The 55587-nt window shown below is 59.8% G+C and carries 56 protein-coding genes and 1 rRNA gene (1 of these 57 only partly in view); 31 read left to right on the forward strand and 26 right to left on the reverse strand.

What is annotated here, in order from left to right; all coding sequences use genetic code 11:
- The first annotated feature begins 135 nt into the window (after nt 1–135).
- The 5 genes from rrf (at nt 136) to AC07V0_RS06485 (ending at nt 5037) form a co-directional block, all read left to right on the forward strand.
- Nucleotides 136–251, forward strand: a 5S ribosomal RNA gene (rrf, locus tag AC07V0_RS06465).
- Between the two features lie 149 nt (nt 252–400).
- Nucleotides 401–1060, forward strand: coding sequence for a paraquat-inducible protein A (locus tag AC07V0_RS06470; RefSeq protein WP_064620340.1), 660 nt, complete (start codon nt 401–403; stop codon nt 1058–1060).
- Nucleotides 1047–1670 carry a paraquat-inducible protein A gene (locus AC07V0_RS06475; RefSeq protein ID WP_007941211.1) on the forward strand — a complete coding sequence of 208 codons (624 nt, stop codon included), beginning with the start codon at nt 1047–1049 and terminating at the stop codon, nt 1668–1670. The genes AC07V0_RS06470 and AC07V0_RS06475 overlap by 14 nt, the downstream gene beginning before the upstream one ends.
- On the forward strand, nt 1663–3966 hold the full coding sequence (locus AC07V0_RS06480; protein ID WP_064620337.1) for a PqiB family protein: 2304 nt from the start codon (nt 1663–1665) through the stop codon (nt 3964–3966). The genes AC07V0_RS06475 and AC07V0_RS06480 overlap by 8 nt, the downstream gene beginning before the upstream one ends.
- Nucleotides 3967–4095: 129 nt before the next feature.
- Nucleotides 4096–5037 carry an AEC family transporter gene (locus AC07V0_RS06485; RefSeq protein WP_018927222.1) on the forward strand — a complete coding sequence of 314 codons (942 nt, stop codon included), beginning with the start codon at nt 4096–4098 and terminating at the stop codon, nt 5035–5037.
- A gap of 30 nt (nt 5038–5067) precedes the next feature.
- On the opposite strand, the gene AC07V0_RS06490 is transcribed toward AC07V0_RS06485, so the two are convergent.
- From AC07V0_RS06490 to gatC, 6 genes are all read right to left on the reverse strand, one after another.
- The gene (locus tag AC07V0_RS06490; RefSeq protein ID WP_007941215.1) at nt 5068–5448 is read right to left on the reverse strand and encodes a carboxymuconolactone decarboxylase family protein; all 381 of its coding nucleotides are present in this window, start codon (nt 5446–5448) and stop codon (nt 5068–5070) included.
- Nucleotides 5445–6506, reverse strand: coding sequence for a calcium/sodium antiporter (locus AC07V0_RS06495; RefSeq protein ID WP_064620328.1), 1062 nt, complete (start codon nt 6504–6506; stop codon nt 5445–5447). The genes AC07V0_RS06490 and AC07V0_RS06495 overlap by 4 nt, the downstream gene beginning before the upstream one ends.
- A 50-nt stretch (nt 6507–6556) precedes the next feature.
- The gene (locus AC07V0_RS06500; RefSeq protein WP_064620325.1) at nt 6557–6931 is read right to left on the reverse strand and encodes a septal ring lytic transglycosylase RlpA family protein; all 375 of its coding nucleotides are present in this window, start codon (nt 6929–6931) and stop codon (nt 6557–6559) included.
- A gap of 191 nt (nt 6932–7122) precedes the next feature.
- Entirely contained in the window at nt 7123–8568 is a 1446-nt protein-coding gene (gene gatB, locus AC07V0_RS06505; protein ID WP_018927219.1) for an Asp-tRNA(Asn)/Glu-tRNA(Gln) amidotransferase subunit GatB, read from the reverse strand.
- Nucleotides 8569–8578: 10 nt separating this feature from the next.
- Nucleotides 8579–10030, reverse strand: coding sequence for an Asp-tRNA(Asn)/Glu-tRNA(Gln) amidotransferase subunit GatA (gatA, locus tag AC07V0_RS06510; protein ID WP_086944699.1), 1452 nt, complete (start codon nt 10028–10030; stop codon nt 8579–8581).
- 16 nt (nt 10031–10046) lie between these two features.
- Entirely contained in the window at nt 10047–10334 is a 288-nt protein-coding gene (gene gatC, locus AC07V0_RS06515) for an Asp-tRNA(Asn)/Glu-tRNA(Gln) amidotransferase subunit GatC (protein ID WP_007901429.1), read from the reverse strand.
- A 210-nt stretch (nt 10335–10544) separates the two neighbouring features.
- Between gatC and mreB the strand changes: the two genes are divergently transcribed.
- The 8 genes from mreB to tldD all read left to right on the forward strand — a co-directional run bounded on the left by mreB (nt 10545) and on the right by tldD (nt 21842).
- Nucleotides 10545–11582, forward strand: a complete 1038-nt coding sequence (gene mreB, locus AC07V0_RS06520) for a rod shape-determining protein MreB (protein WP_002555108.1) — start codon at nt 10545–10547, stop codon at nt 11580–11582.
- A 143-nt stretch (nt 11583–11725) separates the two neighbouring features.
- Nucleotides 11726–12853, forward strand: a complete 1128-nt coding sequence (mreC, locus tag AC07V0_RS06525) for a rod shape-determining protein MreC (protein WP_081626525.1) — start codon at nt 11726–11728, stop codon at nt 12851–12853.
- The gene (gene mreD, locus AC07V0_RS06530) at nt 12853–13344 is read left to right on the forward strand and encodes a rod shape-determining protein MreD (RefSeq protein WP_086944700.1); all 492 of its coding nucleotides are present in this window, start codon (nt 12853–12855) and stop codon (nt 13342–13344) included. Before mreC ends, mreD begins: the two co-directional genes overlap by 1 nt.
- Before the next feature lie 91 nt (nt 13345–13435).
- Entirely contained in the window at nt 13436–14032 is a 597-nt protein-coding gene (locus AC07V0_RS06535) for a Maf family protein (protein ID WP_086944701.1), read from the forward strand.
- A 57-nt stretch (nt 14033–14089) separates the two neighbouring features.
- Nucleotides 14090–15547, forward strand: coding sequence for a ribonuclease G (gene rng, locus AC07V0_RS06540; RefSeq protein WP_007941226.1), 1458 nt, complete (start codon nt 14090–14092; stop codon nt 15545–15547).
- A gap of 75 nt (nt 15548–15622) precedes the next feature.
- Nucleotides 15623–19426 (forward strand): YhdP family protein, encoded by a 3804-nt coding sequence (locus tag AC07V0_RS06545; RefSeq protein WP_086944702.1) that lies wholly within the window; start codon nt 15623–15625, stop codon nt 19424–19426.
- A 106-nt stretch (nt 19427–19532) separates the two neighbouring features.
- Nucleotides 19533–20387, forward strand: a complete 855-nt coding sequence (locus AC07V0_RS06550) for a carbon-nitrogen hydrolase family protein (protein WP_086944703.1) — start codon at nt 19533–19535, stop codon at nt 20385–20387.
- Nucleotides 20388–20399: 12 nt separating this feature from the next.
- Nucleotides 20400–21842, forward strand: a complete 1443-nt coding sequence (gene tldD / locus AC07V0_RS06555; protein ID WP_018927212.1) for a metalloprotease TldD — start codon at nt 20400–20402, stop codon at nt 21840–21842.
- Between the two features lie 60 nt (nt 21843–21902).
- On the opposite strand, the gene yjgA is transcribed toward tldD, so the two are convergent.
- On the reverse strand, nt 21903–22427 hold the full coding sequence (gene yjgA / locus AC07V0_RS06560) for a ribosome biogenesis factor YjgA (RefSeq protein ID WP_007941230.1): 525 nt from the start codon (nt 22425–22427) through the stop codon (nt 21903–21905).
- Nucleotides 22428–22535: 108 nt separating this feature from the next.
- Between yjgA and pmbA the strand changes: the two genes are divergently transcribed.
- Nucleotides 22536–23882 carry a metalloprotease PmbA gene (gene pmbA / locus AC07V0_RS06565; protein WP_086944704.1) on the forward strand — a complete coding sequence of 449 codons (1347 nt, stop codon included), beginning with the start codon at nt 22536–22538 and terminating at the stop codon, nt 23880–23882.
- 129 nt (nt 23883–24011) lie between these two features.
- Here the strand turns inward: pmbA and AC07V0_RS06570 are convergent, their stop codons facing one another.
- The 10 genes from AC07V0_RS06570 to AC07V0_RS06615 form a co-directional block, all read right to left on the reverse strand.
- A complete protein-coding gene (locus AC07V0_RS06570; protein WP_018927210.1) occupies nt 24012–24284 on the reverse strand; it encodes an HPr family phosphocarrier protein in 273 nt (90 codons plus the stop codon).
- A 15-nt stretch (nt 24285–24299) separates the two neighbouring features.
- Nucleotides 24300–25157, reverse strand: coding sequence for an RNase adapter RapZ (rapZ, locus tag AC07V0_RS06575; protein ID WP_018927209.1), 858 nt, complete (start codon nt 25155–25157; stop codon nt 24300–24302).
- A gap of 2 nt (nt 25158–25159) precedes the next feature.
- Nucleotides 25160–25624 (reverse strand): PTS IIA-like nitrogen regulatory protein PtsN, encoded by a 465-nt coding sequence (gene ptsN / locus AC07V0_RS06580; RefSeq protein WP_018927208.1) that lies wholly within the window; start codon nt 25622–25624, stop codon nt 25160–25162.
- 12 nt (nt 25625–25636) lie between these two features.
- On the reverse strand, nt 25637–25945 hold the full coding sequence (gene hpf, locus AC07V0_RS06585; protein WP_007941242.1) for a ribosome hibernation-promoting factor, HPF/YfiA family: 309 nt from the start codon (nt 25943–25945) through the stop codon (nt 25637–25639).
- Between the two features lie 74 nt (nt 25946–26019).
- Complete coding sequence (locus AC07V0_RS06590; protein ID WP_064620307.1) at nt 26020–27513, reverse strand: RNA polymerase factor sigma-54; 1494 nt, start codon at nt 27511–27513, stop codon at nt 26020–26022.
- A 184-nt stretch (nt 27514–27697) separates the two neighbouring features.
- Nucleotides 27698–28423: an LPS export ABC transporter ATP-binding protein gene (gene lptB / locus AC07V0_RS06595; protein WP_018927206.1), complete on the reverse strand. Its 726-nt coding sequence runs from the start codon at nt 28421–28423 to the stop codon at nt 27698–27700.
- Entirely contained in the window at nt 28423–28968 is a 546-nt protein-coding gene (lptA, locus tag AC07V0_RS06600; RefSeq protein ID WP_064620302.1) for a lipopolysaccharide transport periplasmic protein LptA, read from the reverse strand. The genes lptB and lptA overlap by 1 nt, the downstream gene beginning before the upstream one ends.
- Nucleotides 28955–29527 (reverse strand): LPS export ABC transporter periplasmic protein LptC, encoded by a 573-nt coding sequence (lptC, locus tag AC07V0_RS06605; protein ID WP_019581167.1) that lies wholly within the window; start codon nt 29525–29527, stop codon nt 28955–28957. The genes lptA and lptC overlap by 14 nt, the downstream gene beginning before the upstream one ends.
- A 7-nt stretch (nt 29528–29534) precedes the next feature.
- A complete protein-coding gene (locus AC07V0_RS06610; protein WP_064620298.1) occupies nt 29535–30059 on the reverse strand; it encodes a KdsC family phosphatase in 525 nt (174 codons plus the stop codon).
- On the reverse strand, nt 30059–31033 hold the full coding sequence (locus AC07V0_RS06615) for a KpsF/GutQ family sugar-phosphate isomerase (RefSeq protein ID WP_086944705.1): 975 nt from the start codon (nt 31031–31033) through the stop codon (nt 30059–30061). The genes AC07V0_RS06610 and AC07V0_RS06615 overlap by 1 nt, the downstream gene beginning before the upstream one ends.
- Before the next feature lie 276 nt (nt 31034–31309).
- Between AC07V0_RS06615 and AC07V0_RS06620 the strand changes: the two genes are divergently transcribed.
- From AC07V0_RS06620 to hisC, 10 genes are all read left to right on the forward strand, one after another.
- Nucleotides 31310–32119, forward strand: a complete 810-nt coding sequence (locus AC07V0_RS06620; RefSeq protein ID WP_018927201.1) for an ATP-binding cassette domain-containing protein — start codon at nt 31310–31312, stop codon at nt 32117–32119.
- Nucleotides 32119–32916 (forward strand): lipid asymmetry maintenance ABC transporter permease subunit MlaE, encoded by a 798-nt coding sequence (gene mlaE, locus AC07V0_RS06625; RefSeq protein ID WP_026286502.1) that lies wholly within the window; start codon nt 32119–32121, stop codon nt 32914–32916. Before AC07V0_RS06620 ends, mlaE begins: the two co-directional genes overlap by 1 nt.
- Nucleotides 32916–33383: an outer membrane lipid asymmetry maintenance protein MlaD gene (gene mlaD, locus AC07V0_RS06630; RefSeq protein WP_007941252.1), complete on the forward strand. Its 468-nt coding sequence runs from the start codon at nt 32916–32918 to the stop codon at nt 33381–33383. The genes mlaE and mlaD overlap by 1 nt, the downstream gene beginning before the upstream one ends.
- 11 nt (nt 33384–33394) lie before the next feature.
- Nucleotides 33395–34048 carry an MlaC/ttg2D family ABC transporter substrate-binding protein gene (locus AC07V0_RS06635; RefSeq protein WP_018927198.1) on the forward strand — a complete coding sequence of 218 codons (654 nt, stop codon included), beginning with the start codon at nt 33395–33397 and terminating at the stop codon, nt 34046–34048.
- A complete protein-coding gene (locus AC07V0_RS06640; RefSeq protein WP_086944706.1) occupies nt 34045–34350 on the forward strand; it encodes an STAS domain-containing protein in 306 nt (101 codons plus the stop codon). Before AC07V0_RS06635 ends, AC07V0_RS06640 begins: the two co-directional genes overlap by 4 nt.
- Nucleotides 34351–34464: 114 nt before the next feature.
- Nucleotides 34465–34704, forward strand: coding sequence for a BolA family protein (locus AC07V0_RS06645; RefSeq protein WP_018927196.1), 240 nt, complete (start codon nt 34465–34467; stop codon nt 34702–34704).
- Nucleotides 34705–34726: 22 nt separating this feature from the next.
- Nucleotides 34727–35992: a UDP-N-acetylglucosamine 1-carboxyvinyltransferase gene (gene murA / locus AC07V0_RS06650; RefSeq protein ID WP_018927195.1), complete on the forward strand. Its 1266-nt coding sequence runs from the start codon at nt 34727–34729 to the stop codon at nt 35990–35992.
- Nucleotides 35993–36118: 126 nt separating this feature from the next.
- Nucleotides 36119–36754, forward strand: coding sequence for an ATP phosphoribosyltransferase (hisG, locus tag AC07V0_RS06655; protein ID WP_007941260.1), 636 nt, complete (start codon nt 36119–36121; stop codon nt 36752–36754).
- Between the two features lie 125 nt (nt 36755–36879).
- Nucleotides 36880–38205: a histidinol dehydrogenase gene (gene hisD, locus AC07V0_RS06660; protein WP_018927194.1), complete on the forward strand. Its 1326-nt coding sequence runs from the start codon at nt 36880–36882 to the stop codon at nt 38203–38205.
- 2 nt (nt 38206–38207) lie between these two features.
- A complete protein-coding gene (gene hisC / locus AC07V0_RS06665; RefSeq protein ID WP_018927193.1) occupies nt 38208–39260 on the forward strand; it encodes a histidinol-phosphate transaminase in 1053 nt (350 codons plus the stop codon).
- A 55-nt stretch (nt 39261–39315) separates the two neighbouring features.
- On the opposite strand, the gene algW is transcribed toward hisC, so the two are convergent.
- Nucleotides 39316–40476, reverse strand: a complete 1161-nt coding sequence (gene algW / locus AC07V0_RS06670) for a Do family serine endopeptidase AlgW (RefSeq protein WP_018927192.1) — start codon at nt 40474–40476, stop codon at nt 39316–39318.
- Nucleotides 40477–40578: 102 nt separating this feature from the next.
- On the opposite strand from algW, the gene AC07V0_RS06675 reads away from it, so the two are divergent.
- The 3 genes from AC07V0_RS06675 to cysN all read left to right on the forward strand — a co-directional run bounded on the left by AC07V0_RS06675 (nt 40579) and on the right by cysN (nt 44309).
- Nucleotides 40579–41337 carry a Nif3-like dinuclear metal center hexameric protein gene (locus tag AC07V0_RS06675; protein ID WP_018927191.1) on the forward strand — a complete coding sequence of 253 codons (759 nt, stop codon included), beginning with the start codon at nt 40579–40581 and terminating at the stop codon, nt 41335–41337.
- Nucleotides 41338–41483: 146 nt separating this feature from the next.
- The gene (cysD, locus tag AC07V0_RS06680; protein ID WP_007941268.1) at nt 41484–42401 is read left to right on the forward strand and encodes a sulfate adenylyltransferase subunit CysD; all 918 of its coding nucleotides are present in this window, start codon (nt 41484–41486) and stop codon (nt 42399–42401) included.
- A gap of 9 nt (nt 42402–42410) precedes the next feature.
- Entirely contained in the window at nt 42411–44309 is a 1899-nt protein-coding gene (gene cysN / locus AC07V0_RS06685; RefSeq protein ID WP_018927190.1) for a sulfate adenylyltransferase subunit CysN, read from the forward strand.
- 83 nt (nt 44310–44392) lie between these two features.
- Here the strand turns inward: cysN and yihG are convergent, their stop codons facing one another.
- Genes yihG through AC07V0_RS06700 form a run of 3 tightly spaced genes read right to left on the reverse strand, consistent with a single transcriptional unit; the run spans nt 44393 to nt 47797 of the window.
- Nucleotides 44393–45298 carry a 1-acylglycerol-3-phosphate O-acyltransferase, YihG family gene (yihG, locus tag AC07V0_RS06690; protein WP_086944707.1) on the reverse strand — a complete coding sequence of 302 codons (906 nt, stop codon included), beginning with the start codon at nt 45296–45298 and terminating at the stop codon, nt 44393–44395.
- Entirely contained in the window at nt 45299–47398 is a 2100-nt protein-coding gene (gene pta, locus AC07V0_RS06695; protein WP_018927188.1) for a phosphate acetyltransferase, read from the reverse strand.
- Nucleotides 47399–47458: 60 nt separating this feature from the next.
- Nucleotides 47459–47797 carry a DUF3565 domain-containing protein gene (locus AC07V0_RS06700; protein ID WP_064621356.1) on the reverse strand — a complete coding sequence of 113 codons (339 nt, stop codon included), beginning with the start codon at nt 47795–47797 and terminating at the stop codon, nt 47459–47461.
- On the opposite strand from AC07V0_RS06700, the gene AC07V0_RS06705 reads away from it, so the two are divergent.
- The 3 genes from AC07V0_RS06705 (at nt 47766) to AC07V0_RS06715 (ending at nt 50151) form a co-directional block, all read left to right on the forward strand.
- Nucleotides 47766–48251: an FKBP-type peptidyl-prolyl cis-trans isomerase gene (locus AC07V0_RS06705; RefSeq protein ID WP_007942189.1), complete on the forward strand. Its 486-nt coding sequence runs from the start codon at nt 47766–47768 to the stop codon at nt 48249–48251. The two genes, AC07V0_RS06700 and AC07V0_RS06705, sit on opposite strands and share 32 nt — an antisense overlap.
- 124 nt (nt 48252–48375) lie before the next feature.
- Entirely contained in the window at nt 48376–48858 is a 483-nt protein-coding gene (locus AC07V0_RS06710) for a glutathione peroxidase (protein WP_064620279.1), read from the forward strand.
- A 189-nt stretch (nt 48859–49047) separates the two neighbouring features.
- Nucleotides 49048–50151 (forward strand): NADH:flavin oxidoreductase, encoded by a 1104-nt coding sequence (locus tag AC07V0_RS06715; RefSeq protein WP_086944708.1) that lies wholly within the window; start codon nt 49048–49050, stop codon nt 50149–50151.
- A 70-nt stretch (nt 50152–50221) separates the two neighbouring features.
- Here AC07V0_RS06715 and AC07V0_RS06720 read toward each other — a convergent pair whose 3' ends face one another.
- Together AC07V0_RS06720 and cysZ are read right to left on the reverse strand one after the other, a co-directional pair.
- On the reverse strand, nt 50222–51421 hold the full coding sequence (locus AC07V0_RS06720; protein WP_018927184.1) for a glycosyltransferase family 4 protein: 1200 nt from the start codon (nt 51419–51421) through the stop codon (nt 50222–50224).
- 40 nt (nt 51422–51461) lie between these two features.
- A complete protein-coding gene (gene cysZ, locus AC07V0_RS06725) occupies nt 51462–52217 on the reverse strand; it encodes a sulfate transporter CysZ (protein ID WP_086944709.1) in 756 nt (251 codons plus the stop codon).
- A gap of 314 nt (nt 52218–52531) precedes the next feature.
- On the opposite strand from cysZ, the gene trxB reads away from it, so the two are divergent.
- The gene (gene trxB / locus AC07V0_RS06730) at nt 52532–53494 is read left to right on the forward strand and encodes a thioredoxin-disulfide reductase (RefSeq protein WP_018927182.1); all 963 of its coding nucleotides are present in this window, start codon (nt 52532–52534) and stop codon (nt 53492–53494) included.
- A gap of 60 nt (nt 53495–53554) precedes the next feature.
- On the opposite strand, the gene AC07V0_RS06735 is transcribed toward trxB, so the two are convergent.
- From AC07V0_RS06735 to AC07V0_RS06745, 3 genes are all read right to left on the reverse strand, one after another.
- Complete coding sequence (locus tag AC07V0_RS06735; RefSeq protein WP_018927181.1) at nt 53555–54805, reverse strand: 2-aminoadipate transaminase; 1251 nt, start codon at nt 54803–54805, stop codon at nt 53555–53557.
- A gap of 171 nt (nt 54806–54976) precedes the next feature.
- Entirely contained in the window at nt 54977–55315 is a 339-nt protein-coding gene (locus tag AC07V0_RS06740) for a HopJ type III effector protein (protein ID WP_018927180.1), read from the reverse strand.
- A protein-coding gene (locus tag AC07V0_RS06745) for a DUF1244 domain-containing protein (RefSeq protein ID WP_018927179.1) crosses the window boundary here: on the reverse strand, nt 55308–55587 show its 3' portion. Its footprint extends 17 nt past the window's final position; 280 of the gene's 297 nt are visible here — the last part of the coding sequence; its start codon lies off the right edge, out of view — the gene reads right to left on this strand; it ends in the stop codon at nt 55308–55310. The genes AC07V0_RS06740 and AC07V0_RS06745 overlap by 8 nt, the downstream gene beginning before the upstream one ends.

The raw sequence follows: 55587 nt of genomic DNA on the forward strand, positions 1-55587 counted from the left end.
TGATCCGAAAGGACACCAGATTGCGGTGTGTGAAGACGCAATGAACCGAAAGTTCGCAAGCATTCACAAAAACCGCACAAACTATCGCATACCCAATTTGCTGAAGCGTCGAAAGACGGTTCGGTACCCGAATTTCTTGACGACCATAGAGCATTGGAACCACCTGATCCCATCCCGAACTCAGAAGTGAAACGATGCATCGCCGATGGTAGTGTGGGGTTTCCCCATGTGAGAGTAGGTCATCGTCAAGATTAAATTCCGAAACCCCTATCTGCGTATGCAGGTAGGGGTTTTGTTTTGCTCGCAGAAAAAGTCTACTTCTCTGGCAACACAAAAATGCACAGTTATTTTCGAGTCAGGACACTAGAATAGGTCCAACATTTTTGGAGCCAGAGCCTTTATGCCAGATCCGGTTGACGCCCCTGGGCTGTCAGATTTACCACTGGACGGTTTGGTGGCGTGTCATGAGTGCGACTTGCTGATGCGCAAGCCTGAACTCGCCCATGGTGAGAAGGCCATTTGTCCACGCTGCGGTTATGAGCTGTATGCCCATCGGCACAATGTCGTGCAGCGCAGTCTCGCCTTGGTCATTGCCGCACTGTTGTTGTATATCCCCGCGAACTTTTTACCCATCATGCAGCTCCATCTACTCGGGCAGTCATCGAATGACACTGTCTGGAGCGGTGTTCTCGGTTTGTTCGATACCGGTATGCAGGGCGTAGCAGCAGTCGTATTCCTCTGCAGCATGGGGATTCCGCTGCTCAAGCTGCTCTGCCAATTGGTGGTGCTGCTGAGTATCCGATTCAATATCGGACGCAGCTACGGTTTGCTGCTCTACCGCATTTATCACCATCTTCGGGATTGGGGGATGCTTGAGGTTTACCTCATGGGCGTGCTGGTCGCGATCGTCAAATTGGCCGATATGGCGGCGATTACCGTAGGTCCCGGTTTGGCGTGCTTCATCAGTTTGTTGTTGGTCCAGGTCTGGCTGGAAGTGGTGATGTCGCCGCACCAGATCTGGCAGGCATTATCAGGAGAAGATGCCCATGCGGGCGATTGATGCGGGCATTCTGATTTGTGCCGAATGCCACGAGTTGAACAAGCAGGAAGCTGGCACCGACGAGCAGGTCTGCACCCGCTGTGGTGCGTTGGTTCATGCGCGCCGACCGAACAGCCTGATGCGTACCTGGGCGCTGCTGGTCACCGCTGCGATCATTTACATCCCGGCCAATGTGCTGCCGATCATGACCGTCAGTTCCCTGGGGCAGGGTGATCCGAGCACCATCATGTCCGGCGTGATCCAACTGGTTCAGCACGGCATGATTCCAATCGCGGCTGTGGTTTTTATCGCCAGTATTCTGGTTCCTACGTTCAAACTGGTGGGCATCGGGTTGCTGCTGTTTTCGGTGCAGCGCCGCCAGCCACTCTCCGCACGCCAACGTATATGGATGTACCGCTTTATCGAGTTCATCGGCCGCTGGTCGATGCTCGATATTTTTGTGATCGCCATCCTGGTGGCGGTTGTGAATTTCGGACGGCTAGCCAGCGTCGAAGCCAATCTTGGCGCCATCGCCTTCGCCAGTGTGGTGATTCTGACGATGCTTGCCGCAGTAACTTTCGATCCCCGACTGATTTGGGATAACACGGAGTCGGACGACGACCATGACTGATTTGCCTACAGCGAAAACCCGACCGGCCTCTAACTGGTCTGCCATTTGGGTATTGCCCCTGATCGCCTTGCTCATTGGCGGTTGGCTCGCCTGGCGTGCCTATAGCGAGACAGGCATTGAGATCCATGTGCGCTTCGAAAGCGGCGAAGGTATTCAGGCCAACAAGACCGAAGTCGTTTACAAAGGTATGTCGGTCGGTAAGGTGAAAGCCCTCACACTCGATGACGAAGGCAGCTCCAAAGGCGTGATCGCCACCATCGAGATGAATAAGGACGTGGAGCAATACCTCAGAACCAGCACGCGTTTCTGGCTGGTCAAGCCGAGCGTAACCCTGGCCGGTATCACGGGCCTGGAGACGCTGGTCTCGGGTAACTATGTGGCTGTCAGTCCGGGAGAGGGCGAACCGACCCGCAAGTTCAAGGCCCTGGCCGAAGAGCCGCCGCTGTCGGACGCCAAGCCTGGTCTGCACCTGACCATCAAGGCTGATCGTCTCGGTTCGCTGAATCGCGGCAGCCCGGTGTTCTACAAGCAGATCCAGGTCGGTCAGATCAAAAGCTATTTGCTGTCCGCGGACCAGAACACCGTTGAACTCAAAGTCTTCATCGAACCGACCTATGCCAGCCTGGTACGCAAACACACGCGTTTCTGGAATGCCAGCGGTATCAGCATCGATGCCAACCTGTCCGGTGTGAAAGTGCGTAGCGAGTCCCTCGCCAGCATCGTCGCTGGTGGTATTGCGTTTGCTACACCGGAAAACCGCAAGGACAGCCCGCCCACCGATCCAAGCCTGCCGTTCCGTCTCTACGAAGACTTCGATGCAGCCGCCGCCGGTATTCGGGTCAAGGTCAAACTCAGCGATTTCGAAGGCCTGCAGGCCGGTCGTACACCGGTGATGTACAAAGGCATTCAGGTCGGCAATCTGAAAGCGCTCAAGATTGACCCGGACCTCTCCAGTGCAACCGCCGAGCTGACGCTCGACCCATTGGCTGAGGATTACCTGGTCACCGGCACACAGTTCTGGGTGGTCAAACCATCAATTTCGCTTGCCGGTATCACCGGTCTGGAAGCATTGGTCAAAGGTAACTACATCGCCGTACGCCCTGGCGACAAGGGTGGCGCACCGCAGCGCGAGTTCGAAGCACGGGCCAAGGCTCCGCCGCTGGATCTGCGTTCGCCGGGCCTGCATCTGGTGCTGTTCACCGAAAACCTCGGCTCACTGGAAGTCGGCAGTCCGATTCTCTACAAGCAGGTCAAGGTGGGTTCGGTGCAGAGCTATCAGTTCTCTCGCACTAAAAAACAGCTGATGATCGGTGTGCACATCGAGAAGGAATACGAGGGGCTGGTCAACGCCTCGACGCGCTTCTGGAATGCCAGCGGTATTACGCTGACGGGTGGACTGACCGGCGGCATCCAGGTCAAAAGTGAGTCTTTGCAAAGCCTGATGGCCGGCGGCATTGCTTTCGAAACCCCGGAAGCCAAAGCGCCGTTGCAGAAGCGCATTCCACGTTTCCGTCTGTTCGCCAGTCATGAAGAGGCAAACCAGAAAGGCGCCGTGGTGACCATCAAGGTCGATCGCGCCGATGGTCTGCGCACGGGCACGCCGATCCGGTTCAAAGGCCTCGACGTCGGCAAGGTCGAAGACGTCGACCTCAGCGACGACCTGCAATCGGTGCTGCTGACTGCGCGAATCACGGAAGTGCCGGAGCGTATCGCTCGAGTGGGCAGTCAGTTCTGGGTGGTCAAACCTGAATTAGGTCTGATCAAGACGTCCAACCTTGAGACTCTGGTGACCGGGCAGTACATCGAAGTGCAACCGGCGCCGAAGAATCTCGGTCCGCAAAAGGACTTCGTAGCGCTGACCAATCCTCCGGAAACCGCCAAGGAAGAGGCCGGTTTGAGCCTGGTATTGAGTGCTGCTCGTCGAGGCTCGCTGAAGACCGGTGTGCCCGTCACCTATCGCGAAATCACGGTGGGCAAGGTGACTGGCTATGAGCTGGGCCAGACGGCGGATCGAGTGTTGGTACACATCCTGATCGAGCCGAAGTACGCGCCATTGGTGCGCAGTGGCACGCGGTTCTGGAACACCAGTGGTTTTGGTTTTGACTACGGCTTGTTCAAAGGCGCAACCATACGCACCGAATCGCTGGAGACGCTGATCCAGGGCGGTATCGCCTTTGCCACACCGGATGGCGACCGCATGGGTGTCCCGGCGCGGCCCGAGCAAACGTTTCCGCTGTTCGACAAGTTTGAAGATGAATGGCTGACTTGGGCGCCGAAGATTTCTATCGGTAAGTAACCTGAGGTTAATTTGGCGTTTATCAGGACGTCTTCGCGGGCAAGCCTGCGAAGACGGTCTACCTGACGCCGACGTCTCCGGTGGCTTATCATTAGCCCCCTAACGACGCCCACCCAAGGTTCCCCCGGCATGCTGGCTATTTTCCTCGAAACCCTGAACATCACTGCGCCGGTGTTTGCCATGCTGTTTCTGGGTGTGCTGCTCAAGCGCATCGACTGGATCAACGACAACTTCATCCATACTGCGTCGGCCCTGGTGTTCAATGTCACCATGCCGGCGTTGCTGTTTCTGGGCATCTTGCATGCCGACCTGCACGCTGCGTTGCAACCGGCGCTGCTGATCTACTTCTCGGTCGCGACCCTGATGTGCTTTGCAATTGCCTGGGGTTGGGCGATCTGGAAATGCCCGCGGGAAGATCGGGGCATTTACACCCAAGGCGCGTTTCGCGGCAATAACGGGGTAATCGGCCTGGCCCTGGCGGCGAGCATGTACGGCGACTATGGCATTTCCCTTGGGGCGATTCTCGCGGCGCTGGTGATCCTGTTTTACAACACGCTCTCAACCATTGTGCTGGCGGTCTATAGCCCGGTGATCAAGTCTGATCCGTGGAGTATCTGCAAAAGTGTGATGGCCAATCCGCTGGTCATCAGTGTGATTGCGGCCGCACCATTTGCCTGGTTCCAGATCGGCTTGCCGGGATGGCTGGAGAGGTCCGGTCAATATTTGGCGCAAACCACCTTGCCATTGGCATTGATCTGCATCGGTGGCACGTTGTCGCTGGCGGCAATGCGTAAAAGCGGCACGATGGCGCTGAGTTCAAGTCTGGTGAAGATGATCGGCCTGCCGGTGCTGGCGACACTCGGCGCCTGGCTCTGGGGCTTTCGTGGGGCGGAGTTGGGGATTCTGTTTCTGTACTTCGGCAGCCCGACCGCCGCGGCCAGTTTCGTCATGGCCCGGCAGGCCAATGGCAATCATGAACTGGCGGCGGCGATCATCGTGATTACTACACTGATGGCGGCGGTCACCACCAACATCGGGATCTTTCTGTTGCAGTGGGGTGGGTGGATCTAACCTCGGGATTTGCGGTGTTCTTCAGGTCGCCTACTCCGGCTTCTGATAGGTGTCGATCACTTCCTGCGCCGCCCGAAATGCATCGATCGCCGCCGGCACACCGGCATACACCGCGCAATGCAGCAGCGCTTCGCGAATCTCTTCCACCGTGCAACCGTTGTTCAACGCACCGCGCACATGGCCTTTCAGTTCTTGCGGGCACTTCAACGCGGTCAGCGCAGCGAGAGTGATCAGGCTGCGGGTTTTCAGCGGCAAACCTTCACGGTTCCACACGCCGCCCCAGGCGTGCTCATTGACGAAGTCCTGCAGCGGCTGGGTGAATTCGGTGGCGTTGCCCAGGGCGCGGTCGACGAACGCGTCGCCCATCACTTGGCGGCGGATTTCAACCCCAGGCTTCTTATCAGTGCTCATGGCATTTCCCTCTTGTGGTGTTGGCGACGCCAGGCGCGAAGCGAGGTGAACAGCAAAAACGCCACCAGCGCTGGCAGGACGAAAAACAGCATCAGGTGTTCAAGCTTGCCGGCCAGTGGCATGCCCGCGGTGAACGACACCACGTGCAGCCCATAGGCCAGGTACAAGCCCAAAAACAGCAGGCCTTCGGCGCGGGTCACCCGGTAGCCGGAATAGAACACAGGCAGGCACAGCAGCGCGACTCCAAGCATCACCGGCAAATCGAAATCCAGCGCGTTGGGCGAGACCGACAGTGGTGATGGCGCGATCAATGCGGTCAGCCCGAGCACGCCCAAGAGGTTGAACAGGTTGCTGCCGATCACGTTGCCCACCGCGATGTCCCGCTGACCGCGCAGCGCGGCGATCAACGAAGTGGCCAGTTCCGGCAGGGAGGTGCTGACGGCGACGATGGTCAGGCCGATGATCCGCTCCGACAACCCCAGGTCGGTCGCGACCGCCACCGCGGCGCCGAGCAACAAGTGCCCGGCGAACACCAGCATCGCCAGCCCGGCGACAATCATCAGCAGGCTGCTGAACCACGGTGCCTGCGACGCTTCATGAGCCCCTGATGGCGGACGGGTCGAGTGCCGCGACTGGCGCAGCAGCAAGCCCAGGTACAGCGCCAGCGCGGCCAGCAGCATCATGCCGTCGACCCGATTCAGTTCTTTGTTCCACGCCAGTACGAACACCAGCAGGCTGGCGCCGATCATCAGTGGAATATCCAGACGCACCAATTGTCGCGAAACCCGCAATGGAGTAATCAGCGCCGAGAGCCCGAGGGTGACGAGGATGTTGAAGATGCTGCTGCCGATCACGCTACCGACGGCGATGTCGGCGTTTTGCGCCAGGGTGGCTTGCAAGCTGACCGCCATCTGCGGTGCGCTGCTGCCGAGGGCCACGATGGTCAGGCCGATGATCAGCGGCCGCACATGCAGGCGCGCGGCCAGGCGTACCGCGGCGCGCACCATCAGTTCGGCGCCGGCGATCAATAAAAACAGACCGCAGAGCAATTCAATCACGCTGATCAGGGGTAAATCGGCCAGTCCGAAAATAGTCAGCGCTCCATCTATCAGTCGTCGAGGGCTTGCACGCGAACCTTCGCGGTGCCACTGCGCAGCATGCCCAACTGTTCGGCCGCTTCACGGGACACGTCGATCAGGCGCCCGCGAGAATACGGTCCACGGTCGTTGATGCGTACCACGCAGGATCTGTCGTTATTCAGGTTGGTAATCTTCACCCGGGTGCCGAATGGCAACTGGCGATGGGCAGCGGTCAGGCCATGCTGGTTGAAACGCTCACCGCTGGCGGTGTTTTTGCCATGGTGCTTGGCACCGTAATACGAAGCCGTGCCGGTCTTGTCGTAGCCGTGTGGATCGATGGTGTCGGTACTGGCACAACCGGCCAGCAGAGAGAGTAAGGCGCAAGCGCTGAGCAGACGTTTCATTTGGACGGCTCCCAAAATAAATGTGGCGAGGGCGCTTGCTCCCGCTCGACCAAGAAACGGTCGCAAAATCGGCTGATGCATTCTCGCTGAAAGAGTGCGGTTGCCGATTTGGGCCTGCTTCGCAGACCAGCGGGAGCAAGCTCCCTCGCCACAAGGAATGGAGCCAATATTGAAAGTTGGCTCCATTCTCATCAGCCTTCGAGCTTGCTTTTAAGCAGTTCGTTGACCTGTTGCGGGTTGGCCTTGCCTTTGGAGGCTTTCATGGCCTGGCCGACGAAGAAGCCGAACATCTTGCCGCGTTTGGCTTCGTCTGCCGCGCGGTATTGTTCGACCTGTTCAGCGTTGGCCGCGAGCATTTCGTCCAGTACCGCCGAGATCGCGCCGGTGTCGGTCACTTGCTTGAGGCCGCGTTTGTCGATGATTTCGTCCGCGCTGCCTTCGCCGTTGGCCATGGCTTCAAACACCACTTTGGCGATCTTGCCGGAGATAGTGTTGTCCTTGATGCGCAACAGCATGCCGCCCAGTTGCTCGGCCGAAACCGGCGACTGGTCGATGTCCAGGCCTTGCTTGTTCAGCAGGCTGCCCAGTTCAACCATGACCCAGTTGGCCGCCAGTTTGGCGTCGCCACTGATGCTCACGACTTTCTCGAAGTAATCGGCTTGTTCGCGGCTGGTAGCCAGGACGCTGGCGTCATACACCGACAAACCGAACTGCTGCTGGAAACGCTCGCGTTTCTGCGGCGGCAGTTCCGGCAGGGTGGCGCGCACCTCGTTGAGGAACGAGTCCTCGATGACCACCGGCAGCAGGTCAGGGTCGGGGAAGTAACGGTAGTCGTTGGCTTCCTCTTTGCTGCGCATTGGACGGGTTTCGTCCTTGTTCGGATCGTACAGGCGAGTCTGCTGGATCACCTTGCCGCCGTCTTCGATCAGCTCGATCTGGCGCTGTACTTCGCTGTTGATTGCCTTCTCGATGAAACGGAACGAGTTAACGTTCTTGATCTCGCAGCGAGTACCGAACTCGGCCTGGCCTTTCGGACGGATCGACACGTTGCAGTCGCAACGCAGCGAGCCTTCGGCCATGTTGCCGTCGCAGATGCCCAGGTAGCGTACCAGCGCGTGGATCGCCTTGACGTAAGCTACGGCTTCCTTGGCGCTGCGCATGTCTGGTTCGGAAACGATTTCCAGCAGCGGCGTGCCAGCACGGTTCAGGTCGATGCCAGTGGCGCCGCTGAATTCTTCGTGCAGGCTTTTACCGGCGTCTTCTTCCAGGTGCGCGCGAGTGATGCCGACGCGTTTGACCGTGCCGTCTTCGAGGGCGATGTCCAGGTGGCCCTTGCCGACGATCGGCAATTCCATCTGGCTGATCTGGTAGCCCTTGGGCAGGTCCGGGTAGAAGTAGTTTTTGCGGGCGAACACGTTGTGCTGACCGATCTCGGCATCGATGGCCAGGCCGAACATCACCGCCATGCGCACTGCTTCCTGGTTCAGCACCGGCAATACGCCGGGCATGCCGAGGTCAACCAGGCTGGCCTGGGTGTTCGGCTCGGAACCGAAGGTGGTGGAACTACCGGAAAAGATTTTCGACCGGGTGGTGAGCTGGGTATGAATCTCCAGCCCGATCACGACTTCCCATTGCATGTGTTTCTCCTCAGAAGCCGGTTGGGGTGCGGGTGTGCCAGTCAGTGTTTTGCTGATACTGATGGGCAACGTTCAACAGGCGACCTTCCTGGAAATACGGGGCGAGCAGTTGCACGCCGACCGGCAGGCCATCGACAAAACCTGCAGGCATGGACAAGCCCGGCAGACCGGCGAGGTTGGCGGTGATGGTGTAGACGTCTTCCAGATACGCGGCGACCGGGTCGTTGTTCTTGGCGCCGAGCTTCCAGGCCGGGTTCGGCGTGGTTGGGCCGAGGATGATGTCGACCTCATTGAAGGCGGCCATGAAGTCGTTCTTGATCAGACGACGGATCTTCTGCGCCTTCAGGTAGTAGGCGTCGTAGTAACCGGCCGACAGCGCATAGGCACCGACCATGATCCGGCGCTGCACTTCCGGGCCGAAACCTTCGCCACGGGAACGCTTGTACAGGTCTTCCAGGTTTTTCGGGTCTTCGCAGCGATAGCCGAAACGCACGCCGTCGAAACGCGACAGGTTGGAAGACGCTTCCGCCGGGGCGATCACGTAGTACGCGGGAATCGCGTGCTGCATGTTCGGCAGGCTGATTTCCTTGATCACGGCGCCGAGCTTTTTCAGCTCTTCGACGCTGGCCATGACCAGGTCGGCGATGCGCGGGTCCAGGCCGGCGCTGAAGTATTCCTTCGGCACGCCGATGCGCAGGCCTTGCAGCGAACCGTTGAGGCCGGCGCTGTAATCAGGCACGGGCTCGTCGATGCTGGTGGAGTCCTGCGGGTCGAAACCGGCCATGCCTTGCAGCAGGATCGCGCAGTCTTCGGCGGTACGGGCCAGCGGGCCGCCCTGATCGAGGCTGGATGCGTAGGCGATCATGCCCCAGCGCGAAACACGACCGTACGTCGGTTTCAGGCCGGTTAGGTTGGTCAGCGCAGCGGGCTGACGAATGGAGCCGCCGGTGTCGGTGCCCGTTGCCGCCGGCAACAGACGAGCGGCCACCGCCGCCGCGGAACCGCCGGACGAACCGCCCGGAACATATTCCAGGTTCCACGGGTTTTTCACCGCGCCGTAGTAGCTCGACTCGTTGGCCGACCCCATGGCGAATTCGTCCATGTTGGTCTTGCCCAGAGTCACGGCCCCGGCAGCGGCCAGTTTGGCGACCACGGTGGCGTCGTACGGCGCCTTGAAGTTGTCGAGCATCTTCGAGCCGCAGCTGGTGCGGATGCCCTGGGTGCAGAACAGGTCTTTGTGGGCGATCGGCGCGCCGAGCAGGGCGCCGCTCTCACCGTTGGCCCGACGTGCGTCAGCGGCTTTCGCCTGCTGCAGTGCCAGGTCTTCGGTGAGGCTGATGAAACTGTTGAGCTGCGGGTCGAGCTGGGCGATGCGCGCCAGCAGGACTTTGGTCAGCTCTTCGGAGGAAAACTTTTTATCGGCGAGTCCGCGGGCGATCTCGGCCAGAGTCAATTGATGCATTGCAGGCTCTTTCCCTTTAGTCGATGACTTTCGGAACCAGGTACAGGCCGTTTTCGACCGCTGGTGCGATGGACTGATAGGCCTCGCGATGATTGGTCTCGGTCACGACGTCTGCACGCAGGCGCTGGCTGGCTTCCAGTGGGTGGGCCAGCGGCTCGATACCGTCGGTATTGACCGCTTGCATTTCGTCGACCAGCCCGAGAATGCTGTTCAGGGCCGAAGTGATGTGTGGAAGATCGGCATCATTGAGGCCAAGGCAGGCCAGATGAGCGATTTTTTCCACGTCGGAGCGTTCAAGCGCCATGGGAATCTCCAGTGGAAAACAAAACGGACCGCGTCCGTGTGTTAGATTGTCGGAACACTACCGCATATCTACGGTCTCAAGGCCGCGATTGTGGTGCTTGGTGCACAGAAAAGCAGCCAATTTAACATATTGGCGCCTTGCCCAAAATCCCTGTCGTTGTTAGAGTTTGCCGCACTTTTTTACCCACGCGTTGCCTAGGGTCCCTTTCCCATGTTCAAGAAACTGCGTGGCATGTTTTCCAGCGATCTTTCCATTGACCTGGGCACTGCCAACACCCTTATTTACGTGCGCGAGCGCGGTATCGTCCTGAATGAGCCATCGGTTGTGGCTATTCGGACACACGGTAACCAGAAAAGTGTCGTTGCTGTCGGCACCGAGGCCAAGCGCATGCTCGGTCGTACGCCGGGCAATATTGCAGCCATTCGTCCGATGAAGGACGGCGTGATCGCCGACTTCAGCGTTTGCGAAAAAATGCTGCAGTACTTTATCAACAAGGTTCACGAAAACAGCTTTTTGCAGCCTAGCCCTCGTGTGCTGATCTGCGTTCCATGCAAATCCACCCAGGTTGAGCGTCGTGCCATCCGTGAGTCGGCCCTCGGTGCCGGCGCCCGTGAAGTGTTCCTGATTGAAGAGCCAATGGCTGCTGCGATCGGTGCCGGCCTGCCGGTTGAAGAAGCTCGCGGTTCGATGGTTGTCGATATCGGTGGCGGTACCACTGAAATCGCGCTGATCTCCCTCAACGGTGTGGTCTATGCCGAATCCGTACGGGTTGGCGGCGACCGCTTCGACGAAGCGATCATCACCTACGTGCGTCGCAACTACGGCAGCCTGATCGGCGAATCCACCGCCGAGCGCATCAAGCAGGAAATCGGTACGGCCTACCCGGGCGGCGAAGTTCGTGAAGTCGACGTTCGTGGCCGTAACCTGGCCGAAGGCGTTCCACGCGCATTCACCCTGAACTCCAACGAAGTGCTGGAAGCTCTGCAAGAGTCGCTGGCCACTATCGTTCAGGCAGTGAAAAGTGCGCTGGAGCAATCGCCTCCGGAACTGGCTTCCGATATCGCCGAGCGTGGTCTGGTACTGACCGGTGGTGGCGCTTTGCTGCGCGACCTCGACAAGTTGCTGGCCCAGGAAACCGGTCTGCCGGTGATCGTCGCCGAAGACCCGCTGACCTGCGTTGCTCGCGGCGGTGGCCGTGCATTGGAAATGATGGATAAACACACCATGGACCTGCTGTCGAGCGAGTGATCTCGCCCGATGCATCTATGCTGGTGAGCCCGCAGGCAGCACTTTGCAGTGCTGCCTGTTGGCGTTTATCTTCTGTCAGTCTGCATCCAGGCCGGTTTGATGCCGTATGAATAAAGAGAACATTTGCCTGGGAGGAGCGGCTTATTAAACCGCTTTTCACCAAAGGCCCCTCACTGGGCGTGCGCTTGTTGGTGCTGGTCGTGCTATCGGTCGCGCTGATGGTGGTCGATGCCCGCTTCACACTGCTCAAGCCAGTGCGTAGCCAAATGTCGCTGGTGCTGATGCAGTCTTACTGGATCACCGACCTGCCACAGCGGCTATGGCAAGGTGTGGCCAGCCAATTCGGCAGCCGGACCGAACTGGTCGCCGAAAACGAAAAACTCAAAACCGAAAACCTGCTGTTGCAGGGCCGCATGCAAAAGCTTGCCGCCCTCACCGAGCAGAACGTTCGGCTGCGCGAGTTGCTCAACTCTTCCGCGCTGGTCAACGAGAAGGTCGAAGTGGCCGAGTTGATCGGCATGGACCCCAACCCCTTTACCCATCGCATCATCATCAATAAAGGTGAGCGCGACGGTGTGATCCTCGGTCAGCCGGTGCTCGATGCCCGTGGCCTGATGGGGCAGGTGGTCGAGTTGATGCCGTACACCTCTCGGGTACTGTTGCTGACCGACACCACCCACAGCATTCCGGTGCAGGTGAACCGTAACGGTCTGCGTGCGATTGCCAGCGGCACCGGCAACCCGGAACGCCTTGAGCTGCGTCATGTGGCCGATACCGCCGATATTAAGGAAGGCGATCTGCTGGTCAGCTCCGGCCTCGGTCAGCGTTTCCCGGCGGGTTACCCGGTAGCGACGGTCAAGGAAGTGATCCACGATTCCGGTCAACCGTTTGCCATTGTGCGTGCGGTGCCGACTGCCGCGCTGAACCGCAGTCGTTATTTGCTGTTGGTGTTCAGTGATGGTCGCACAGCCGAGGAGCGCGCCAACGAAGCCGCCCAAGCTCAAGAGGCTCTGGACCGGCAAGGTGGCGGGCCGATCATTCCTGCAACCGTGCCGAAACCGGCCGCGTCGGTGGTACCGGCTGCCGCTGCAACTCCGGCTGCCGCACCTGCCGCACCTGCCGCCGCGACCCCAGTCAAACCTGCCGCGTCCCATCCTGCTGCCGCCAAGCCACCCGCGACGGCGACGGCCGCCAAACCCAAACCCGCGGCCGTGAAGCCTGCTGCCAAACCGCCTGTCGCCGCGCCGGCCACTACTGGGGGAACAGAATAATGGGCGGTGCAACTTCCTCCCGAAACGGCTGGATGGTCTGGCTGACGTTCGCCATCGGCATGTTGCTCAGCGTTTCACCGCTGCCGCAATTCATGGAAATCCTGCGTCCTTTGTGGCTGGCCTTGCTGTTGGCCTTCTGGGCGTTGGCCATGCCGCAGAAAGTCGGCATGGTGACGGCCTGGTGCCTGGGGTTGGCCGAAGACGTGCTGTATGGCACGTTGCTGGGCCAGAACGCATTGATCCTCACGCTCATTACATTCCTGGTGCTGTCGCTGCAACAGCGCCTGCGCATGTTCCCGATGTGGCAGCAGAGCCTGGTGATCCTGGTGATCTTCGGCCTCGCCCAACTGGTTCAGTTGTGGCTGAGCGCCCTGACCGGTAATCGTCAGCCGACCCTGGCGCTGGTGTTGCCAGCGCTGGTCAGTGCGTTGCTCTGGCCTTGGATCAGCTTCGGTTTGCGCGGTTTGCGTCGACGCTACAAAATCAATTAATTCGGTCAGGCATGTGCTCGCACCCGGTGCCCTGTCTCGCCAAAAAGGAACAGTATTCGTGAGACAGGGCACTAGACAGGGAGATGTCTTGATGAAACAGCTGTACCTCGCCTCAGGCTCGCCGCGTCGGCGTGAACTGCTCGCTCAGATCGGCGTGCCGTTCACCACCATCAGCGCGGACATCGACGAAACCCCTTTCCCTGAAGAATCCCCATCGGCCTATGTCGAGCGTCTGGCGCGCGGCAAGGCCGAGGTCGGGCGCGGGGCGATCGTGTCCGACGCGGATTTCTGCGTGCTGGGCGCCGACACTGCCGTGGTGCTGGACGGGAAAATTCTCGGCAAACCGGTGGATGAAGCCGAAGCGTGCGCCATGCTTATGCTGTTGTCCGGGTGTGAGCATGAAGTGCTGACGGCGATTGCGGTGCACGATGGTGAACGTTGCGAGTCTCTGGTGGTGCGCAGTCTGGTGCGTTTTCGCACCATCGGCCGCGTTGAAGCGGCGGCCTATTGGGCCAGCGGCGAACCCCGGGACAAGGCGGGCGGCTACGGGATTCAAGGGCTGGGCGCGGTGTTCGTTACCGGGCTCAATGGCAGCTACTCGGCGGTGGTCGGTTTGCCGCTGTGCGAAACCGCAGAACTGCTCGGCCATTTCGGCATACCCTGTTGGCAAACCCTTAACGCGCACTGAGCGTCGTACTGACAAGATGCGGCCATTATCGTGAACATGCCAGAACGAGACCCTGCCATGAGTGAAGAGATCCTGATCAACATCACGCCGATGGAATCACGCGTGGCGGTGGTCGAAAACGGTGTTCTGCAAGAGGTCCATGTCGAACGCACGCAAAAACGCGGGATCGTCGGCAACATCTACAAAGGCAAGGTCGTTCGGGTATTGCCGGGCATGCAGGCCGCCTTCGTCGATATCGGGCTAGACCGCGCCGCATTCATTCACGCCTCGGAAATTTCCCTGCGCGAAGGCCCGGCGGTGGAGAGCATCAGCTCGCTGGTTCACGAAGGCCAAAGCCTGGTGGTGCAAGTCACCAAGGACCCGATCGGCTCCAAAGGCGCACGCCTGACCACGCAACTGTCGATCCCGTCGCGCTATCTGGTGTACATGCCGCGCACTGCCCACGTCGGTATTTCCCTGAAGATCGAAGACGAAGCCGAGCGCGAACGCCTCAAGCAAGTGGTCACCGACTGCGTGGAGAAAGAAGGTATCAAGGAAGCCGGCGGTTTCATTCTGCGTACCGCTGCCGAAGGGGCCGGAGCCGATGAAATCCTCATGGATATCCGCTACCTGCGCAGGCTTTGGGACCAGATCAACGCCCAGATCAAAACCATCAGCGCACCGAGTGTGATCTACGAAGACCTCGGCCTGGCGTTGCGCACCTTGCGCGACCTGGTGAGCCCGAAGATCGAAAAGATCCGCATCGACTCCCGGGAAACCTTCCAGAAAACCACACAGTTCGTCGCCGAACTGATGCCGGAAATCGCTGACCGTCTGGAGCATTATCCGGGCGAGCGGCCGATTTTCGACCTGTATGGCGTCGAAGACGAAATCCAGAAAGCCCTGGAGCGCAAAGTGCCGCTCAAGTCCGGCGGCTATCTGGTGGTCGACCCGGCGGAAGCCATGAGCACCATCGACGTCAACACCGGAGCCTTCGTCGGTCATCGCAATCTCGAAGAAACCATCTTCAAGACCAACCTCGAAGCCGCCACCGCCATTGCCCGTCAACTGCGTCTGCGCAACCTGGGCGGGATCATCATCATCGACTTCATCGACATGGAAGATGAAGAGCATCAGCGTCAGGTACTGCGCACCCTCGAGAAGCAACTGGAGCGCGATCACGCCAAGACCAACATCATCGGCATCACCGAGCTGGGCCTGGTGCAGATGACCCGCAAGCGCACCCGCGAAAGTCTCGAGCAAGTGCTGTGCGAACCGTGCAGCAGCTGCCAGGGGCGCGGCAAGCTCAAGACCCCGGAAACCGTCTGCTACGAGATCTTCCGCGAAATCCTGCGTGAGGCCCGTGCCTATCAGGCCGAAGGCTATCGCGTGCTGGCGAACCAGAAAGTGGTCGACCGCTTGCTCGATGAAGAGTCGGGCAATGTCGCTGAGCTCGAAGGGTTTATCGGGCGCACCATTCGGTTTCAGGTAGAAACCATGTATTCCCAGGAACAATACGACGTGGTGCTGCTCTGAAGCGTTGTATTTCAATTCCACTAGAACGGCTGGCCTCAGCTTTTTGCAGTATTTTTGCCATGGGAGCCAACTGACATGGACCGTCTGACACGCATTTTGGCCGCACTGACCCGCTGGGGTCTGGGCCTGTGTGCGTTGGTTTTGGTGTTGATGGCGCTGTTTGTCAGCCTCGGCCGGGAGCTGACACCGCTGGTGGCCGAATACCGTGCCGATGTCGAAACCAAAGCCAGCACCGCCGTGGGCATGCCGCTGCACATCGGCGAACTGGAGGGCAACTGGAGTGGCCTCGCCCCGGTTCTGCTGGCTCATGACGTGATGGTTGGCGAAGGCTCCAATGCCTTGCGCCTGGACCAGGTGCGCGCGGTGCCGGATCTGTGGGCCAGCCTGCTGGCGCGCGAAATACGCATCGCACATCTGGAGCTCAACGGCTTGAAGATCAGCCTCAAGGAAGGCGAGGACGGTCATTGGGCGCTGGAAGGGTTGCCGGTGCGGCAGGATCAGCCGCTGGACCCGGAGCAGTTGTTCAATCGTATGCAGATGGTCCAGCAATTGTCGGTGCTCGACAGTCAGGTGACCTTGCAGCCACTGGATCAGCCGCCGCTGACCCTGACCTACGTTGGCCTCAATCTGAGAACCGGTGTGTCGCGTCAGCGCCTCGACGCCCGTTTGACCCTGCCCGATGGCCAGCCGGTTGCGATGAGCCTGCGTACCCGTATCCGCGCCAGCCAGTGGCAGGACGGCGAGGTTGAGGCTTATTTGAGCCTGCCGCAAAGCGATTGGTCGAAATGGTTGCCCGAGCGCCTGACCCAACAATGGAATTTCTCCGAGATCAAGGCCGGTGGCGAGCTCTGGGTGAACTGGAGCGAGGGCGCCCTGCAAAGCGCCGCGATCCGTTTGAACGCACCGCAACTCAAGGGCGCCTACGCCGAGCGCAAGCCAATCCAGATCAACAATCTGGCGCTTAACGGCTATTTCCAGCGCAGCTCCACGGGTGTGCTGGTGACCCTGGATTCCCTGGCGATGAGCCTGGGTGAAACTCGCTGGGAATCGAAACTGCAATTTCAACAAACCGCGGCGACCGACGAGACGCCAGAGCTTTTGCATCTGCAAGCCGACCGCATCGACCTGACGCCGCTCACCCCGTTACTGAACGCTTTGGGGCCGCTTCCGGAAGGTGTCGCTACGGCCGTCGAGCGGCTCAAGGTCACCGGGGTATTGCGCAACGTGCTGATCGACTTGCGCCCCGCGGCTACCGATGACAGCAAGTTCAGCTTTGCCGCCAATCTGGAGCGGGTCGGCTTCGACGCCTATCACGGCGCACCGGCGGCGCGAAACGTCAGTGGCAGCATCAGCGGCGATCTCGGGCAGGGTGAGTTGCGCATGGACAGCAAGGATTTCTCCCTGCACCTGGACCCGATTTTCGCCAAGCCATGGCAGTACATTCAGGCCAATGCGCGGTTGAACTGGAAGCTCGATAAAGAAGGTTTCACCCTGATCGCGCCGTACCTGAAGGTGCTGGGCGAAGAGGGCAAGATTGCCGGCGACTTCCTGATTCGCCTGCATTTCGATCACACCCAGGAAGACTACATGGACCTGCGGGTCGGCCTGATCGACGGCGACGGTCGCTACACCGCCAAGTACCTGCCGGCCGTGTTGAGCCCGGCGCTGGACGAGTGGCTGCGTACGGCGATTCTCAAAGGTGCGGTGGATGAAGGTTTCTTCCAGTACCAGGGATCGCTGAACCATGGCGCCCCGGAAACGGCTCGCAGCATCAGCCTGTTTTTCAAGGTTCATGATGCCGAGCTGGCGTTTCAGCCGGGTTGGCCGCATGTCAGCAAAGTCAGCGGCGATGTATTCATTGAAGACAGCGGTGTGCGGATTCTCGCGAACAAGGGGCGATTGCTCGACACCCAGGTCAACGACGTCTACGTCAATATTCCCCATGTGCCTGCCGGACAGAATCCTCACCTGTTCCTCGATGGCACGTTCGCCGGCGGGTTGGGCGATGGCCTGAAGATTCTGCAGGAAGCACCGATCGGCACGGCCGATACGTTCGCCGGCTGGGAGGGCGAGGGCGATCTGCAAGGCAAACTCAACCTGGATGTACCGCTGGTCAAAGGTGAGCAACCGAAAATCCTCGTCGACTTCAAGACCGACAAGGCCCGCTTGAAACTTCGCGAGCCCATCCTGGAACTGACACAACTCAAGGGCGACTTCCGCTTCGACAGCGCCAAGGGGTTGAGCGGACAGAAGATCACCGCGCGAGCGTTCGACAAGCCCGTGACCGCGCAGATTTTTGCCGATGGCAGTGCGGGCAAGCTCAACACTCGGGTCACCGCAGCGGGTCAGGTCGAGGTCAAGAAACTCACCGAGTGGCTGAACGTCACTCAGCCGCTACCGGTGTCTGGTGTGGTCCCTTATCAGCTGCAACTGAACCTTGATGGCGCCGACAGCCAATTGATAGTCAGCTCCGATCTAAAAGGCGTGGCGGTGGATTTGCCGGCGCCGTTCGGCGTGGCGGCGGATGTCGGCCGCGACACCGTGTTCCGCATGACCCTGCAAGGACCGGAGCGGCGTTACTGGGTCAACTACGGTGAGCTGGCGAACTTCACGTTTGCGGCCCCGACTGGCAACTTCGTCGACGGTCGCGGTGAGTTGTTTCTCGGCGGTGGTGATGCTGTGCTGCCCGGCAACAAAGGCCTGCGCATACGCGGTGTACTGTCCGAGCTGGATGTGTCTCCCTGGCAGGATCTTGTCAGCAAGTATGCTGGCCAGGATCCAGGCGGCAGCGCCAAGCAATTGCTCAGCGGCGCGGATTTCAAGGTTGGCAAGCTCAGCGGTTTCGGCACCACCCTTGATGAGGCGTCGGTGCAGTTGACGCGCAAGCCGGCCGCCTGGGCGCTGCAACTCGACAGTCAGCAGGCCAAGGGTACCGTCGGTATTCCCGATGCCAAAGCCACACCGATTGCGGTCAATCTGCAGTACGTACGTTTGCCGGCCCCAGACCCGACGGTGCTGGCCGACGAGAATTCGCCGGATCCGCTGGCCACCGTGGACCCGACGAAAATCCCGGCGCTGGATATCACCATCAATCAACTGTTCCAGGGCCAGGACCTGGTGGGCGCCTGGCTATTGAAAGTTCGCCCGACCGGCAAGGGCATCGCCCTCAACTCCCTGGATATGGGACTCAAGGGCATCTTCCTGCAGGGCAGCGGCGGTTGGGAAGGCGCGCCCGGCAATTCCAGCAGTTGGTACAAGGGCCGGGTCAGTGGCAAGAACCTTGCCGATGTGCTCAAGGGCTGGGGCTTTGCGCCGAGCGTCACCAGTGAAGAGTTTCACATGGATGTCGACGGTCGCTGGCCTGGCTCACCGGCGTGGCTGGCCACCAAGCGCTTCTCCGGCAGCCTCGATGCGTCGCTCAATAAAGGTCAGTTTGTTGAAGTCGAGGGCAGCGCCCAGGCTCTACGGGTATTTGGCCTGCTCAACTTCAACTCCATTGGCCGCCGCTTGCGCCTGGACTTTTCCGACCTGTTCGGCAAAGGCTTGAGCTATGACCGGGTCAAAGGGCTGTTGGTCGCGAGCAACGGGGTCTACGTGACCCGTGAGCCGATCCGGCTGACCGGCCCGTCGAGCAACCTGGAACTCAACGGCACCCTGGACCTGGTGGCTGATCAGGTCGATGCCAAGTTGCTGGTGACCTTGCCGGTGACCAACAATCTGCCGATTGCCGCGCTGATCGTCGGTGCGCCAGCCGTCGGTGGGGCGCTGTTCCTGATCGATAAGCTGATCGGTGATCGCGTGGCGCGCTTTGCCAGCGTCAGATACACGGTCAAAGGTCCGTGGAAAGAGCCGAAAATCACCTTCGACAAGCCTTTTTGAAAAGCCACTTTCCAAGCCTATGGAGTAGCATGGCCGTAAGTCCCCTGCAGGAGCTGCCGCAGGCGGCTCCTACAGGTATGTGTTGATTCCAGATAAGGAAATGGCCATGTCTGTAGCAGTCATTCAAATGGTCAGCCAGAGCGACGTGCTGGCCAACCTGTCCCAGGCCCGTCGTCTGCTTGAGCAGGCGGCGTCCGGTGGCGCGCGGCTTGCCGTGCTGCCGGAAAACTTCGCTGCCATGGGCCGTCGCGACATTGCCGACATTGGCCGCGCCGAAGCGCTGGGCGAAGGCCCGATCCTGCCGTGGTTGAAACAGACCGCCCGCGACCTCAAGTTATGGATAGTGGCCGGCACGTTGCCGTTGCCGCCGGCGGATGAACCGATGGCCAAAGCGCATGCATGCTCGTTACTGGTGGATGACCAGGGCGAGACCGTGGCGCGGTACGACAAGCTGCACCTGTTCGACGTGGACGTGGCGGACAATCGCGGGCGTTATCGCGAATCCGATGACTATGCTTATGGCAGTGGCGTGGTGGTTGCCGATACGCCGGTCGGTCGAGTCGGCCTGACGGTGTGTTACGACTTGCGCTTCCCGGAGCTGTACAGCGAATTGCGTGCTGCCGGCGCGGAATTGATTACCGCCCCGTCGGCCTTTACCGCGGTGACCGGCGCGGCCCATTGGGACGTGCTGATTCGCGCGCGGGCCATCGAGACTCAATGTTACGTGCTCGCGGCCGCCCAGGGTGGCACTCATCCGGGACCGCGAGAAACCTTTGGTCATGCCGCGATAATCGATCCATGGGGGCGCGTGCTGGCACAACAGGATCAGGGCGAGGCCGTGCTGCTGGCCGAACGCGACAGCAGCGAACAGGCGGCCATCAGGGCGCGGATGCCGGTGTCCACTCACCGGCGCTTTTTCTCGCAGGGCGCTCAGCGACCTGCATCAGAACGACGAATTTAAGGCGTAAAGCATATGAGCGAGTTGTTGTCCTCTGTCAGTGAACACCTCCTGGCGCCCGGCGGCGTAACGATCGAGAGCCTGCAAGGTGTGCTCGGCGATCTGGCCGGCCCGGGGATCGATGCCGCCGACCTGTATTTCCAGGGGCAGATTTCCGAGTCCTGGGCGCTGGAAGACGGGATCGTCAAGGAAGGCAGCTTCAACCTCGACCAGGGTGTCGGCGTGCGTGCGCAATCGGGTGAAAAAACCGGTTTCGCCTACAGCAATGCGATCACCCTCGAAGCGCTGGGCGCGGCGGCCCGTGCGGCCCGTTCGATCTCCCGGGCCGGGCAGAATGGCACCGTGCAGGCGTTCACTACCCAGGATGTCGCTCAGTTGTACGGGCCGGACAACCCGCTGGAAGTAATGACCCGCGCCGAGAAAGTCGAGCTGCTCAAGCGCATCGACGTGGCGACCCGCGCCCTCGACCCGCGTATTCAGCAAGTCACCGTGAGCATGGCCGGGGTCTGGGAGCGGATTCTGATCGCCTCCACCGATGGTGGCCTGGCGGCGGATGTGCGGCCGCTGGTGCGTTTCAACGTCAGCGTGATCGTTGAGCAGAACGGTCGTCGTGAGCGCGGCGGCCATGGCGGTGGCGGTCGTACCGACTACCGCTATTTCCTCAGCGAAGACCGCGCCATGGGTTATGCCCGTGAAGCGTTGCGTCAGGCACTGGTGAATCTGGAAGCCATCCCGGCGCCGGCCGGTACGTTGCCGGTGGTGTTGGGTTCGGGTTGGTCCGGCGTGTTGCTGCACGAAGCCGTCGGTCACGGTCTGGAAGGCGATTTCAACCGCAAGGGCAGTTCGGCCTACAGCGGGCGCATGGGCGAGATGGTTGCATCGAAGCTTTGTACCATCGTCGATGACGGCACCCTCGCCGGCCGCCGAGGTTCGCTGAGCGTCGACGACGAAGGCACGCCGACCGAGTGCACCACGCTGATCGAAAACGGCGTGCTCAAGGGTTATATGCAGGACAAGCTCAACGCGCGCCTGATGGGCGTGGCCCGCACCGGCAACGGTCGTCGCGAATCCTACGCGCACCTGCCGATGCCGCGCATGACCAACACTTACATGCTCGGTGGCGAAAGCGACCCGGCGGAAATCATCGCCTCGGTGAAAAAAGGCATCTACTGCGCCAATCTCGGCGGCGGTCAGGTGGACATCACCAGTGGCAAGTTTGTGTTCTCCACCAGCGAGGCGTACCTGATCGAAGACGGCAAGATTACCGCCCCGGTCAAAGGCGCGACGTTGATCGGCAACGGGCCGGAAGCCATGAGCCGGGTGTCGATGGTTGGTAATGATCTGGCGCTGGACAGCGGTGTGGGAACGTGTGGCAAGGATGGGCAGTCGGTGCCGGTGGGTGTCGGCCAGCCAACGCTGAAAATCGATGCGATCACCGTGGGTGGCACAGGATCGTAAGGGGCTCTTGAAAGCGTGAAGCTTCGGGTGAGTTGCGAGGCAACTCACCCGATTCGGGACTTAACGCAAACCGCGTTGAGTCTCGTCCAGCTCACGGATGTACTTGAAGATTTTACGGCTCGAAGCCGGTGGCTTGTTGGTCGCCAGTTCGTGCTGGGCCTGACGGATCAGGGAGCGCAATTGTTGACGATCGGCCTCCGGGTAATCGACGACGAACTTCTCCAGGACGGCGTCGTCGCCTGCGATCAAGCGATCGCGCCAGCGTTCCAGGCCGTGGAAACGTTCGTTGTACTGCCGGGTGGAGGCATCGAGTTGATCGAGCAGGGTGAGAATGGCGCCAGTGTCCTGATCGCGCATAAGCTTGCCGATAAACTGAAGGTGCCGTTTACGCGCGATGTTCGCGGTGTGCTTGGGCGCATCGGCCAGAGCCCGGCGCAAAGCGTCGGTCAACGGCAGTTTTGCCAGCAGGTCAGGCTTGAGTGTTGTAAGGCGCTCGCCGAGGTCAACCAGAGCATGCAGCTCGCGTTTGACCTGGGATTTGCTTTTTTCTCCCGTATCGAGGGAGTCGTCGTAAGAATCAACCATGGTGGCCGTCCGCAAAGAAACGCCGCCATGATAACCAGTCGGGGGCCGCTTGTCCGGCCCGGTCGCTCGATGACCGTTACCGAAAGCAGAATTTGAGTGGAGAACAGCATGAGTGCAGTTGAAAGCGTCGGCCCACAAGCGTTGCCGGCACTGCAAGAGCAAGTTGAGCAGATCATTGCTGAAGCCAAGCGCCAAGGCGCCAGTGCCTGTGAAGTGGCGGTGTCGCTGGAGCAGGGCCTGTCGACCACGGTGCGTCAGCGGGAAGTCGAAACCGTTGAGTTCAACCGCGACCAGGGCTTTGGCATCACCTTGTATGTAGGGCAGCGCAAAGGCTCGGCCAGCACCTCGGCCAGCGGTTCGGAAGCGATTCGCGAAACCGTCGCTGCTGCGCTGGCGATTGCCAAGCACACGTCCGAAGACGAAGCCGCAGGCTTGGCGGATGCCGCGCTGATGGCCAAGGAGCTGCAGGATTTCGACCTGTTCCACCAATGGAGTATCACACCGGAGCGAGCCATCGAGCAGGCCCTGGCCTGTGAAGCGGCGGCGTTTGCCGCCGACAGTCGGATCAAGAACGCCGACGGCACCACCCTCAGCACTCATCAGGGTTGCCGTGTGTACGGCAACAGCCACGGTTTTATCGGCGGTTACGCCTCGACCCGTCACAGCCTCAGCTGCGTGATGATCGCCGAAGCCGATGGCCAGATGCAGCGTGATTACTGGTACGACGTGAACCGGCAGGGCAATTTGTTGACCAGCCCGGAGAGCATCGGCCAGCGTGCCGCGCAACGGGCGGCGAGCCGCTTGGGCGCACGCCCGGTACCGACCTGCGAAGTGCCGGTGCTGTTTTCTGCGGAACTGGCCGGCGGTTTGTTCGGCAGTTTCCTCTCGGCGATTTCCGGCGGCAGTCTGTATCGCAAGTCTTCGTTCCTCGAAGGCACGCTGGGGCAGAAACTGTTCCCGCAATGGCTGACCATCGATGAACGTCCGCACTTGATGCGCGCTTTGGGCAGCTCTGCCTTCGACGGCGATGGCCTGGCGACCTACGCCAAGCCGTTCGTGGAAAACGGCGAGCTGGTGTCCTACGTGCTTGGCACCTATTCCGGCCGTAAGCTGGGCATGCCGAGCACCGCGAATGCCGGCGGCGTGCACAACCTGTTCGTCACCCATGGCGATGAAGATCAGGCGGCCCTGTTGCGCCGCATGGGTCGTGGCCTGCTGGTCACTGAATTGATGGGGCAGGGCCTGAACATGGTCACTGGCGATTACTCCCGTGGCGCAGCGGGTTTCTGGGTCGAGAACGGCGAAATCCAGTTCGCGGTCCAGGAAGTGACTATTGCCGGCAACATGCGCGACATGTTCAAGCAGATCATTGCGGTCGGTAATGACCTGGAATTGCGCAGCAACATTCGCACAGGTTCGGTGTTGATCGAGCGGATGACGGTGGCAGGTAGTTAAGCTGCGGTTGCTGCACAAAAAAAATGCGCCACCCGATTGGGTGGCGCTTTTTTTTTGGATCAAAATATCGCAGCTTCGTCAGCGCCTACGCATCTGTGGGCGCAACCGAAAGCCGAAATCCATTGATCTTTATTCGCCTTCGTCGAAGAAGTTGTTGATCAGCGCCACCAGTGCATCCATAGCTTCCTGCTCTTGTTCACCTTCGGTTTTCAGGTGGATTTTGGTGCCCTTGCCGGCCGCGAGCATCATCATGGCCATGATGCTTTTGCCATCGACCATCGTTTCCGGTGTACGGCCAGCTCTGATCTGGCAAGGGAACTGCCCGGCGACGCCAACGAATTTTGCAGACGCGCGGGCATGCAGGCCCAGCTTGTTGATGATTTCGATTTCCAGAGCAGGCATCGCGATGTGAATCCTTTAGCTGAGGTCGCGGTGGCGAACCTGGACGTTCTTCAGGGATTGTTGCAGGACCTGGCCCAGACGTTCGGTCAGGTAGACAGAGCGGTGATGCCCGCCGGTGCAGCCAATGGCAATGGTGACATAGGCGCGGTTGCTGGCGGCAAAGCGGGGCAGCCACTTGAGCAGGTAGGAGGAAATGTCCTGGAACATTTCCTCGACATCCGGCTGCGCCGCCAGGTAGTCGGCCACCGGTTGATCGAGCCCGGACTGTGCCCGCAGCTCCGGTTTCCAGTAAGGGTTAGGCAGGCAGCGCACGTCGAACACCAGATCGGCGTCCACCGGCATGCCACGCTTGAACCCGAAAGACTCCACCAGAAACGCAGTACCGGGCTCCGGCTGATTCAGCAGGCGCAGCTTGATGGTATCGCGCAGCTGATACAGGTTCAGATTGGTGGTGTTGACCTTGAGGTCGGCCAGGTCGGCGATCGGCCCCAGCAGATTGGTTTCGTCCTCTATCGCCTCCGCCAGCGAGCGATTGGCACTGCTCAGCGGGTGACGGCGGCGGGTTTCCGAAAATCGTTTGAGCAGGGTCTCTTCATCGGCGTCCAGATACAGCACATCGCACTGGATATGCCGGCTGCGGACTTCTTCCAGCAATTCGGGAAACCGTGACAGGTGGCTCGGCAAGTTGCGTGCATCGATGGACACGGCCACCAGAGGTTGTGCCAGTTCGGTGTGAATCAGTGCGCGTTCGGCCAGTTCCGGCAACAGACCGGCCGGCAGGTTGTCGATGCAGTAGTAGCCGTTGTCCTCGAGAACATCGAGGGCAGTGCTTTTACCTGAGCCGGAGCGGCCGCTGACGATGATCAGGCGCATGATTAGTGACCGTTTTGCTCGTCCAGGACAACCTGATACAAGGCTTCGTTGCTCGGGGCGCTGCGCAGTTTTTCACGCACTTCCTTGCGATCAAGCATGCTGGCGATCTGGCGCAGCAACTCCAGGTGCGCATCGGTGGCGGCTTCGGGGACCAGCAGTACAAACAGCAGGTCAACCGGAGCGCCGTCGATGGCGTCGAAATCGATGGGTGCATCCAGGTGCATCAAGGCACTGATGGGCGATCCGCAGCCCTTGAGACGGCAGTGGGGGATGGCGATACCGTTGCCAAAGCCGGTGGAACCGAGTTTTTCACGGGCGACCAGACTCTCGAAGACATCCTGCATGGCCAGATCCGGCACTTCGCGATGGATGAGGTTGGCAATTTGCTCGAGGGCTTTCTTTTTACTGCCGCCCGGCACGTTCACCAGGGAACGGCCGGGGGTCAGGATGCTTTCAAGTCGGATCATGGGTTGGGAGTGTTAACGACCGGTCGCGCCCTGGAGGAGGCTCTGGGTCTTTTCCTTATGCTTTTTGAGTTGTTTATCCAGCTTGTCGGTCAGTGCGTCGATCGCTGCGTACATATCGGTATGTTCCGCGTTAGCGACCACCTCATTGCCGGGAATATGCAGCGTGGCTTCGATTTTCTGCTTGAGCTTCTCGACCGTCATCGTGACCTGCACGTTGGTGATCTTGTCGAAATGCCTCTCTAATCGTTCGAGTTTTTCGCCGATGTAGGTGCGAAGAGGTTCGGTCACTTCCAGTTGGTGTCCACTGATGTTGACTTGCATACAGCTTCTCCTTCGTTGCCAGTGCATAAAGCGGTAGATCCGATGATCTACCACTGGAACGCTGTGGCGTGGCTCTACATCAACCGCTTGCGTTCGCTCGAAGGCGCGATTCCTAGGGATTCGCGGTACTTGGCGACGGTGCGGCGAGCCACCTGAATGCCTTGTGCCTCCAGTAAACCAGCGATCTTGCTGTCACTCAACGGCTTTTTCTGATTTTCCGCGGCAACCAGTTTTTTGATGATCGCGCGGATCGCCGTAGACGAGCATTCACCGCCTTCGGAGGTACTGACGTGGCTGGAAAAAAAGTATTTCAGTTCATAGATGCCCCGTGGGGTATGCATGAATTTTTGCGTGGTCACCCGTGAAATCGTCGATTCGTGCATGCCCACCGCTTCGGCGATGTCATGCAGCACCAGCGGTTTCATGGCCTCGTCGCCGTACTCCAGGAAGCCGCGTTGATGCTCGACGATCTGGGTGGCCACTTTCATCAGGGTTTCGTTGCGGCTTTGCAGGCTCTTGATGAACCAGCGAGCCTCCTGCAACTGATTACGCATGAAGGTGTTGTCAGCGCTGGTATCGGCGCGGCGTACGAAGCCGGCGTATTGGGCGTTGACCCGCAGGCGCGGCACCGACTCCTGGTTCAGTTCCACCAGCCAGCGCTCGTTGTCCTTGCGCACGATCACGTCGGGAACGACGTATTCGGCTTCGGTGGACTCGATTTGCGACCCCGGGCGCGGGTTGAGGCTCTGGACCAGTTCGATCACCTGGCGCAGTTCATCTTCCTTGAGCTTCATACGGCGCATCAGCTGGCTGTAGTCGCGGCTGCCGAGCAGGTCGATGTAATCGGTGACCAGGCGCTTGGCCTCGGTCAGCCAAGGGGTCTTGGCGGGCAGTTGGCGCAGTTGCAGCAGCAGGCATTCACCGAGGTTGCGGGCGCCGATACCGGCGGGCTCGAATTGCTGGATGCGGTGCAGGACGGCTTCGATTTCGTCCAGTTCGATGTCCAGTTCCGGATCGAAGGCCTCGAGGATTTCCTCGAGGGTTTCGTCCAGATAGCCCTGATTGTTGATGCAGTCGATCAGGGTCACGGCGATCAGGCGATCGGTGTCGGACATCGGTGCCAGGTTCAGTTGCCAGAGCAAATGGCTTTGCAGGCTTTCACCGGCCGAAGTACGGGTGGTGAAATCCCACTCGTCGTCATCGTTGCTCGGCAGGCTGCTGGCGCTGGTCTGGTAGACGTCTTCCCAGGCGGTATCGACAGGCAATTCGTTGGGAATGCGCTCGTTCCAGTCGCCTTCCTCAAGGTTATCCACCGTCGGGGCGGTTTCCTGGTAGGAGGGTTCCTGAATGTCGGTGTTGGGTTGCTGTTCGGCTTTGTCGGCCAAGGGGTCTGCGTTATCGAAGTCGTCGCCTTCTTCCTGGCGTTCGAGCATCGGATTGGACTCCAGGGCCTCCTGGATTTCCTGTTGCAGGTCCAGGGTCGACAATTGGAGCAGGCGGATGGCCTGTTGCAGCTGCGGTGTCATCGTCAGCTGCTGGCCCATTCTCAAGACTAGCGATGGTTTCATGGCAGGGGCTTAACACCTTATTCGCCGGCGCACATGCGCCATCCACTACAGGGCGCCGAAGCGCCAAACATAAGCAAATTATATGCCTGAAACTGAAGTGTTTGCCTAGAGCGCTGTAACAATAAAAAACTATTGATTTTTTATTGATATGAGCACCAAGGCGACTGGCCAGGCACCTCAGCGCTTACAGGCGGAACTCATGGCCCAGATACACTTCCTTGACCAGTTCGTTGGCCAGGATGGTGGCGGAGTCGCCTTCAGCGATCAGCTGGCCATCGTTGACGATGTAGGCGGTTTCGCAGATGTCCAGGGTTTCACGGACGTTGTGGTCAGTGATCAGCACGCCAATGCCTTTGGCCTTGAGGTGGTGGATGATCTGCTTGATGTCGCCCACCGAGATCGGGTCCACGCCGGCGAAGGGTTCGTCGAGGAGGATGAATTTCGGGTTGGTGGCCAGTGCCCGGGCGATTTCCACCCGACGGCGTTCACCACCGGACAGGCTCATGCCAAGGCTGTCACGAATGTGGTGGATGTGAAATTCCTGCAGCAGGCTTTCCAGCTCTTTGCGGCGACCGGCCTTGTCGAGCTCCTTGCGGGTCTCGAGGATGGCCATGATATTGTCGGTCACCGACAGCTTGCGGAAGATCGACGCTTCTTGCGGAAGATAGCCGATACCGGCCTTCGCGCGACCGTGCATCGGCTGGTGGCTGACGTCCAGGTCATCGATCAGTACGCGACCCTGATCGGCCTGTACCAGACCCACGATCATGTAAAAACAGGTGGTTTTGCCGGCGCCGTTGGGGCCAAGCAGGCCGACGATCTGGCCGCTGTCGATGGACAGGCTGACGTCACGCACGACCTGGCGGCTCTTGTAGCTCTTGGCCAGATGCTGAGCTTTCAGAGTTGCCATTACTGGGTTTTCTCGTCGGTTTTCTTCTTCGGCTGGATCACCATGTCGATACGCGGACGTGTCTCGGTGACCTTGCTGCCCGTGGCGCGACCGGCGCTGGCGAGTTTCTTGATCGTGTCATAGACGATTTTTTCGCCCTGGGTGACGTTGTTGTCCTTGTCGACAACTTTGGCCTTGTCGATCAGTACGACGCGGTTTTGCGCTGCGTGGTACTGGATGGTTACGCCCCAGCCCTGAACAGGCTTGGTGTCGCCAGCGGTCTGCAGTTGCTCGAAGTAGGCGAGGTTGCCCACCGAGGTCACCACATCGATCTCGCCTGTTGGCGTGCGGGTGATGGTCACGGTGTTGCCCTTAACGATCATCGAGCCCTGAGTGATGATCACATCACCTTTATAGGTGGCAACACCGTTCTTGTCGTCCAGTTGGGCGTCGTCGGCCTGGATGCGGATAGGCTGCGCTTGATCGGTCGGCAGAGCCCAGGCGCTCACGCTTCCCAGTGCTGCGCTCAGACTGAGCAAAATAGGGAGGGTTTTAACGAGCCTCATACTGTCCTCTTACGTTCGATAGCAGGTGTATCCTGCTTTCTTTCAAGTACGCTTTCATTCCGTTGCCTGTCGATACACCGCCGGCGCCATCGATTCTAACGGGTTGATCGGTCTGCGCATATTGCTGCTGCGGGAACACTGTCATACGGGTGGTGGTAATCAGGGTTTTACGGTTTTTTTCGTCGAAACGCGTGATACGTACCGAGTCGATCAGCTCGACCTGGGTGCCGTCCGGGTTGACTTCGCCGCGTTCGCTCTGGACGTGCCAAGGGAATTCGGTGCCACGAAACATGTTCAGGTCAGGGTTGGACAGCAACGTCACTTCCGTCGCCTTCAGGTGTTCGACCTTGTCGGACGTCATTTCATACTGCAGTTTGCCGTCCGGCAGGTACTGCACGCTGTGGGCGTTGGTTGCGTAATAGTCGATCATGGCTTCATCGACATGCGCCACTGGCTTGTCGAGGAAGCGTTCCGGGCTGATGTTCCAATAGCCGACCGCAGCGAATAGCGCCGCGATGCAACCGAATATCAGGATGTTGCGAATCTTTTTGCTCAGCATGATGGGCTCACAGGTACGCGGCGTTGGCCGCATCGAGGCGGCCCTGGGCGCGCAGGATCAATTCGCAGAATTCGCGCGCGGCACCCTCGCCGCCACGGGCCTGGGTGATGCCGTGGGCGTGTTCGCGCACGAAGCTGGCGGCGTTGGCCACGGCCATGCCCAGACCGACGCGGCGAATCACCGGCAGGTCCGGCAGGTCGTCGCCGAGGTAGGCCACTTGTTCATAGTTCAGGTTGAGTTGGGCAAGGAGCTCGTCGAGCACCACCAGTTTGTCTTCGCGACCCTGGTACAGGTGTGGAATGCCGAGGTTCCTGGCTCGTCGTTCGACCACCGGGGTCTTGCGTCCGCTGATGATAGCGGTCTGCACGCCGGCTGCCATCAACATCTTGATGCCTTGGCCGTCGAGGGTGTTGAAAGTCTTGAATTCGCTGCCGTCTTCGAGGAAGTACAGGCGCCCGTCGGTCAGCACTCCGTCGACGTCGAATACCGCCAGTTTGATCTGTTTGCCGCGTTGCAGCAGGTCCGTGCTCATTACATTACTCCAGCGCGCAGCAAATCGTGCATGTTCAGGGCGCCGACCGGGCGGTCTTCGCTGTCGACAACGACCAGTGCATTGATCTTGTGGTCTTCCATGATTTTCAACGCCTCGGCAGCCAGCATCTCGGCACGTGCGGTCTTGCCGTGGGCGGTCATCACCTGCTCGATGGTGGCGCTGTGGATGTCGATGCTGCGGTCCAGGGTGCGACGCAGATCGCCGTCGGTGAAGATCCCGGCAAGTTTACCGTTGGCTTCCAGAATCACGGTCATGCCCAGGCCCTTGCGGGTCATTTCCATCAATGCGTCCTTGAGCAGGGTGCCGCGCTTAACCTGCGGCAGCTCTTGCCCGGCGTGCATGACGTTTTCCACTTTCAACAGCAGGCGTCGACCAAGTGCGCCGCCTGGGTGGGAAAAGGCGAAATCTTCAGCGGTAAAACCGCGGGCTTCCAGTAGCGCCACCGCCAGGGCATCGCCCATCACCAGAGCGGCGGTGGTCGATGAGGTTGGCGCCAGGTTCAGCGGGCAGGCTTCGTGCTCGACGTGAACGTTGAGGTTGACCTCGGCAGCCTTGGCCAGTGCCGAATCGGGATTGCCGGTGACGCTGATCAATTTGATGCCCAGGCGCTTGATCAGTGGCAGCAGGGTAACGATTTCATTGGTGGAACCGGAGTTCGACAGTGCCAGGATGATGTCGTCACGCGTGATCATACCCATGTCGCCGTGGCTGGCTTCGGCTGGATGCACGAAGAACGCCGTGGTGCCGGTGCTGGCCAGGGTGGCGGCAATCTTGTTGCCGATGTGCCCCGATTTGCCCATGCCGACCACGACTACGCGGCCTTTGCTGGCCAGAATCATCTCGCAAGCGCGTACGAAATCCGCGTCGATATGGGGTAACAAGCCTTGCACGGCTTCCAGTTCGAGACGGATGGTGCGTTGTGCAGATTGAATCAGGTCGCTGGATTGGCTCATGTCAGAAATCGTATAGCCTGATGAAAAGGCGGCGATTATAACGGTAATGATCAAAACCCTCACGCAAGTTCGTCGCGGTTTGTCATTCCTTGTTACCGAGACCCTCTAAATAGATGATTTCAGGTGGTCATGTTGCTGAACGTGCCCGGCTTGGGCCTTGGGCGCTTGGCATTTGCAGTGATATAGTTCGCCGCCAGTTCGGCCTGCCCGGGAAGGTATGTGCTTTCGTCAGAAAGCCAGGCGTCCGAGTGAGAGGCTGCATCGCAAGGAGTTTAGATGAGTGCCGATAACGCCTACGCGGTCGAGCTGAAGGGACTGACCTTCAAGCGCGGTGCGCGCAGCATTTTCAATAACATCGATATCCGCATACCACGCGGCAAGGTCACCGGCATCATGGGGCCTTCCGGGTGTGGCAAGACCACGCTGTTGCGGTTGATGGGGGCCCAATTGCGCCCCACCAGCGGCGAAGTCTGGGTCAATGGCCAGAACCTGCCGACGTTGTCGCGCAGCGATTTGTTCGATGCGCGCAAGCACATGGGCGTGCTGTTTCAGAGCGGCGCGTTGTTTACCGATCTCGATGTATTCGAGAACGTCGCCTTTCCGCTGCGTGTTCATACCACACTGCCGGAAGAGATGATTCGCGATATTGTCCTGCTCAAATTGCAGGCCGTGGGCTTGCGTGGCGCCATTGACCTGATGCCTGACGAATTGTCCGGCGGTATGAAGCGTCGAGTCGCGCTGGCCCGGGCGATTGCCCTCGATCCGCAAATTCTCATGTACGACGAGCCTTTTGTCGGCCAGGACCCGATCGCCATGGGCGTGCTGGTGCGCCTGATCCGCCTGCTCAACGATGCGCTGGGCATCACCAGCATCGTGGTCTCCCACGATCTGGCCGAGACCGCGAGCATCGCCGACTACATCATTGTGGTGGGTGACGGGCAAGTGTTGGGGCAGGGCACACCCAAGGAATTGATGACTTCGCAGGAACCACGGATTCGCCAGTTCATGACTGGTGAACCCGACGGCCCGGTCGCATACCACTTTCCAGCGACGGATTACCGCGCAGATCTTCTGGGGAAGCGCTGATGCGCAAGATTTCATTAATAGAAAGAGTGCGCCGTTTCGGCCACGCCGGCATCGATGTGCTGGCGGTATTCGGGCGTTCGGCGCTGTTCCTGTTTCATGCCTTGCTCGGTCGCGGTGGCATTGGCGGCAGTTTTGGCCTGCTGGTCAAGCAACTGCATTCGGTTGGCGTGATGTCCCTGGTGATCATCGTGGTCTCCGGGGTGTTCATCGGTATGGTGCTGGCGCTGCAGGGCTTCAATATCCTGTCCAGCTATGGCTCGGAGCAGGCTGTCGGGCAGATGGTTGCGCTGACACTGCTGCGTGAACTGGGGCCGGTCGTCACGGCCTTGCTGTTCGCCGGGCGTGCGGGTTCGGCGCTGACCGCCGAAATCGGCAACATGAAATCCACCGAGCAACTGTCCAGTCTGGAAATGATCGGGGTTGACCCGCTCAAGTACATTATTGCTCCGCGCCTGTGGGCCGGCTTCATTTCCCTGCCGGTGCTGGCAATGATTTTCAGCGTGGTGGGTATCTGGGGCGGTTCGTGGGTGGCCGTCGACTGGCTGGGTGTCTATGAAGGCTCCTACTGGTCGAACATGCAAAACAGCGTGACGTTTGTCGACGATGTGCTGAACGGCATTATCAAAAGCATCGTTTTTGCCTTCGTCGTGACCTGGATCGCCGTATTCCAAGGCTATGACTGCGAGCCCACTTCCGAGGGGATCAGTCGTGCCACTACCAAGACCGTGGTGTACGCCTCTTTGGCGGTACTCGGCCTGGACTTTATTCTGACCGCCTTGATGTTTGGAGATTTCTGATGCAAAACCGCACCCTGGAAATCGGTGTCGGCCTTTTCTTGCTGGCTGGCATCCTGGCTTTGCTGTTGCTTGCGTTGCGGGTCAGTGGCCTGTCCCCGAGCCCGAGCACCGATACTTATAAACTTTATGCATATTTCGATAATATCGCCGGTTTGACTGTCAGAGCTAAAGTGACCATGGCCGGTGTGACCATTGGCAAGGTCACTGCGATCGATCTGGATCGCGACAGCTTCACCGGTCGGGTGACCATGCAACTGGAAAAGCGCGTAGATAACCTGCCGACTGACTCCACTGCATCTATCCTGACCGCTGGCCTGTTGGGTGAGAAATACATCGGTATCAGTGTGGGTGGGGAACAAGCCCTGCTCAAGGATGGTGGAACCATCCACGACACGCAGTCGTCGCTGGTGCTCGAGGACCTGATCGGTAAATTTCTGCTCAATACCGTTAGCAAAGACGCCAAATGAGGAGCTTTTCAATGATCTCTATCTTGCGACGTGGCCTGTTGATATTGCTCGCAGCCTTGCCGTTGATGGCTAACGCCATGGCGGCGCAGTCGGCGCACGATCTGGTTCAGGACACCACGACCCGGATGCTCGCCGACCTGTCGGCCAATAAAGAGAAGTACAAGCAGGATCCACAAGACTTTTATACGGCGTTGAACACCATCGTCGGTCCTGTGGTGGATGCCGAGGGCATTTCCAAAAGCATCATGACCGTCAAATACTCGCGCAAAGCAACGCCCGAGCAAATGAAGACGTTTGAAGAAAACTTCAAAAAAGGTCTGTTCCAGTTTTATGGCAACGCATTGCTCGAATACAACAACCAGGGCATTACTGTTGAGCCTGCCAAGGATGAATCGGGAGACCGTACCAGCGTTGGCATGACGGTCAAAGGCAGCAGCGGCGCGATCTATCCCGTGTCTTACACACTCGAAAAGATCAACGGCGAATGGAAGCTGCGTAACGTCATCATCAACGGCATCAATATCGGCAAGCTATTCCGCGATCAGTTCGCTGATGCGATGCAGCGCAATGGCAACGACCTGGACAAGACCATCAATGGTTGGGCCGGGGAAGTCGCCAAAGCCAAGGAAAACACCGAAAAAGCTGTCGAGAAGAAAGCCCAATGAGTGAGTCGGCCATTCGCATGAGCGAAACCGGCGAGCTGCTGCTCAGCGGTGTGCTGGATTACCGGACCGGCCCGAACTTGCGCAAGCAGGGGCAGGTACTGATCAAGTCCAGCAAGGCGCCTGCGCTGGTGGTCGATTGCTCCGCAGTGGAGAAGTCCAGCAGTGTCGGCTTGTCGCTGCTGCTGTGCTTCATGCGCGATGCCCAGGTGGCCGGCAAGGCCTTGAGCATTCGCGCGATGCCCGAAGACATGCGCAAAATCGCTCAGGTCAGCGAATTGACCGAGCTGTTGGCGCACCCCTGAACCGCATCTATAAAGAAGCCCCCCGTCAGAGTCCTGCTTCGCGGGGTTCGCAGGCGCGGGGCTTTTTTGTATGATGTCCGACCCGCGCGCACAGGGCGCCGATTGAGGTTGAGCATGCAGGCCGTAGAAGTGAAGAGCTTCCTTGAAGGAAAGCTGCCAAACACGAAGGTGGAAGTTGAAGGCGAAGGCTGCAATTTCCAGCTGAACGTGATTAGCGATGAACTGGCGGCGTTGAGCCCGGTGAAGCGTCAGCAGCAGGTCTATGCCCATTTGAACCCGTGGATTGTCGATGGCAGCATCCATGCGGTCACTATGAAATTTTTCAGCAGCGCGGCCTGGGCCGAGCGCACCTGAGCCCAAGGGCGTCGAGATTCTTATGGATAAATTGATTATTACTGGTGGCGCTCGTCTTGATGGCGAGATCCGCATCTCCGGGGCAAAGAACTCGGCCTTGCCGATCCTGGCTGCCACCTTGCTGTGCGATGGCCCGGTGACCGTGGCCAACCTGCCGCACCTGCACGACATCACCACCATGATCGAGCTGTTCGGTCGCATGGGCATTGAGCCTGTGATCGACGAGAAGCTCAGCGTCGAAATCGACCCACGCACCATCAAGACCCTGATCGCGCCGTACGAACTGGTTAAAACCATGCGCGCCTCGATCCTGGTGCTGGGCCCGATGGTTGCCCGTTTCGGTGAAGCCGAAGTTGCACTGCCTGGCGGTTGCGCCATCGGTTCGCGTCCGGTTGACCTGCACATCCGTGGTCTTGAAGCCATGGGCGCGGTCATCGACGTCGAAGGCGGCTACATCAAGGCCAAGGCCCCTGAAGGCGGCCTGCGCGGTGCGCACTTCTTCTTCGACACCGTCAGCGTGACCGGTACCGAGAACATCATGATGGCGGCCGCTCTGGCCAAGGGCCGCAGCGTTCTGGCCAACGCCGCTCGCGAGCCTGAAGTCGTCGACCTGGCGAACTTCTTGAACGCCATGGGCGCGAAGGTTTCCGGCGCCGGCACCGACACCATCACCATCGATGGCGTCGAGCGTCTGCACACGACCACTTACAAAGTGATGCCTGACCGTATCGAGACCGGCACCTATCTGGTGGCGGCAGCGGTCACCGGCGGGCGTGTGAAGGTCAAGGACACCGATCCGACCATCCTCGAAGCCGTTCTGGAAAAACTTCGTGAATCCGGTGCCGAAATCACTACCGGTGAAGACTGGATCGAGCTGAACATGCACGGCAAGCGGCCGAAAGCCGTCAACGTGCGGACCGCTCCATACCCGGCGTTCCCGACCGACATGCAAGCGCAATTCATCTCCCTCAACGCCATTGCCGAAGGCACTGGTGCGGTGATCGAGACGATCTTCGAAAACCGTTTCATGCACGTTTACGAACTGCACCGCATGGGCGCGCACATTCAGGTTGAAGGCAACACCGCCATCGTCACCGGCATCGAAAAGCTCAAGGGCGCGCCAGTCATGGCCACCGACCTGCGTGCTTCGGCCAGCCTGGTGATCTCGGCGCTGATCGCCGAAGGCGATACCCTGATCGATCGCATCTACCACATCGACCGTGGTTATGAGTGCATCGAAGAGAAGCTGCAGATGCTCGGCGCCAAGATCCGCCGCGTACCGGGCTAGTTTCTGCTGCATGGGCGCAGGGACGCGTCCGTTGATTTGTTGAAGTCGAGCCGGTTTCCGGCTCGATGTGTGTCCGGCGCCGTTTGCGACCGGGCATGAGTACCTTGATAAGGACTGACGTTTCCCATGTTGACTATCGCACTGTCCAAGGGCCGCATCCTTGACGACACCCTGCCGCTTCTGGCTGAAGCGGGCATCGTGCCGACCGAGAATCCGGACAAGAGCCGCAAGCTGATCATCCCCACGACCCAGGCCGATGTGCGCTTGCTGATCGTGCGTGCCACCGATGTGCCGACCTATGTCGAGCATGGTGCCGCCGATCTGGGCGTCGCCGGTAAAGACGTGCTGATGGAATACGGCGGCCAGGGTCTGTACGAACCGCTGGACCTGCAAATCGCCCAGTGCAAACTGATGACGGCCGGTAAAGTCGGCGCAGTCGAGCCCAAGGGCCGTCTGCGCATTGCCACCAAGTTCGTCAATGTCGCCAAGCGCTACTATGCCGAACAGGGTCGTCAGGTCGACATCATCAAGCTCTACGGCTCGATGGAACTGGCGCCGCTGATCGGCCTGGCGGACAAGATCATCGACGTGGTCGACACCGGTAACACGCTGCGGGCCAATGGCCTGGAGCCACAGGATTTCATCGCTGCCATCAGCTCCCGTCTGATCGTCAACAAGGCGTCGATGAAAATGCAGCATGCCCGTATCCAGGCGTTGATCGACACCCTGCGCAAGGCAGTGGAGTCTCGACACCGCGGCTGATTCACCTGCGCGACCTTGAGTCGCGCCCGTCTATCCGCCTCATAGCCAGAATTCTCGGGTGCCCAAGCGGATCAACGGCTAGCTTAGGGCGCCCGAGTTTTTGCCAATCCTATGAGGCTCTCGCTATGACCGCACCGACTGCAATTCGCCGACTCAACGCTGCTGACCCGGATTTCGCACATCATCTGGATCATCTGCTGAGCTGGGAAAGTGTGTCTGACGACTCGGTCAATCAGCGGGTGCTGGACATCATCAAGGCCGTGCGCGAGCGTGGCGATGCGGCGGTGGTCGAGTTCACCCAGAAGTTCGATGGCCTGCAAGTGGCGTCCATGGCGGACTTGATCCTGCCGCGCGAACGCCTGGAACTGGCATTGACCCGCATCACCGTGCCTCAGCGCGAAGCCCTGGAAAAAGCCGCGACCCGTGTGCGCAGCTACCACGAAAAGCAGAAACAGGACTCCTGGAGCTACACCGAAGCCGATGGCACGGTGCTGGGCCAGAAGGTCACGCCACTGGATCGCGCCGGTCTGTACGTGCCGGGCGGCAAGGCGTCCTACCCGTCCTCGGTGCTGATGAACGCGATTCCGGCCAAGGTGGCGGGCGTGACCGAAGTGGTCATGGTCGTGCCGACCCCGCGCGGTGAAGTCAACGAACTGGTGCTGGCCGCAGCCTGCATCGCCGGCGTCGACCGGGTGTTCACCATCGGCGGCGCGCAGGCGGTTGCGGCGCTGGCTTACGGCACCGAAAGCGTGCCGAAGGTCGACAAAGTGGTTGGCCCGGGCAACATCTATGTCGCCACCGCCAAGCGCCACGTGTTCGGCCAGGTCGGCATCGACATGATCGCCGGCCCGTCGGAGATTCTGGTGGTGTGTGACGGCCAGACCGATCCGGACTGGATCGCCATGGACCTGTTCTCCCAGGCCGAGCACGACGAAGACGCCCAGGCGATTCTGGTCAGCCCGGACGCCGAGTTCCTCGACAAGGTGGCGGCAAGCATCGCCAAACTGCTGCCAACCATGGAGCGCGCCGAGATCATCGAAACCTCGATCAATGGCCGTGGTGCGCTGATCAAGGTTCGCGACATGGAACAGGCCATCGAAGTGGCCAACCGCATTGCCCCAGAGCACCTGGAGCTGTCGGTCGCCGATCCACAGGCCTGGCTGCCGCAGATCCGTCACGCCGGCGCGATCTTCATGGGCCGCCACACTTCCGAGGCCCTGGGCGACTACTGCGCAGGTCCGAACCACGTATTGCCGACCTCCGGCACTGCGCGCTTCTCTTCGCCGCTGGGTGTTTACGACTTCCAGAAACGTTCGTCGATCATCTTCTGCTCCGAGCAGGGTGCCTCCGAACTGGGCAAGACCGCCTCCGTACTGGCCCGTGGCGAATCGCTGAGCGCTCACGCCCGCAGTGCTGAATACCGCATTCTTGATGACAAGCAGGGGAACTGAACATGAGTAAATTCTGGAGCCCGTTCGTCAAGAATCTGGTGCCTTATGTGCCGGGCGAGCAGCCGAAACTGGCCAAACTGGTGAAGCTCAACACCAACGAAAACCCGTACGGTCCATCGCCAAAAGCCCTGGCGGCGATGCAAACCGAACTGAACGACAACCTGCGTCTGTACCCGGACCCGAACAGCGACCTGCTCAAGCAAGCCGTTGCCAAGTACTACGGCGTGCAGGGCAATCAGGTGTTCCTCGGTAACGGTTCCGATGAAGTCCTGGCGCACATATTTCACGGTTTGCTGCAGCACGATAAACCGCTGCTGTTCCCGGACATCAGCTACAGCTTCTACCCGGTTTACTGCGGGTTGTATGGCATCAAGTTCGATGCGGTTGCGCTGGACGAGCAGTTCCAGATCAACCCGGCGGACTATGCCAAGCCGAACGGCGGGATCATCTTCCCGAACCCGAATGCGCCGACCGGTTGCCTGTTGGCGCTGGACGCTGTTGAGCAAATCCTCAAGGCCAGCCCGGATTCGGTGGTCGTGGTGGATGAGGCTTACGTCGACTTCGGCGGTGAAACGGCGATCACGCTGGTGGACCGTTATCCGAACCTGTTGGTGACGCAGACCCTGTCCAAGTCCCGTTCCCTGGCCGGCCTGCGGGTTGGTCTGGCCGTGGGGCACCCGGATCTGATCGAGGCACTGGAGCGGATCAAGAACAGCTTCAACTCCTACCCGCTGGATCGTCTGGCGATTGTGGGGGCTGCGGCGGCGTTCGAAGATCGCGAGTATTTCGACAAGACTTGCCGGTTGGTCATCGAGAGTCGGGAGCAAGTGGTCGCGCAACTGGAAGCGAAAGGGTTTGAAGTGTTGCCGTCTGCGGCGAACTTCATTTTCGCCCGTCACCCGAAGCACGATGCGGCGGGGCTGGCGGCGAAGTTGCGCGAACAGGGCGTGATTGTTCGGCACTTCAAGCAAGAGCGGATTGCCCAGTTCCTGCGGATTTCCATCGGCACGCCGGAGCAGAATCAGGCACTGATCGACGGCCTTGGCGACCTCTAGACCAAAACTGTTCCTGTGGGAGCGAGCGGTGCGGCTCGTTCCCACAGGGTCCCGCTTACTCTTCTTCTTTTTCCTGGATCGGCGCCGGCGGCGGACGCAGACCGATTTCTGCGGTGAGCTTGAGTTCTTTACCGTTGCGCATCACCTGAATCGTGACCTTGTCGGTCGGTTTGATGCGCGCCACCTGGTTCATTGACTTGCGACCATCGCCAGCCGGTTCACCGTCGATGCTGAGGATCACGTCGCCCAATTGCAGGCCGGCCTTTTGCGCCGGGCCGTCACGGAAAATCCCCGCGACCACAATTCCCGGGCGTCCCGACAGGCCAAACGATTCCGCCAGTTCCTGACTCAACGGTTGCACTTCGATGCCGAGCCAGCCGCGAATCACCTGGCCGTGTTCGATGATCGACTTCATCACTTCCATCGCCAGTTTGACCGGGATCGCGAAGCCGATGCCTTGCGAGCCACCGGACTTGGAGAAGATTGCCGTGTTGATGCCGGTCAGGTTGCCGTTGGCGTCCACCAGTGCACCGCCGGAGTTGCCGGGGTTGATCGCGGCGTCGGTCTGGATGAAGTCTTCGTAGTTGTTCAGGCCCAACTGATTGCGCCCGGTGGCACTGATGATCCCCATGGTCACGGTCTGGCCGACGCCGAACGGGTTGCCGATGGCCAGGGCCACGTCACCGATGCGCAGGTTGTCAGAACGGCCGACGGTGATCGACGGCAGGTTTTTCAAGTCAATCTTCAATACCGCGAGGTCGGTCTCCGGGTCGCTGCCGATGACCCGGGCCAGGGTTTCACGACCATCCTTGAGCGCTACCACAATCTGGTCGGCACCGCTGGTCACGTGGTTGTTGGTCAGCAGGTAACCTTCCGGGCTCATGATCACGCCCGAACCGAGGCTCGACTCCATGCGCTTCTGCTTGGGCGAGTTGTCGCCGAAGAAGCGGCGGAACTGCGGGTCTTCAAACAGCGGATGGCTGGGTTTGTTGACCACTTTGGTGGTGTAAAGGTTGACCACCGACGGCGCAGCCGTGGTCACCGCATCGGCATAGGACACCGGGCCCTGCTGCACACCAAGGGTTTGCGGGGCTTGTTGCAGATTGACGTCGAGGCTTGGCAGCCCGACCCACTGCGGGTAACGCTGAATAATCAGTAGAGCGACAAGCACGCCGGCCAACAGCGGCCAGCCGGAAAAACGCAGCGCCTTGAGCATTAAGCACGTCCTGAGAGGTTGCAGGCGGTATGAGACCGCCCATAATGTCGCGCATTATACGAGGCCGCGCGCGCCTCTGAACGGGATATTTAGGAGTCTTTTATGGCCGTCGCCCTGAGCACCCTGGTCGAAGAAGCCGACCGTTACCTGGCAAGTGCGAAGATTGCCGATTACTGCCCCAACGGCTTGCAGGTCGAAGGCCGGCCGCAAGTAATGCGCATCGTCAGCGGTGTCACCGCCAGCCAGGCGTTGCTGGACGCCGCGGTGGAGGCCCAGGCCGATCTGGTGCTGGTGCATCACGGCTATTTCTGGAAAGGCGAGAACCCGTGCATCACCGGCATGAAGCAGCGCCGGTTGAAAACCCTGCTCAAGCACGACATCAGCCTGCTGTCCTATCACTTGCCGCTGGACCTGCACCCTGAAGTCGGCAACAACGTACAGCTTGCCCGGCAATTGGACATTACCGTCGAAGGCCCGCTGGATCCGGACAACTTGAAAATCGTCGGCCTGGTCGGCTCGTTGAGCGAACCGATGACCCCCCGCGATTTCGCCCGTCGGGTACAGGAAGTCATGGGGCGCGAGCCGTTACTGATCGAAGGCAGCGAGATGATTCGTCGGGTCGGCTGGTGCACCGGTGGCGGCCAGGGTTACATTGACCAGGCGGTGTTGGCCGGTGTCGATCTGTACCTCAGCGGCGAGGCCTCCGAGCAGACGTTCCACAGCGCCCGGGAAAACGACATCAGTTTCATCGCCGCCGGCCACCATGCCACCGAGCGTTACGGTGTGCAGGCTTTGGGTGATTACCTGGCGCGACGTTTCGCCCTCGAGCACATCTTCATCGATTGCCCGAACCCGATTTGACTACAGGGCTGGAGCCCAAACGAGGGGGTATATTCATATACCCTTTCGATCTAGCCACCGTCCTGATTAGAAGAGGGCGCTGTGCTAGGATTCCCCGCTCGAACACGGCCCGCAGGCCGTCCATAAGATCGTTTTCGTGAGTAGCCATGGTCGACAAACTGACGCATCTGAAACAGCTGGAGGCCGAAAGCATCCACATCATCCGCGAGGTCGCCGCCGAGTTCGATAACCCGGTGATGCTGTACTCCGTCGGTAAAGACTCCGCCGTGATGCTGCACCTTGCGCGCAAGGCATTCTTCCCGGGCAAACTTCCGTTTCCGGTGATGCACGTCGACACCCAGTGGAAGTTCAAGGAAATGTACGCGTTCCGCGACCGCATGGTCGAAGAGCTCGGCCTGGACCTGCTGGTACACGTCAACCCCGAGGGTGTTGCGCAGGGTATCAACCCGCTGACCCACGGCAGTGCCAAGCACACCGACATCATGAAGACCGAAGGCCTCAAGCAGGCCCTCGACAAGTATGGCTTCGACGCCGCATTCGGTGGCGCCCGTCGCGACGAAGAGAAGTCCCGTGCCAAAGAGCGCGTGTATTCCTTCCGTGACAGCAAGCACCGCTGGGACCCGAAAAACCAGCGCCCGGAGCTGTGGAACGTCTACAACGGCAAGGTCAACAAGGGTGAATCGATCCGCGTATTCCCGTTGTCGAACTGGACCGAACTGGACATCTGGCAGTACATCTACCTGGAAGGCATCCCGATCGTACCGCTGTATTTCGCAGCCGAGCGTGATGTCATCGAGATGAACGGCACCTGGATCATGATCGACGACGAACGCCTGCTCAATCACCTGAGCGACGAAGACAAGGCGCGCATCGTCAAGAAGAAGGTCCGTTTCCGTACACTGGGCGACTACCCGTTGACCGGTGCTGTCGAGTCCGAGGCCACCAGCCTGACCGACATCATTCAGGAAATGCTCCTGACGCGAACTTCCGAACGCCAGGGCCGAGTCATCGATCACGATGGCGCCGGTTCCATGGAAGAAAAGAAACGTCAGGGTTATTTCTAAGGGGTTGTCATGTCGCACGCATCTGATTTGATCAGCGAGGACATCCTCGCCTACCTGGGCCAGCATGAACGCAAGGAAATGCTGCGCTTTCTGACTTGTGGCAACGTCGACGACGGCAAGAGCACCCTGATCGGGCGCCTGCTGCACGACTCCAAAATGATCTACGAAGATCATCTGGAAGCCATTACCCGCGACTCGAAAAAAGTCGGCACCACCGGCGAAGACATCGACCTGGCATTGCTGGTCGACGGCTTGCAGGCCGAGCGTGAGCAGGGCATCACCATCGATGTCGCCTACCGCTATTTCTCTACCGCCAAGCGCAAATTCATCATCGCCGATACCCCCGGCCATGAGCAGTACACCCGCAACATGGCCACCGGTGCATCCACCTGTGACCTGGCGATCATCCTGGTCGACGCCCGTTACGGCGTGCAGACCCAGACCCGTCGCCACAGCTTTATCGCCTCGTTGCTGGGCATCAAGCACATCGTTGTCGCCATCAACAAGATGGACCTCAACGGCTTCGACGAAAGCGTATTTGAGTCGATCAAGGCCGATTACCTGAAGTTCGCCGAAGGCATCGCGTTCAAGCCGAGCACCATGGCGTTCGTGCCGATGTCCGCGCTCAAGGGCGACAACGTGGTGAACAAGTCCGAGCGCTCGCCGTGGTACACCGGCCAGTCGCTGATGGAAATCCTTGAGACCGTCGAAATCGCCAGCGACCGCAACTACACCGACCTGCGTTTCCCGGTGCAGTACGTCAACCGTCCGAACCTGAACTTCCGTGGTTTCGCCGGCACCCTGGCCAGCGGCATCGTGCACAAGGGCGACGAAGTCGTTGTGTTGCCGTCGGGCAAGAGCAGCCGCGTGAAATCCATTGTCACCTTCGAAGGTGAGCTGGAGCATGCAGGCCCTGGTCAAGCGGTGACGCTGACCATGGAAGACGAGATCGACATTTCCCGTGGCGACTTGCTGGTGCACGCCGATAACCAGCCGCAAGTGACCGACGCCTTCGACGCCATGCTGGTGTGGATGGCCGAAGAGCCGATGCTGCCGGGCAAGAAGTACGACATCAAGCGCGCCACGACTTACGTGCCGGGCTCGATCACCAGCATCGTCAATCGCGTGGACGTGAACACCTTGGCCGAAGGCCCTGCCAGCTCGTTGCAGCTGAACGAGATCGGTCGGGTCAAGATCAGCCTCGACGCGGCCATTGCGCTGGACGGTTACGACAGCAACCGCACCACGGGTTCGTTCATCGTCATCGACCGTTTGACCAACGGCACGGTTGCGGCCGGCATGATCATCGCTCAGCCGCTGGCGCATGGCAGCAGCTCCCACCACGGCAAACTGGCCCATGTAGCCACCGAAGAACGCGCCCAGCGCTTCGGTCAGCAACCGGCCACCGTGTTGTTCAGCGGCCTGTCGGGCGCTGGCAAAAGCACCCTGGCGTATGCGGTTGAACGCAAGCTGTTCGACATGGGGCGCGCGGTGTTTGTACTCGATGGCCAGAACCTGCGTCATGACCTGAACAAAGGTCTGCCGCAGGATCGCGCCGGGCGCACCGAGAATTGGCGTCGTGCGGCGCACGTTGCGCGTCAGTTCAACGAAGCCGGCCTGCTGACACTGGCGGCGTTCGTTGCCCCGAGTGCCGAAGGTCGTGAGCAGGCCAAGGACCTGATCGGCAAGGAGCGTCTGCTGACGGTCTACGTCCAGGCCTCGCCGACGGTCTGCGCCGAGCGTGATCCGCAAGGTCTGTACGCGGCGGGTGGCGACAACATCCCGGGCGAATCCTTCCCGTACGACGTGCCGCTGGATGCCGATCTGGTGATCGACACCCAGTCGCTGTCGCTGGAAGAAAGCGTCAAGCAAGTGCTGGATCTGCTGCGCAAGCGTGGCGCGATCTAAGCATTAGCTGAAAACAAAAAGCCCGCAGATGAGTGATCATCTGCGGGCTTTTTTGTGTCCGGGAGGGCACCTTCGCGGGCACCTCAAGAATTCACTGGATACTCCCGGTGCATTTGTCCCAACAGCGCATCCTTGTCCTGCCACAATTGATTGATCCACCCCTGAAACTCCAGGCGATACACCCCGTCCTGGTCGTAGTTCTTGCCAACGAACTGCGGTGGAATCTTCAGCTCCTGAAAGTGCACCACTACATCCTTCACATTGCCGCAGAGCAAATCCCAATAGCCTGGACGCCCGGCCGGGTAGTGGATGGTCACGTTGACGATGGCTTCCAGCTGGTCGCCCATGGCATCCAGCACGAATGCAATGCCGCCCGCTTTCGGTTTGAGCAGGTAGCGGAACGGTGAACTCTGCTGGGCGTGTTTGCCCTCGGTAAAGCGTGTGCCTTCGACGAAGTTGAAAATTCCCACCGGGTTATTGCGGAACTTGTCGCAGGTCTTGCGGGTGGTCTCCAGGTCTTTGCCCTTCTTCTGCGGATGCTTTTCCAGATAGGCCTTGGAGTAACGCTTCATGAACGGAAAACCCAACGCCCACCACGCCAGGCCAATCACCGGTACCCAGATCAGTTCCTGTTTGAGGAAGAACTTCAGCGGGCGGATGCGACGGTTGAGCACGTACTGCAACACCATGATGTCGACCCAGCTCTGGTGGTTGCTGGTGATCAGATAGGAGTGCCGATAGTCCAGGTCTTGCAAGCCGCTGAGGTGCCAGCGTGTGCGGCAAACCAGATTCATCCAGCCCTTGTTGTTACTGATCCACGCTTCGTGGGTATGACTCATCAGCCAACGCGCGAAACGTTGGGTGAGGGCGAACGGCAACACTTTGAACAGCGCCACACAGAACAGAAACGAGCAGAGCAGAATCGTATTCAGCGCCAACAGCAGCGAGGCGATCACGCCGCGCACGGGTGCAGGTAGAAAATCCAGCATTTAAATATCCATAGGTCGGTTGGCCGCTTGAATCGCGGTCAACGCGATGGTGTACACGATGTCGTCGACTTGCGCGCCACGCGGCAGGTCGTTCACCGGTTTGCGCAGGCCTTGCAGCATTGGCCCGAGGCTGACGCAGTCGGCGCTACGTTGCACGGCTTTGTGGGTGGTATTGCCGGTGTTCAGGTCGGGGAACACGAACACCGTGGCACGACCGGCCACCTGACTGTTCGGCGCCAGTTGCCGGGCCACGGTTTCGTTGGCAGCGGCATCGTATTGCAACGGGCCGTCGATCAGCAGTGAGTGTTGCTGTTCGTGGGCGAGCAAGGTGGCCTCGCGAACCTTCTCGACTTCTTCGCCGCTGGCCGATTCACCGCTGGAGTAGCTGATCATCGCCACTCGCGGAGTGATGCCGAACGCCGCTGCCGAATCGGCGCTTTGCAAGGCGATCTCGGCCAGTTCGCTGGCGCTCGGGTGCGGGTTCATCACGCAGTCGCCGTAGACCAGCACTTCTTCGGGGAACAGCATGAAGAACACCGACGACACCAGGGTGCAACCCGGCGCGGTCTTGATCAGTTGCAGGGCCGGGCGGATGGTGTTGGCGGTGGAGTGAATGACCCCGGACACCAGCCCGTCGACTTCATCCAGCGCCAGCATCATGGTGCCGATCACCACGGTGTCTTCCAGTTGCTGCTCGGCCATCGGCGCGTTGAGGCTTTTGGTCTTGCGCAGCGCAACCATCGGCTCGACATAACGCTCGCGAATCAGGTCCGGGTCGAGGATTTCCAGCCCCGGTGGCAACTCGATGCCTTGGGCGCGGGCGACCGCCTCGACGTCTGCCGGTTTGGCCAGCAATACACAACGGGCAATGCCCCGGGCCTGGCAGATCGCAGCGGCTTGCACGGTCAACGGCTCGCTGCCTTCAGGCAACACGATGCGCTTGTTGGCGGCCTGGGCGCGCTGGATCAGTTGATAGCGGAACACCGCGGGCGACAGGCGCATTTCCCGTGGCGTGCCGCAGCGTTGGTGCAGCCAGTTGGCGTCGAGGTGGCTGGCGACGAAATCGGTGATGATCTCCGCGCGCTCGCGGTCGTCGATCGGGATTTCCTTGTTCAAACCGTTCAACTGGTTGGCGGTGTCGTAGGAACCGGTACTCACCGACAACACCGGCAGGCCGGCCTGCAAGGCGCCACGGCACAGCTCCATGATGCGTGGGTCGGGCAGGGTGTCGCTGGTCAGCAGCAGGCCGGCCAGGGGCACACCGTTCATCGCTGCGAGGCTGACCGCTAGGATGATGTCGTCGCGATCGCCGGGGGTCACCACCAGCACGCCGGGCTTGAGCAGCTCCACGGTGTTGCGCACGGTGCGGGCGCAAATGATGATTTTGGTCATGCGCCGGGTTTCGTAGTCTCCGGCATTGAGCACCTGAGCGCCCATCAACTCGGCCACGTCACGGGTGCGCGGCGCGTTCAGCTCCGGTTGAAACGGGATGCAGCCGAGCAGACGGAAGTCGCCACTGCGCAGCAACGGCGAGTGCTCTCTCAGGCGCGAGGCGAAGACGTCCATGCTTTCGTCGGTCTTGACCTTGTTGAGGATCACGCCCAGCACTTTCGGGTCCTTCGGCCCGCCGAACAATTGCGCCTGCAATTCCACCCGGCCGGACAATTCGGTCAGCACTTCGTTTTCCGGCGCCGAAACCAGAATCACGTCGGCGTCGAGGCTCTTGGCCAAGTGCAGGTTGACCCGCGCGGCGTAGCTGGCGCTGCGGGTCGGGACCATGCCTTCGACAATCAGCACGTCCTTGCCGATAGCGGCTTGCTGGTAAAGGGTGATGATTTCTTCGAGCAATTCGTCCAGCTGACCGTCGCCGAGCATCCGCTCGACATGGGCCAGGCCCAGCGGCTGAGGCGGTTTCAAACCGTGGGTGCGGGCCACCAGTTCGGTGGAGCGTTCAGGGCCGGTGTCGCCCGGGTGCGGTTGGGCAATCGGTTTGAAAAAGCCGACTTTGAGGCCGGCCCGCTCAAGGGTACGCACCAGCCCGAGGCTGATGGAGGTCAGACCCACACCAAAATCGGTGGGCGCGATAAAAAAAGTTTGCATGCGGATTCTCTAAGGGTGCATGGCAATGGTGAACGCCTATGGCTGGCGTTCTACCGATATTCAGTGGTCAAGGTTATCGCTAACCGAGCCTTGTGCGCACCAACCGCAATCAAAGGGCTGGCCTATTTTTTCATTGCGCAGCGCAGGGTCCAGCACCCAGGCCCGGGATTGCCACGGCGGCTGGTGCCGCAGGTGTTGGGTATGGCCGCAGGACAGCTCGGCCACCCAGTGCCCGTCCTCGTCCTGATGAAAACCTGTAATGGTCGAGGCTTTCATTGCACCCCGTTTGTCTGGGTTGTGTTCGCTTTCGGGCGATTGCTTCGCTAAACTTGGACATTCATCTTTCTTATGCAAAAGGTCTCGCCCCATGCTGATCGCCGCCAATAAGGCTGTCTCCATCGACTATACCCTGACCAACGACGCTGGTGAGGTCATCGACAGCTCCGCCGGCGGCGCGCCGCTGGTCTACCTGCAAGGCGCAGGTAACATCATCCCGGGCCTGGAAAAGGCACTGGAAGGCAAAGCAGTCGGTGACGAACTGACTGTTGCCGTAGAACCTGAAGATGCCTACGGCGAATACGCAGCCGAACTGGTCAGCACCCTGAGCCGCAGCATGTTCGAAGGCGTCGACGAACTGGAAGTGGGCATGCAGTTCCACGCTTCCGCTCCGGACGGCCAGATGCAGATCGTCACCATTCGCGATCTGGACGGCGACGATGTCACCGTCGACGGCAACCACCCGCTGGCCGGTCAGCGCCTGAATTTCCAGGTCAAGATCGTTGCCATCCGTGATGCCAGCCAGGAAGAAATCGCTCATGGTCACGTCCATGGCGAAGGTGGCCATCACCACTGATTTTCTGCGCTAAGCTTTCGAGAACTGGAGAGGCGCCCGAGGGCGCCTTTTTAGTCCGCGGCTGTCCTTGGCGACATGACCAAGTGGCTGTTTCGAGAAGAACACGGGAAATTTGGAGTCCGTCATGAGTGCTTTTCACGACCTTACATTGAAAGCTTTGGATGGCCAGGAGTTACCTCTGGCGCCCTTCAAAGGGCACGTCGTGCTGGTGGTCAACGTCGCCTCCAAATGTGGCTTGACCCCACAGTACGCTGCTCTGGAAAACCTCTACCAGCAATACAAGGGCAAGGGTTTCAGCGTGCTGGGCTTGCCGTGCAACCAGTTTGCCGGGCAGGAACCGGGCACAGAGCAGGAAATCCAGGCGTTCTGCAGCCTCAACTATGGCGTGACCTTTCCGTTGTCCAGCAAGCTGGAAGTCAACGGTCACGAACGTCATCAGCTGTACCGCCTGTTGGCGGGCGAGGGCGCGGAGTTTCCGGGCGACATCACCTGGAACTTCGAAAAATTCCTGTTGGGCAAGGACGGTCGCGTATTGGCGCGGTTCTCGCCGCGTACGGCGCCGGATGATCCTTCTGTTATCCAGGCGATTGAAAAAGCTCTGAGTTAAAAGCGCAGATCAAGATCAAAAGATCGCAGCCTTCGGCAGCTACAGGTATTCACATTCCTCTGTAGAAGCTGCCGAAGGCTGCGATCTTTTCGTTTCTAATCCTTAATCACTCAAATCAATAGTGCTGTTCAAGGCAGGGCGCCCTCCATATTATCGCCGTCATAAAGCCTATGTCCCGTGGAGCGTCCAATGCCTGTCAAAGCCCTGTTCAAGCCTTTTCACCTCGGCGCTCTCGATCTGCCGACCCGCGTCGTCATGGCACCGATGACCCGCTCGTTTTCGCCGGGCGGCGTGCCCAACTCCAAAGTGATTGAATACTACCGTCGCCGCGCTGCCGCCGGAGTTGGCCTGATCATCACCGAAGGCACCACGGTCGGTCACAAGGCCTCCAACGGTTACCCGAACGTGCCGCACTTCTACGGTGAAGCCGCACTGGCCGGCTGGAAAAAAGTCGTCGATGCAGTGCATGCCGAAGGCGGCAAGATCGTTCCGCAGCTGTGGCATGTGGGCAGCGTGCGCCGTATCGGCACCGAGCCGGATGCCAGCGTGCCAGGTTATGGTCCGTCGGAAAAACTGAAAGACGGACAGGTCGTGGTTCACGGCATGACCCAGCAGGATATCCAGGAGGTGATCGCTGCGTTCGCCCAAGCCGCCAAAGACGCCCAGAGCATCGGCATGGACGGCGTGGAAATCCACGGTGCCCATGGTTATCTGGTGGACCAGTTCTTCTGGGAAGGCAGCAACCAGCGCACCGACGAATACGGTGGCAGCCTGGCCAACCGTTCGCGCTTCGCCATCGAATTGATTCAGGCGGTGCGCGCAGCAGTCGGCGAGGGATTCCCGATCATCTTCCGTTTCTCCCAGTGGAAGCAGCAGGACTACACCGCGCGTCTGGTGCAGACGTCAGAGGCGTTGGGCGAATTTCTCAAGCCGTTGTCCGACGCCGGCGTGGATATTTTCCACTGCTCGACACGCCGTTTCTGGGAGCCGGAGTTCGACGGTTCCGAACTGAACCTGGCCGGCTGGACCCGTAAGCTCACCGGCAAGCCGACCATCACCGTTGGCAGCGTCGGCCTGGATGGCGAGTTCCTGCAATTCATGGTCAACACCGACAAGATCGCACAGCCGGCCAGCCTGGAAAAACTGCTGGAACGTTTGAATAACGATGAGTTCGACCTGGTGGCGGTGGGGCGTGCGTTGTTGGTGGACCCGGACTGGGCGCAGAAAGTGCGTGACGGTCGTGAGCAGGACATCCTGCCATTCAGCCGTGATGCGTTGATGACGCTGGTGTAAATGGCGACTGAAAAGGCCTTTTCGCGGGCAAGCCTCGCTCCTACAAGGGCGAGGCTTGCCCGCGAAGCTTTTAAGGTAACAACGCTGCATCGGATAGAACTTGTTCCTGCGCACAAGCCCCCCGCAACTGCCCCTCGAACTGCTCGATAATCGCCGCCCAGCCCTGACGGCTTGCATGCTGGCGGGCATTGAGCCGCATGCAGCGCAAGGTTTCGCGCTCCTCCAGCAGCCAACGTGCCGCATCGCAGAACGCCTGTTCATCCCCGGGCATGGCCAATACGCCGTTATAGCCATGGCGAATATGCTGAGCCGCCGCAGCTTGATCGTACGCCACCACCCCCAGCCCTGAGGCCAATGCCTCAAGCACCACATTGCCGAAGGTTTCGGTCAGGCTCGGAAACAGAAACACATCCCCCGAGGCATAGTGACTGGCCAGCGCTTCGCCGCGTTGTGAGCCGCAAAAAATCGCCTCGGGCAATTCCTTTTCCAGCGTCGATCGTTGCGGACCGTCACCGACCACAATCAATTTCATGTTGCGCTGTGGATAAGTGGTTTTCAGCGCGTCGAAACTGCGCTTGAGCAGGCCAAGATTCTTCTCCTGGGCCAGGCGTCCTACGTGGATGAAGGCGATGTCATCCTCGGCCAGTCCCCATTGCTCACGCAGCGGTTTCAGTCGTTTGACCGGATGAAACAACTGGCTGTCGACGCCTCGAGAGAGTAACGCCAGACGCTCGAAACTGCGCCGCTCCAGCTCCAGTCGCTGGCTGGCGCTGGGCACCAGGGTCAGGGTCGAGCGATTGTGAAACCAGCGCAGGTAGTGGGTCAGCAAGCGCGTCAGCAACCCGAGCCCATACTGGCTGGAATACTGCTGAAAATTGGTATGGAAGCCGCTGACCACCGAAATCCCCAAACGCCGTGCCGCACGTAACGCCGACAACCCCAGCGGTCCTTCGGTGGCGATGTACAACACGTCCGGGCGATGGCGCTTCCAGCGCCGCAGCAGCTTGTGCATCGACGACTGGCCCCATTGCAGGCCGGGATAACCCGGCAGCGGCCAGCCTCGACACAGCAGCAACTCATCATTGCTGCCCGTCAGCGGGTCGCCGCCCTGACGTGGCCGCACCAACTCGACCTGATGCCCGCGCGCGCGCAAACCGTCGAACAAGCGGCCAAGAGTATTGGCCACGCCGTTGATTTCCGGGGGGAAGGTTTCGGTGATCAGAGTGATATGCAGAGCTGTCGTCATGACCTCAGTGTCGGCTGAGGCCATGTCGTCATTGTGACGGTGGGATGATGGATATATGACGCGATTAACTGCGTTCCGCCACCAGATTCTCCGCGCCACGCTCACGCACCCAGAACAGCGTCGCACCAGCCACGGCCGCCGGCATCATCAAAATGTTCACCACCGGAATCAGCAGCACCAGATATACGATCCCGCCAAAACTCATGCTCTGCCAGCGCTTCTTGCGCAGCCAGGCGAGCATCTCGTTCCAGCCCAGCTTGTGGTTGTCCGCCGGGTAGTCGATGTATTGGATCGCCATCATCCACACTCCGAACAGCAGCCACAGCGGTGCGGCAATGATGTTGACCACCGGGATGAACGACAGGATGAACAGCCCGATGGCCCTTGGCAGGAAGTAGCCGAGCTTGCGCATTTCCCGGGTCAGGGTACGGGGGATCATGGCGATCAGTTCGCCCCAGCTGAAGGTCGGGAAATCGTCGGTGCCGCGTACCACCACTTCGACTTTCTCCGCGAGGAAGCCGTTGAACGGTGCGGCAATAACGTTGGCGAGCATTGTGAAAGTGAAGAACACCATCAACACCACCAACACCACGAATAGCGGCCAGAGGATATAGCTGAGGAAGCTCAACCAATCGGGCAGGGACGGCATCAGCGTATCGACCCATAGGCTGAACTGATGACCGGCCAGATAGATCAATCCGACGAACAGCACCAGGTTGATCGCCAGTGGCAGCAACACGAACAGACGCAGACTTGGGCTCAGGACCAGATTGAGGCCTTCGCGCAGGTATTGCGGGCCGGACAGAACGGGGGCGGGCATAACGTGCTCCGAACAAGAGGGAAACGCGCCGACCTTACCGGCTTTGCCTGAGGTGCGAAAGCGCGGTAGCGGCATCGACATTAACTGTAACAAAGGCGTCTATACATTCACTGCAACGGAATAGAGACCGCCTATGAGCTGGATTGTTAAACCGTATTTCCTTAATCTTCGCCCCCTCGATACGCTGCACCCATTCTTTTACAGGACTGTCGAGCCCAAGCCTTCCCCAAGTGCTTTCAGCGGTCCTTTTTTATTCCCGCCGGCAATCCGGCGTTCCGCGCCCAGTGTTTCGGGCCGGTCAACAGGAGCAGGTCATGTCTGAAGTTCGTCATTCGCGAGTGATTATTCTCGGTTCCGGCCCTGCCGGTTACAGCGCTGCTGTCTATGCGGCCCGTGCCAACCTCAAGCCACTGCTGATCACCGGCATGCAAGCCGGCGGTCAACTGACCACCACCACCGAAGTCGACAACTGGCCGGGCGACGTCCACGGCCTGACCGGCCCGGCGCTGATGGAACGGATGAAAGAGCACGCCGAGCGCTTTGAAACCGAGATCGTGTTTGATCACATCAATGCCGTGGACTTCGCTGCCAAGCCGTACACCCTGATTGGCGACAGCGCGACTTACACCTGCGACGCCCTGATCATCGCTACCGGTGCCAGCGCTCGTTACCTGGGCCTGCCGTCGGAAGAAACGTTCATGGGCAAAGGCGTTTCGGCCTGCGCGACCTGTGACGGTTTCTTCTATCGCAACAAGCCAGTGGCTGTGGTCGGTGGCGGTAATACCGCTGTCGAAGAAGCGCTGTACCTGGCCAACATCGCCAGCACCGTGACCCTGATTCACCGTCGCGAAACGTTCCGCGCCGAGAAGATCCTGATCGACAAGCTCAATGCCCGGGTTGCCGAAGGCAAGATCATCCTGAAGCTGAACGCGACCCTGGACGAAGTGTTGGGCGACAACATGGGCGTGACCGGTGCTCGCCTGAAGAACAACGATGGCAGCTTCGACGAAATCAAAGTCGACGGCGTGTTCATCGCCATTGGCCACACCCCGAACACGTCGTTGTTCGAAGGTCAGCTGACGTTGAAAGACGGCTACCTGGTTGTACAGGGCGGCCGTGACGGCAACGCCACTGCCACCAGCGTCGAAGGTATCTTTGCTGCCGGTGACGTGGCCGACCACGTTTATCGTCAAGCCATCACCTCGGCCGGCGCCGGCTGCATGGCGGCACTGGACACCGAGCGTTACCTCGACGGCCTGCAGAACGTTTCGTTCTGATTCCTTAGAAAACAAAAAAACCGGCTTCGGCCGGTTTTTTTGTGGGCAGACGATTCTGCCTCAGGACAATTTCGCCAGGCACGCCTCAAGAATATCCAGCCCTTCTTCCAGCACGGCGGCCTCAGTGGTCAATGGCGCGAGCAGCCGAATGATGTGGCGCGACTTGCCGCTGGGCATCAGCAGCAAGCCCGAGTCTCGGGCCAGCGCCAGCAGTTGTGTCAATTGCGCCGAAGCCGGTGTGCCGTCGGCATTGATCAGTTCGATGCCGCGCATCGCACCCACGCCGGTCAAACGGCCCAGATACGGTGACAGTCCGCGTGCCCGCCAGGCTTCGTAGCGGCTGACAATCGCTTCTTCCTGCTGCGTGCCCCAGGCATGCAGATGTGCATCACTCATTTCGTCCAGGGTCGCCAGCGCGGCGGCGCAGGCGATGGGATTGCCTGAGTAGGTGCCGCCCAATCCGCCCTTGGGCAAGTTGTCGACTAGCGACTTGCGCCCGACAACCGCACCCAGCGGCACGCCACCGGCAATGCTTTTACCCAGCAGGATCAGGTCCGGCTCAATGCCCAGTCGCGAAAACGCAAACCGCTGGCCGGTGCGGCCGAAGCCGGACTGGATTTCATCGGCAATCAGCAAAATGCCTTTGTCATCACAGAAACGCCGCAGCGCCTGGGCGAATTCCACATCCATCGCCAGAAACCCGCCTTCGCCCTGTACCGGTTCGACGATAAAACAGGCCACGTCATTCACGTCGATCTCGACGCTGAACAGCCGATCCATCGCCTTCAGGGCCTCGGCGCAGGTCACGTCATTGTCTTTGCTGGGGAAGGGCAGGTGGTACACCGGCCCCGGCAGCACGCCGACTTTCTGCTTGTAAGGCGCGACCTTGCCGTTGAGGTTGAGAGTGGCCAGCGTGCGGCCGTGGAAGGCGCCGTCAAAGGCAATGATCGCGGTGCGGCCGGTGGCGCCGCGGACGATCTTCAGGGCGTTTTCCGCCGCTTCCGCGCCGCTGTTGGTGAGCATGCCGCTGACCGGGTAATCCACTGGAATAAACGCGGCCAGGCGATCCATGAGTTCGATGTAAGGCACATGGGGAGCCGCGTTGAACGCGTAGTGGGTCAGGCGGGTGGCTTGTTCACGAATGGCCTCGACGATGCGTGGATGGCAATGGCCGAGGTTCAGTACGCCGATTCCCCCGACAAAGTCGATGTAGCGCTTGCCATCGGTGTCCCAGACTTCGGCATTTTTGCCGTGGCTGAGACTGATGGGGTGAACAATGGAAATCGACTGACTGATGGTTTCGCTGCGCATGAATGGCTGACTCTGAAGAAGGGATGCTTCTTTTTATCTAAGCCGCGAGCAGAGGTGTCCGGCAAACGAAATAAAGTTGCCGGGTCAATCTTAAAAGTCGGGATGTGCCCTGATACCGATCGATGGCGACGCATAATCTGTGGCGAGGGAGCAAGCTCCCTCGCCACAGGTTTAGCGACGAGTCAGTGGCTGCTGAGCGAACTTCACACCCGCCAAGCCATGGGCAATCAACGCCCGGATATTGCCGTGGTCGCTGCCTTCGGGCGTAGCTACCACCGAGCGATAATGCTCGCCAAACGCCAACAGCGCTTCTTCATCGCTCAGACCTTCCAGCAGCGCCAGGCCCAGTGTCTTGCACGAGCCTTCGTTCTGCCCGGCTGCGTTTTCCACGCCACCGTTGTTGAAAGCCTGGGGCTGGTAGTCATAACCGGCGGCAATGAACGCCAGGGTGTCGGCGAAAACGTGTTCGCCACTCTTGAGGCTGGCGCGCAGGGTGTTCAAATCACTCATTGGGTTTTCCTTTGGCGAACGCCGCTTGTTGGTCGGCGCTGGCTTCTTTCTGGTATTGGGCTTTCCACTCGGCGTACGGCATGCCGTAAACCACTTCGCGGGCTTCATCGAGGCTGACGTCGATCTGGCGTTCGTCAGCGGCGGCCTTGTACCACTTGGACAGGCAGTTGCGGCAGAAACCCGAGAGGTTCATCAGGTCGATGTTCTGCACGTCCTTGCGGCTGTCCAGGTGGGCAACCAGCCGGCGAAAGGCGGCGGCTTCAAGTTCCAGG

The organism is Pseudomonas sp. GW821-FHT01E10 (assembly GCF_059422365.1).

Bases quoted from the DNA above. Each gene is read 5' to 3' on its own strand.
- AC07V0_RS06470 (WP_064620340.1), top strand. From the start codon at position 401: ATGCCAGATCCGGTTGACGCCCCTGGGCTGTCAGATTTACCACTGGAC.
- AC07V0_RS06475 (WP_007941211.1), top strand. From the start codon at position 1,047: ATGCGGGCGATTGATGCGGGCATTCTGATTTGTGCCGAATGCCACGAG.
- AC07V0_RS06480 (WP_064620337.1), top strand. From the start codon at position 1,663: ATGACTGATTTGCCTACAGCGAAAACCCGACCGGCCTCTAACTGGTCT.
- AC07V0_RS06485 (WP_018927222.1), top strand. From the start codon at position 4,096: ATGCTGGCTATTTTCCTCGAAACCCTGAACATCACTGCGCCGGTGTTT.
- AC07V0_RS06490 (WP_007941215.1), bottom strand. From the start codon at position 5,448: ATGAGCACTGATAAGAAGCCTGGGGTTGAAATCCGCCGCCAAGTGATG.
- AC07V0_RS06500 (WP_064620325.1), bottom strand. From the start codon at position 6,931: ATGAAACGTCTGCTCAGCGCTTGCGCCTTACTCTCTCTGCTGGCCGGT.
- gatB (WP_018927219.1), bottom strand. From the start codon at position 8,568: ATGCAATGGGAAGTCGTGATCGGGCTGGAGATTCATACCCAGCTCACC.
- gatA (WP_086944699.1), bottom strand. From the start codon at position 10,030: ATGCATCAATTGACTCTGGCCGAGATCGCCCGCGGACTCGCCGATAAA.
- gatC (WP_007901429.1), bottom strand. From the start codon at position 10,334: ATGGCGCTTGAACGCTCCGACGTGGAAAAAATCGCTCATCTGGCCTGC.
- mreB (WP_002555108.1), top strand. From the start codon at position 10,545: ATGTTCAAGAAACTGCGTGGCATGTTTTCCAGCGATCTTTCCATTGAC.
- mreD (WP_086944700.1), top strand. From the start codon at position 12,853: ATGGGCGGTGCAACTTCCTCCCGAAACGGCTGGATGGTCTGGCTGACG.
- AC07V0_RS06535 (WP_086944701.1), top strand. From the start codon at position 13,436: ATGAAACAGCTGTACCTCGCCTCAGGCTCGCCGCGTCGGCGTGAACTG.
- rng (WP_007941226.1), top strand. From the start codon at position 14,090: ATGAGTGAAGAGATCCTGATCAACATCACGCCGATGGAATCACGCGTG.
- AC07V0_RS06545 (WP_086944702.1), top strand. From the start codon at position 15,623: ATGGACCGTCTGACACGCATTTTGGCCGCACTGACCCGCTGGGGTCTG.
- AC07V0_RS06550 (WP_086944703.1), top strand. From the start codon at position 19,533: ATGTCTGTAGCAGTCATTCAAATGGTCAGCCAGAGCGACGTGCTGGCC.
- tldD (WP_018927212.1), top strand. From the start codon at position 20,400: ATGAGCGAGTTGTTGTCCTCTGTCAGTGAACACCTCCTGGCGCCCGGC.
- yjgA (WP_007941230.1), bottom strand. From the start codon at position 22,427: ATGGTTGATTCTTACGACGACTCCCTCGATACGGGAGAAAAAAGCAAA.
- pmbA (WP_086944704.1), top strand. From the start codon at position 22,536: ATGAGTGCAGTTGAAAGCGTCGGCCCACAAGCGTTGCCGGCACTGCAA.
- AC07V0_RS06570 (WP_018927210.1), bottom strand. From the start codon at position 24,284: ATGCCTGCTCTGGAAATCGAAATCATCAACAAGCTGGGCCTGCATGCC.
- rapZ (WP_018927209.1), bottom strand. From the start codon at position 25,157: ATGCGCCTGATCATCGTCAGCGGCCGCTCCGGCTCAGGTAAAAGCACT.
- ptsN (WP_018927208.1), bottom strand. From the start codon at position 25,624: ATGATCCGACTTGAAAGCATCCTGACCCCCGGCCGTTCCCTGGTGAAC.
- hpf (WP_007941242.1), bottom strand. From the start codon at position 25,945: ATGCAAGTCAACATCAGTGGACACCAACTGGAAGTGACCGAACCTCTT.
- AC07V0_RS06590 (WP_064620307.1), bottom strand. From the start codon at position 27,513: ATGAAACCATCGCTAGTCTTGAGAATGGGCCAGCAGCTGACGATGACA.
- lptB (WP_018927206.1), bottom strand. From the start codon at position 28,423: ATGGCAACTCTGAAAGCTCAGCATCTGGCCAAGAGCTACAAGAGCCGC.
- lptA (WP_064620302.1), bottom strand. From the start codon at position 28,968: ATGAGGCTCGTTAAAACCCTCCCTATTTTGCTCAGTCTGAGCGCAGCA.
- lptC (WP_019581167.1), bottom strand. From the start codon at position 29,527: ATGCTGAGCAAAAAGATTCGCAACATCCTGATATTCGGTTGCATCGCG.
- AC07V0_RS06610 (WP_064620298.1), bottom strand. From the start codon at position 30,059: ATGAGCACGGACCTGCTGCAACGCGGCAAACAGATCAAACTGGCGGTA.
- AC07V0_RS06615 (WP_086944705.1), bottom strand. From the start codon at position 31,033: ATGAGCCAATCCAGCGACCTGATTCAATCTGCACAACGCACCATCCGT.
- AC07V0_RS06620 (WP_018927201.1), top strand. From the start codon at position 31,310: ATGAGTGCCGATAACGCCTACGCGGTCGAGCTGAAGGGACTGACCTTC.
- mlaE (WP_026286502.1), top strand. From the start codon at position 32,119: ATGCGCAAGATTTCATTAATAGAAAGAGTGCGCCGTTTCGGCCACGCC.
- mlaD (WP_007941252.1), top strand. From the start codon at position 32,916: ATGCAAAACCGCACCCTGGAAATCGGTGTCGGCCTTTTCTTGCTGGCT.
- AC07V0_RS06635 (WP_018927198.1), top strand. From the start codon at position 33,395: ATGATCTCTATCTTGCGACGTGGCCTGTTGATATTGCTCGCAGCCTTG.
- AC07V0_RS06640 (WP_086944706.1), top strand. From the start codon at position 34,045: ATGAGTGAGTCGGCCATTCGCATGAGCGAAACCGGCGAGCTGCTGCTC.
- AC07V0_RS06645 (WP_018927196.1), top strand. From the start codon at position 34,465: ATGCAGGCCGTAGAAGTGAAGAGCTTCCTTGAAGGAAAGCTGCCAAAC.
- murA (WP_018927195.1), top strand. From the start codon at position 34,727: ATGGATAAATTGATTATTACTGGTGGCGCTCGTCTTGATGGCGAGATC.
- hisG (WP_007941260.1), top strand. From the start codon at position 36,119: ATGTTGACTATCGCACTGTCCAAGGGCCGCATCCTTGACGACACCCTG.
- hisD (WP_018927194.1), top strand. From the start codon at position 36,880: ATGACCGCACCGACTGCAATTCGCCGACTCAACGCTGCTGACCCGGAT.
- hisC (WP_018927193.1), top strand. From the start codon at position 38,208: ATGAGTAAATTCTGGAGCCCGTTCGTCAAGAATCTGGTGCCTTATGTG.
- algW (WP_018927192.1), bottom strand. From the start codon at position 40,476: ATGCTCAAGGCGCTGCGTTTTTCCGGCTGGCCGCTGTTGGCCGGCGTG.
- AC07V0_RS06675 (WP_018927191.1), top strand. From the start codon at position 40,579: ATGGCCGTCGCCCTGAGCACCCTGGTCGAAGAAGCCGACCGTTACCTG.
- cysD (WP_007941268.1), top strand. From the start codon at position 41,484: ATGGTCGACAAACTGACGCATCTGAAACAGCTGGAGGCCGAAAGCATC.
- cysN (WP_018927190.1), top strand. From the start codon at position 42,411: ATGTCGCACGCATCTGATTTGATCAGCGAGGACATCCTCGCCTACCTG.
- yihG (WP_086944707.1), bottom strand. From the start codon at position 45,298: ATGCTGGATTTTCTACCTGCACCCGTGCGCGGCGTGATCGCCTCGCTG.
- pta (WP_018927188.1), bottom strand. From the start codon at position 47,398: ATGCAAACTTTTTTTATCGCGCCCACCGATTTTGGTGTGGGTCTGACC.
- AC07V0_RS06705 (WP_007942189.1), top strand. From the start codon at position 47,766: ATGCTGATCGCCGCCAATAAGGCTGTCTCCATCGACTATACCCTGACC.
- AC07V0_RS06700 (WP_064621356.1), bottom strand. From the start codon at position 47,797: ATGGAGACAGCCTTATTGGCGGCGATCAGCATGGGGCGAGACCTTTTG.
- AC07V0_RS06710 (WP_064620279.1), top strand. From the start codon at position 48,376: ATGAGTGCTTTTCACGACCTTACATTGAAAGCTTTGGATGGCCAGGAG.
- AC07V0_RS06715 (WP_086944708.1), top strand. From the start codon at position 49,048: ATGCCTGTCAAAGCCCTGTTCAAGCCTTTTCACCTCGGCGCTCTCGAT.
- AC07V0_RS06720 (WP_018927184.1), bottom strand. From the start codon at position 51,421: ATGGCCTCAGCCGACACTGAGGTCATGACGACAGCTCTGCATATCACT.
- cysZ (WP_086944709.1), bottom strand. From the start codon at position 52,217: ATGCCCGCCCCCGTTCTGTCCGGCCCGCAATACCTGCGCGAAGGCCTC.
- trxB (WP_018927182.1), top strand. From the start codon at position 52,532: ATGTCTGAAGTTCGTCATTCGCGAGTGATTATTCTCGGTTCCGGCCCT.
- AC07V0_RS06735 (WP_018927181.1), bottom strand. From the start codon at position 54,805: ATGCGCAGCGAAACCATCAGTCAGTCGATTTCCATTGTTCACCCCATC.
- AC07V0_RS06740 (WP_018927180.1), bottom strand. From the start codon at position 55,315: ATGAGTGATTTGAACACCCTGCGCGCCAGCCTCAAGAGTGGCGAACAC.